This is a genomic window from Salipiger aestuarii, from assembly GCF_003259905.1.
In the GTDB taxonomy this organism is placed as follows: Bacteria; Pseudomonadota; Alphaproteobacteria; order Rhodobacterales; family Rhodobacteraceae; genus Salipiger; species Salipiger aestuarii.
The window spans coordinates 1-57,671 of record NZ_QLMG01000015.1; the positions used below are offsets into that span (position 1 = coordinate 1).

Genomic DNA, 57,671 nt, shown 5'->3' on the forward strand with positions numbered 1-57,671 from the left:
TCATGAGAGGCCCGCCAGTTCTTGTTCTTGTAGCTGGGGGGTGTCGGACTGCTCATGGCCCCCCAGCTATCACCCTGGATTCAAGAGGTGAATCCCTCACGGGCTTTGTGCAAAAGACCCACGCCACGGGGCAAGCCCGTGGCGTGGGTTTCTTGTATTCAAAGGATCAGAACCGGTCGAAATGTGCCCGTCCGACCATGCCACCCTGCGGGCCATTGTGTTTGGCGCAAGAGGTTCGACGCAGCAACAATTGACGCGCCTCACATGTGTAATGCGCCGCAAGCAGCAGAAACAATGCGACACTGCCGATGAGAGATGCCCAGAGATAGGCCCGAATAATTCCCATCGTCGTCGCCAATATAAAGAATGCGACGATGCTAATCACCACTGCGCACATCAGTCCGAACACAAGAGACGAGGGGCCATGCTCTTCGTAGGTTTCTTCGGGCATTTTTCTGTCCTCTATGCTGACGCAGATTTCGTTCTTTACCTTTTCACGATGTCGTGGCGCGGCGATCCGGAACAGTGAGCAAAAGCGCGCGCCCCGGCTATTTAGGCGCAATCTTTTATCATTTCGCATATCCGTGGCAGAGCGCGGGATGCTCATGGCGCAATATGCCAAAGTATAGCTTTGTAGCCGCATGAAGGGCGAACCTGACTGTCTTACCCGCCGTTTGTGGGCATGGGTCGTGCCATTTTGGAAAGTGGTCGTTCGCGTCACCACAGCCGGTTGCGCAACCCAGTTCCAAGATGACAGAACGAGGTTGGTTCGTTGAAAATATTGTCCTCCAGACACCGCAGTGCAGGATTGATGCTGGCACTTTCGCTGGCGCTGCCTGCGTTTCCTGCCCAGCTTCAAGCGGGTGATTTCGCACTTGATCTCAGCACCTTTGATTGGCCCGAAGGGAATAGAGGGCCGTTGGTGCGGACCCTGCGCGACCAATACGGTTTTGAGGTCGACGGAACCGTCACGATAACCGGTGGTTCCAATGCGCCCTTAAATACCTCAGAGGGAACGGTGACCCCGCCCGATGACGTGACGCTCTTCGGCGGCAGCAGGGAGTCTTTGTTGGTCACTGGCGACGCCCCAGCCAATACAGGCCGACGCGGTGATGATCGCGTGATTGCAACTGTTTCGGCGAGTTCGGGCGGCAATGCCGTTCTGCTCGACAACCTGATCGTCGACATTGTGGATGTGGGCGCGACCGACGGTGATACTACCAGCGACCGATGTGATTTCATCACCGGCTTCGGGAACAATGGCAATCCGACCATTGCCGCGCTGGGGGCAACGCCGTCGGTGGTGGTCGGTCCAGGAGTCGGTTCCGGAAACACCGGGGTGCTGTTGCCCAACGAAGCACAGTGTATTTACGCTCTTGGACCTGCGCAGGCAACGACATCCCTCAACGACGACAACGGTACCATTCGTCTGAGTTATCCCAATGACACCTCGCAGATCGAGATCTGGTACGATGAAAGCATCGGTGAAGTGCGCAATCCCGGCGGGTCCTACGATCCCACCCTTCGCGGCGTCGGGTTGTTCAGCACCGTGGAATTCAGCACCGACCAGAGCATTTCCCTGACCCGCTTCACCTCGCCAACCACGGTGACCCAGGGGCAGACTGTGACCTTCAACTATACCGTGACCAACAATGGCGAATTGCCGTTCAACACCAGTCAGGACATGGTGATCGAGGATGATTTGGTCGGCACGGTCAGCTGCCCGGCGATCACCACGCCGCTGGCGCCCGGTGGCACCGTGACCTGTACCGCCAATTACACCATTTCTGCTGCGGATGTGCTTACCGGTGGCATCGACAGCACTGCCACCGCCGGGATCGGCACCATTGGCCAGCCTTTCGCGACGCGGCTGCAATCCAACACCGCCAATGTCAGCAACTTGACCAATATTTTGGTTGGCGATCCGGGGCCGCAGACCTGTACCGCGGAACGTCTCTTTGACAAGCCACGCACGCAGTTGGCCGGGCCAGGCAGTGCCTCGTCGGTGACCACGGACGATATCTTCGTGTATGACAATGTCTTCAATGATATCAACGGAAACAACGTCGATATTGTTCTGCAGTTGACGTCGATCGATACGGGGGCGCCGCCTCTTCTGTCGGATGTTTCTCTTCAGGCGACGATGTTTCCAGACCGCGACAATTTCCTGACCTATCGTGTGCGTCTGGTGCAGGATGGCTCGGCGACACCCACAGACCCCTACGGAACTCCGATCGATCAAAGCAGTATCAACGGCGTGATTATTCAGCAGCTTGACGTCGACAGCCGTAACGACACCGACGACAGTTCGGACGTGGTCGGCCCGCTTTTGGCACCTGATGCGGTCTATTACTTCAATACGGCTCCCCTGCCGGGCTTTCCTTCAGGCGGTCAGCCCATCGCCATGGATCCGAGTGTCGCGGGCGATCCCAGCAATTGGTTCGACGAACCGAACGGCTTTGAATTCGGCTACTATGCGACCTATGAATACTCCTCCTTCGTCGAGGGGGAGTTCATCCACGGCTACACCGGGACGTCGGCAATCGGCAACACACGCGCGTCAGCGTTCCGGATCTGTGCGATTGTCAATGTTTCCCCCACCGTGGTGGCCGAAGATGACGATTACACCGCCTCGCCGCTGAACACGTTGCTTGGGGGCACTGCGGGCGATGTTCTGGCGAATGACACGGTCAACGGGCTGCCCGCCGCTTTCCCCACCGCCACGCTGGAGGTGATCACGGCGGCCACGCCGCCGAACACCGGCGATCCGGTGCCGGTTCTGGAAACCGCCGGGGCCGATGCCGGACGGGTCGTGGTTCCGGCGGGGGTGCCTGCGGGGGTCTATGAAATCGAATACGAACTTTGCGACAGTCTGGATGCGGGTCAATGCGACCGCGCCAAGGTGTCCGTGGCCGTTTTCGAAGGGCTGGGCGTCGATTTCGGCGATGCGCCGCTGCCGTATCTGCCCGCGACCCATGGGGTCCCCACGGTGCCCACGGTTTACCTGGGCGCGGTGCCCCCGGATGTCGAAGCGATCAACCAAGCCGATGCGACCGCCACCGGAGATGACCTTGTGGGTGTCGATGACGAAGACGCGGTTGTCTTGCCCGTCTTGACCCAAGGGGTGAACAGCACGCTGGACGTGCCGGTGACCGGCGACGGCTATTTGCAGGCCTGGATCGATTTCAACGGTGATGGCGTGTTCGAGGGAACCCGGCGCGAAAACATCGCCAGAGACCTGCGCGATGACGGAACCGGCGATGATGCCGTGGCCGGAGACGGGGTCATCCAAGTGGATGTCGAGGTACCAACGAACGCCACGACTTCACTGACCTTTGCCCGCTTCCGCTACGCCAGCCTTCAGGGCACCCTGGTTGCTGGTCTGGCGGTGGACGGCGAGGTCGAAGACTATTCGCTGGTCATCGCGGCGGCGGATCTGGTGGACCGGGGCGATGCGCCGGAAAGCTATGGCGATCCGCGCCATATCGTCGTGCCCTCGATCTATCTTGGGGCAGGATTGCCCGACACCGAGCCCAGTACATCGCATAGCGACGATGCCCAGGGCGATGACCTGTCAGGCAATGATGACGAAGATTCCATCGCGGAATTCCCGGTGTTGGAGGCCGGGACGACCGTGTCCTTGACCGTGCAGACCCATGAAACATTGTCCATTCCGTATGATCTGGGTCTTCCGGTTCTGATACCTGGCATCACCAACCTTCAGGTCTGGATCGACTGGGACCAGAACGGCAGCTTCGACGTGGGCGAACAGGTTGCCACCGATTACCGCGATGGCGGCACGGGGGACACGGACGGGGTGTTCAACAACCAGATCAGCCTGAACATTCCGGTGCCGAACACGATCAGAAGCGGAGTGACCTATGCCCGCGTGCGGTGGTCCACCACCAGCGCGGTGGCCATAGATCCCTTCGATGGGCTGAATTTCGACGGAGAGGTCGAAGATTACCAGGTGCTTCTGTCGGCGGGGGCTGTGCCCTTTGTCTGCAATGGCACATTGTACCGCGTGGTCAGCAGAAGTTCCCAGTTGCAAGAGCTGGTGTTCAGTGAAAACGGATCGGGCGGCTACAGCATCGCGGATGCGAATGTCGGCTCCCCCGCCGGAGCCAACTACAACGCCGCCTGGGGCTACAACGCGCTGGACGGACTGTTTTATGGCGTGAGACTCGGCACACGCAACCTTGTTCGGCTGGATTCCAGGGGCAATTTCAGCGTGATCGCGACCATTCCCGCGACCGCCTCGGTCGGGAGCAACGCCGGTGACATCATGGACAACGGCGTAATGATATACCGGACCAATGCAGGCGGCGCCTTTCAACTGCTTGACCTGAGCGACCCGTTCAACCCGTCGGATCTTGGGCAAATCAGCTACTCAGGAACGTTGACCGTGGCGGATTTCGCCTTCAATCCCAACGATGGCTTCTTCTATGGCATCAATTCCGCCACCAACCGGTTGTTCTATTTCGATCCGAACGGCGGAACAGCAGGCAGCACAGATATCGTCGAATTCGGTCCCGCGACCTTTACCTCAAGCTATGGCGCGGTCTGGTTCGACCTCTCGGGGCGGTTTTATATCAACGAGAACAGTGCAAACGACGTGTTCGAAGTCGACGTCGGTTTTGAGGGAGATGGGGATGGTGCCACGGCACTGATCGACACGCTCAGCCTGTCGACCCAAAACCGGGTCGATGCGGCCGCTTGCCCGTCCGCCTATGGCCCGCTGCCGCCCGAAGGCACGATCCGAGGATTGGTCTATAGCGACAGCAATGCATCCGGGAACCCGGATGGCCCCACGAATGAACCTGGGTTCGCCGGGATCACCGTGTCGGCCTATGACAACAACAACACGCCGAACGACCTGACCGACGACACGCTGGTGGAAACGACGGAAACAGACTCGCAAGGGCGCTATTCGCTCGATGATCTGTCCGCTGTGGTGCTTTACCGGATCGAAGTCGACGAAGCCGACCCCGACCTTCCAGCAGGGGCACAGGCCACGACCGAAAACTCCTATACGTCCGTGCGGGTTTCGGCGGGCAGTGTCTCACGGGGATATGATTTCGGATTTGCCAGCAGCGCGGACCTGTCGCTCGACAAGGTTGCCCGGGATGCGACCGGTACGCCCATCGGGTTGGCCGCCGAGGGCACAGCGATCGACTTCGTGCTGTCGGTGACCAATGACGGGCCCTCCGCAGCCACGGGTGTGCAGGTGCGCGATCTGATCCCGTCGGGGTTCACCTATGTGTCGGACAACGCGTCCGCCCAGTCCGACACCTATGATCCCGGCACCGGTGTCTGGGTGGTTGGCGATGTGGCCAATGGCACGACGGAGACCCTGACCATCCGGGTCACCATGAACGCCACCGGCGAGCATACCAATGACGCCGAGATCATCGCCTCGGACCAGCTCGACCCCGATAGCGACCCGTCGACCGGGGCACTGACCGATGACCTGAGCGACGAGATTGCCGACGACGACGAGGCCAGCGCGACCATAGCTTTTGACGGCACCGGTGCAACGCTGGCGGGCGTGGTCTTCCTTGACAATGGCGCCGGCGCCGGCACCGCCTATGATGGCCAGCAAGCGGCGGAAGAGCTGGGTACGGGTGCGGCAAAGATCGAGATTTTCGACAGCACCGGCACGCTGGTGGGCAGCCCTGTGGTGGCCGCCGATGGCACATGGACGCTGACGCTGCCCGAGGGCTATCTTGATCGGGTCACCGTCACCGTGACCCCGGCGAACGGCTACAGGGTGGTGTCCGAGGACCCGCGCAGCCCGCCGGGGCTAGACAATCCCGATCCGCTGGACGGCAGCTACAGCTTCCAGCCGGGACAGCGCGCCGATTACACGGATCTGCGTTTTGGTCTGGTCGAAGCCGCGCGCCTGAGCGACAGTCAGCAAGCCGCGACACGGGCCGGGCAGGTGGTTCAGCTGCGCCACGAATATATCGCGGCTGCTGACGGCACGGTGCAGTTCTCGACCGCACTGATCGAGGAAACCACCCCGGGGCTCTACGCCGTGTCCCTGTTTTACGACACGGCCTGTGACGGCACTGCGGTCGCGGCGGTGGATGGGCCAGCCACGGTGATTGCGGCCACGAGGATCTGTCTTGTGGCTCGGGTTACCGCCTCGGCGGCGGCAGCGCCGGGATCGTCCATTGCCTTCGATGTACTGGCTGATACCAGCTATGGTGCCACCGGCCTGACTGAACAGCTCAGCAATACCGACGTGGTGCGGGTCGAAGGTGAAAGCGGGCGGCTGGAGTTGACCAAAACCGTGCGCAACCTGACCCAAGGCACCCCCGAGGGCGTAAGCAACGGTGCCACGGTGGGCGATGTCCTGGAGTACCGCATCTATCTGGTCAATCCTGGGAACCTGCCTGCAACGCAGGTCGTGATCCACGATCGTACCCCGCCCTATACCGAACTGGCCGCAGCTATTCCCAGCCCCGTGAACGTGGGCGACGGAATGACGTGCAGTGTGGCAGAGTCTGCCTCGAACGGGGCCGGCTATGCTGGTCCGCTGCGCTGGGAGTGCACGGGGACCCATGCGCCTGGCGCAACGGGATCTGTGGCGTTTCAGGTGTCAATCGCTCCCTGACCACGCGCCTGTCAAAGCTTTCAAAGGGTCGCCCTGCAAGGGGCGGCCCTTTTTTGTGGATGTAAGCGACACTGCAGATGACAGGCGGCGGCCGCGCAAGGTGTCAGTCGGGGTTGGAACAGAAACGCAAAAAGCTACCCTTCCTGAAGGAAGGGCAGCCAGGGGCAAGGTCCGTGAGTGGTGCGAGACCGGCAAGGGGGCCGGACTGATCTCGCGGCTTGCCCGATCCGAAGGTAAGCGTCCGGCGTCGCTGCACTGCCTCGGGTAGAGGGTGATCGACAGTGTCGATCATGGGATAAACGACATCGACCCGCAAGCTTGGCTCGCCGACGTCCTCGACAAGCTTCCCAACACAACGGCTTCACGGGTGCCGGACCTTCTGCCATGGAATTGGCAGACATCGCAGCGCCAACTCGCTGCATGACCGCGGCCTACGCCGGATGCTTACAAACCACCCGGCCTGACCGGACGCTTACATTCGAAGCAGAGAGAGGGTTGCTTCGGCGTGTAGGATCACAATACCCGCGCCATGACCGGTTTCGCAGCCGTGACAACGGATAGGACGACTATTCGGCGGTATTGTACGCTGCCGGGTTGGCCAGCACCTGATCCCAGGCATTGCAGAGACGGTCATAGGCGTCATCAAAGCCGGCCATCAGAAGATCAATCTTGTCCATGTCTTTGTGGACACAGCCCTGTTCAAGATCACGCAAAAGCCGAAACAGCTGAATGGAACCCACCATTCCCGAGGTTCCAGCCAAGGCATGCGCCGCGGTCTTCAGCTGGTTCAGGTCGGCACTGGCATGGGCGGTCTTCATCTCCAGCCCGAGGCCGTCCGCATTATCCTTGAAATCGTTCAAATATGCGGTCAACTCCTCAGGTCCCAGGAAACTCTGCAGGTCCGAGACCTGATTATGATCCAGAACACCACTTGGCCCGACGGGAGCAGCGACATCAAACCCACCTTCGGCATTCGTGTAATCCTTGTCGATACATTCGATCAGGGCTTTGCGATTGACCGGCTTCATCAGGTATCCGGACATGCCGGCCTTGCGAAAACGCTCCAGCTCTTGCGGCAGAGCGTGTGCGGTGAATGCCACGATCGGCGTATCCCGGTTCGGGCTGTTCCCCGCGCGAATGCTGCGGGTCGCCTGGGTACCACTCATGTCGGGCATGGAGATGTCCATCAGGATCAGATCGAAAGCCTGTTGTGATGCCAGCCGGATTGCAGCCTCTCCGCCCTCGGCCAATATGACATTCTGTCCTGCAAGGGTCAGCATCTTTTCCATCACGCTGCGATTGACCTTGTTGTCGTCGACCACAAGGATGCACTTGGGCGTCATTATGACAGGCCCCGATTTCAGTGAATCCTCGCCTTGCGCGAATTTCGCGTCCAGGTCGGCCTCGGTCATGGGCAGATCCAGAGTGAAGGTGGTGCCTTCTCCTATTTCCGACATGCAATTTATGCTTCCGCCCAGACGCTTGGTGAATCGGCGCACGATACCCAAGCCAAGTCCGGTGCCGCCGGTACGACGCTCGTACCGGTTGTCGAGCGACACAAAATCGTCGAAAATCCGATCTCTGTCAGCTGGCGCAATGCCGATCCCGGTGTCGCTGACCTCGAGGCGTAAAGTCCCTTGGCCCGGAAGAACCTCCGAGGGAGTGTAGCGGGCAAACAGCGATACCGCCCCTTCCGGGGAAAACTTGATCGCGTTGCTCAGCAAGTTGATCAGGATCTGCTGTAGAGCCCGTGGGGCTGTCAAGAATTGGCGATCTTTCAGCCCTTTCTTTTCCAGATCGAGCGTTACAGACCGTTCTTTTGCCATCGGTTCGAGCATGCGTACCATGTTCGAGGCAAGGGAGCAGATGTCGCAAACCTGCTGTTCCAGCTCTCTCGCATCCTCACTGCGTTCGATGGCGAGAACGTCATTGATATGCGACAGTAAAATATCTCCTGAGAACAGTGCTGTATCCAGGTGTTCTCGCTGCTCGACGCTCAGGGAGCCTTCTTCGAGGAGGTAAAGAGAGGAGAGGACGCCATTCAATGGCGTGCGCATTTCGTGGCTCATCATGGCAAAGAAGCGTGAACGCTCCTTGGCGGCCGCAATCGCTTCATCGCGGGCCTTTGTCAGCTCCGCCTCGTGGTGCTTTTCCTTGGTAAGATCCCGGCAGAAGGAAATGAAGATCGGCCCCCGCAGCATCTGGGCAGTGGTGATCTGTGTCTGGGCTGGAAATACCATGCCATTCGCACGCATCATGCGGAATTCATGCGTGCCGCTATCTGAAAAGGTCGTCTCCCTGGACGCATGGTAACGGGCCATGCTTTGTTCGACGGCCTCACGCTCTTCGGCGGGCAGAAGCAGGCCAGGCATGTAGCGTCCAATAATCTCATCTTTGCGATAACCGAAGATCGCTTCGGCCCCGGCGTTGAAATCGATCACGTTGCCATCTTTGTCGGACACCACAATACCGCCGATCGCCCCGTCCAGGGTGGCCTGCAGCTGGCGGCGCTTTTCTTCAGCCTGGATGGAGGCACGTCGCTGCTCGGCGGTGCGCTTTTGCAGGAAAAAGATTGTCGCGACGATCACCACGGCGCTCAGGGCGATCAGAATCATCATCACCTCTAGAAGGTAGACAACTCTTTGCCGCTGCAGGGCTTGTATCTCGGTTGCCCCTTGAATGGCGCCAAGCGCGATACTTCGGCTGGATTCCTGCTGCTCAAGGAGGACTTTCTGAAAGTCCGGAAGCGTCTCAACGAGACGCGAATCCGGCCCGTCAATCACCGGGATATAGCTGTCCAGGCTTTGTTGCATGGCCCTGAGGTTAGCGAGGGCTTCGTGGGTCAGCGCCTCATTTTTGAAAACCGACAGGCGACTGTAGAGCACGTCGAAGCGTTTGCGCACCGCGTCCAGATCGGGCGCGTCTGTAGCAGTCGCGTCCCTGAGGGTGATGAGCAGTTTGAGATATTCCACCTCGACTTGGGAGGCCCGCCAGCTGAGTTGATCGCCTTGGGCCACCCCCATGACGCGCAGATTGTCACGCACGACAAAGGATAAGCCGAGGATGAAGGCCAGCGCCAGAATGGCAAACCCGGTCAAGACAAAACGATTCTTGTCTGTCTCAGTACCTGTATCGGCTCGTGTCATATACGCTCCGATATCGCTCCCTCTCATCATTTAACACTTAAGCGATCCATCTGCCATATTGAACGTGAATATATGACCTCTGACTGCAATTCCGGATGACTGTCATAGGGGTAGACGAGCCATAACGGCCCCTTGTCGCGACGCGACATCGCCCCACCATTTTGATGATAGGCAATGATCGGAGCGGTTTCAGTGATCTCGTCAACCGGGATATCAACGGCATAATCATTGATCGCCTGGGCGCTGACCGTGCCTTCGGTAACGCCCAGTTCATCCAGCACCGCTGCCAAGGGAACACCCTCGAAACTTTGCGTGCCTTCGGTCCAGATGGTTTTGGTCTCGAAGCGTTCAACAGGCAGGGCCTGCAGCTCTGTCATCGTGAAGCTGCGGGTGACGTCATTGACGGTTGTGGTCAACATCACGTCACTGTCAGCCACGGCAAGCGTTGTCATGGTCATGACAGCCAGTCCTGCGGCAGGGAAAAGAAGGCGCATCTTTTGTTCTCTCATGTTTTGGATATCTTGGAAGCAACTTAGCCGCAATCACTCGTATTTGCGCGTCCTCTTAAGAATAAGGTCCTATTCGGAAGTATAGTTTGCCGCTAAAATCTGCTTGGAAGTGCTTGGCACGGCATGAGGTTTAGGACAAGTTTCATTGAGGGGCAGGATCTGAATGCTGTCTGCATCAATAAATCACAAAGAACGGATTGGACTGGGTATGTCTCTCAGAGTGCTGTTTGCCGACGATCACGACATGGTTCGCGACACTTTCAGGATGTATCTTGAAACCAACGGTACGGCTCAGGCGATCACCGCCGGATCTTTGGACGAGGCGCTGAAGCTGATGCGTCAGAAGGGGCCCTTCGATCTGGTGCTGCTGGATTACACGATGCCCGGAATGAAGGGCCTTGAAGGGCTCAAGCTTGCGCTGGCGGCCAGCGGTGGCAATCCGGTCGGCATCATTTCGGGGACCGGCACGCGCCTGATCGCGCAACAGGCGCTTGATATGGGCGCGGCCGGGTTCCTTCCGAAATCCATGCCTGCCAAGACACTTGTGAACGCGGTCAAGTTCATGGCCATGGGCGAAGTCTATGCGCCGGTGGATTTCATGTCGGGCAAGGACGATCCTGACCAGACGGATTTCGAAAAGGATCTGTCGGATCGCGAAAAGCAGGTGCTGCGCGGCCTGCTGGGGGCCAAGTCCAACAAGGAAATCGCGATCGGGCTGGACCTGCAAGAGGTGACGATCAAGCTTCACGTCAAGACGCTGTGCCGCAAGATCGGTGCCAAGAATCGGACCGAGGCCGCGATCATGGCCCGCGACGCAGGCTTTGTCTGACCTGTAGCGAAGGCTTTCATTTTTGATATTTTCGATGACAGGGCCGGCAGTTGCGCCGGTCCTTTTTCGTTTATGCGCGGCCGGCGTGATGCGTTGGATCAGTTTGGCGTCCCGACCAGAGTAGACCGCCTATACCGAAGGTTAGCGTTCTGACTTTGAGCAGTATCGTTTAACCCTTCCTCTCTCCCATTTCGACTTCCCTTTCGAGGCATTCCGGTGAGGCACCGCGGGTCACAAGACCGCTGTGCATCAACCGCCGGTCCAGCCCCGGCCTTTAAGGGAAACACACATGTCTTATTCCATCGCACGTGTCAGTCAGGCCGTGGTCGCCGGTCTGACACTTAGCCTGGCCGCGACAGCTGTCTCGGCGGATGCGCTTGAAAGCACCTTCTCCTACAGCATCGTCGAAAGCGACGCCGCAGGCGGGGAGGCTCTGGTCGAACGCTCGTCGGTCAAGCCCGGCGAAATCATTCATTATCAGCTTCGTCACGAGAACAAGACCGATGGCGAAATGGCCGGCCTGGTGATTGCCGCCCCGGTGCCCGAGGGCGTGTCGATCACCTTGGGCAGCGAGCAAAGCTCGATCCCCGCCGTCTTTGAGGTGCAGGCCGAGATGGACCCCGAAAACGAAGGCCTCGAATGGTCGTCCCTTCCTGCGGTTCGCATGATCGTGGACGCCGATGGCGCGCTTGTCGAAGAACCGCTTCCCGAAAGCGAGATCGTCGCCGTGCGCTGGAGCCTCTCCGAAGCGCTCGAAGCCGGAGAGTCCGCCCTCAACACCTATCGCGTTCGCGTGAACTGAGCCGGGCCTGACGCCCTTTCCTAAAGACCTGACATAAGGAATATTTCCGTGAGTTATCATTCAAAGATCCTGCGCTCGGCGAGCGCAGCGGCCATCCTGGTCTCGATCGGAGCGACCCAAACCCTGGCCCAGGCTGCTCCGCCGCCTCCGCCGGCGACACCTGCAACTAGCAACGCACCCGCAGCCGGGTCGGTTATCGGCAACCAGGCTGTTGCCACCTACCTCAATTCCGCTGGTGACACGATCACCGTGACCTCGAACACCGTGGAAACCGTGGTTCAGCAGGTCGCGGGTGTGACGCTGAGCTCGGACAACACCGAGAACGTCGCGCCGGGCGGCAAGGCGTTCCTTCCGCATATCATCACCAACGACGGTAACGGCCCGGATGGCTTCGATCTCAGCGCGGCCGAAGACGATGCCGGCGCGCTCGAGACCTCGCAGCTGGTGTTCTACCCGGATGCCAACATGGATGGTGTCGCCGACAGCGCCACGCCGCTGATCGAAACCCCGGTTCTGGCCCCCGGCGAGCAATTCGGTGTGGTGATCGAGGCCACCGTGCCGTCGACCAACGCCGCAGGGGCCACCGACACGATCACCGTGACCACTACATCGCAGCTGGACGGCACGGTCGTCGACACCAACACCGATACCCTGACCGTATCGAACGACGCCATCGTCGAACTGGTCAAATCCATGGTCGCCGACGCCTCTTCAGCCGGTGATCCCAACATCATCGACGCGGGCGACACCGTCACCATCACGCTGACCTACTCCAGCACCGGTCTGGCCGCAGCCAATAACTACGTCGTGCAGGACGTTCTGGACGGTAACTTGTCCTATGTGAAGGGATCAGCGCGCTGGTCGGACGCGGCAGCTCCACTGGACGATGATAATGCCTCAACCCTCGCCGACGGCACCAACGGGTCTGGCGAAACCATCGCATGGGATCATGATGATGGCCAGACGATCAACTTCAGCCTCTCTTCGGTCAGGTCGGGCCGCTCGGGCAGCGTGACATTCCAAGCCGTTATTGCGGACACCGCCAACGCCGGCATCGTCTACAATACGGCGACCACCGCTCTGAACGGGTTCGTTTCTCCGCCGTCCAACACCGCATCGATCACCGTCGACAACCAGTATTCGGTGTCGATCGCCGACACTGCGATCAATGCGGATGGCACGGCCAACGGGGCGACCACCTCGGCCACCGATGACGACGCCGCGCAGAACGACGTCGTGACCGAAACCGGGGACGTGTTCCAGGGCGCGACGATCCGTCAGGAATTCGTGCTGACCAACAACTCGAACGAAGCTGACAGCCTGTCGGTTGATTTTGCCAATGTCGATTATCCTGCCGGCACCACCTTCCGCATCGTGGGCGCCGACGGCATCACCCCGGTGATCGGCTCGGTTGGCCCGCTTGCCATCGGTGAAAGCACCAAGGTCACGCTGATCGCGACCCTTCCCACGGACGTGGCGCCGACTGCGGCGGGATCGACCAACTATACCGCGACCATGACAGTGACATCGGACGCCTCGGGGGTCACCGACACCTCGACCGCCGAATTCACCGGCGCGGTTCTGGCGGCCTCGGTCGATCTGGAAAACAACGTTGCCGGGTCTGAAGGCGACGGGGCGGCACCCACCAATGGCGGCGCACCCTGGGTCAGCAACGCCACCGATCCCGGCGTACCCACCACCTTTGACATGGTCGTGCAGAACAACGGCCCGGTGTCGGACAGCTACAACCTGACGCTGGCGCAGGCGATCCCCGACGGCTGGACTGTCGAATTCCGCGATGCGAACGGCACGCTGGTCACCAACACCGGCACCATCCCATCGGGTGCGCAGGAAACCATCACGGTCACCATTGTGCCCGCCGATGACGCCCCGGTCGCGGCAACGCCCATCGACATCCAGGTGGCAAGCTCGGTCACTGGTCAAGCTGACCGCATCGTCAACGAGATCACGGTGAACGCGATCTACGACGTGCAGATCCTTGAAGATCAGACCGCACAGGCCTCGCCTGGTGGCATCGTCGACATGCTGCACACCATCACCAACGAAGGCAACTCGGACATCACCGAAGGCGCGATCACCCAGACCGGGCTGACCAACTTCTCCGGTGCCATCTTCTGGGACCAGAACGGCAACGGTGAAATCGATGCAACCGATCCGGTGATCGACAACTTCGACGACCTGACCGACGGCATCGCAGCGGGCACCAACGGTCTGGCGGCGGGTGAGACGATCTCGATCATCTACCGGGTCCAGACGCCCTCGACGGCAACGCCCGGTGTGTCTGAAAGCGGCACGCTCACCTTGGGCACCTCGCTGAACGGCGCCACGGCAACGGATGCGGACACCGCTGACAACGCCAACGAGGACCGCATCGTCATCATCGCGGGCGACGTGACACTGACCAAGTACCAGTACATCGACGCCAATTGTGATGGCACTGCCGGCACCTTCACCAAGACCCGTCAGCCGGTCGAGCCGGGCCAGTGCATCCGCTACATGATCGAAGCTTCCAACACCGGCAGCTTTGAAGCAACGGAAGTGACCATCTCGGACGCGGCCCCTGCCTATACCTCCATCACGAATTGCGGTGGATCGTGCGCCGAAACGCTGTTCCCGGCTGGCAGCACAGCGACGATCACGTCCAGCGCCGTCTCCAGCGACCATGGATCGGTTCTGCCTGGTGGCGTCGCACGGCTCGAATTCACCGTAGAGGTGGACAACTAAGTCCACCCACCTGGCCCCCGCCTGCGGGTGGGGGCCTTTTATCCTCCGCGGTTCCGTTCATTCCCGCGATCCCCCCCCACCGTTATTCCGAGGAGCGAAACTGATGCGCAGTTTCCATCGCTTTGTCGGCAAGGGTGTGGCTCGGTTCCTTGTCATCGCAGCTGCCTCTCTGTGCCTCATGTCCCCGCCCGCGTCTGCCCAGCAGTCCGCCGCCGGGACCATCATCCGCAACATCGCCCAGGTCACCTATTTCGACACCGGTCTGGGCATCCTCGTGACCCTTGACTCCAACGCCGTAGAGGCCCGCGTCAGCGTGGTTCCGGCGCTCGAGGTTTCCGGTCGTGAAACGCTGCTTCTGTCGCGTGGGGCGATTGACCAGTTTCACTTCCGCATTTCCAACACCGGCAATATCGGGCTGGATGTGACCCCGGCCATCGTCACCTCGGGTGACGCCTCCCAGATCCTGAACCCGCGGCTGTTCATCGACCTGAATGGCAATGGCATGGTGGATGCGAACGACCCCGAAGTGTCGGGCGACGACAGTTTCGCCATCTCCGCCGGGCAGGACGCCCAACTGATCTATACCTTCCAGGTCGCCTCTGGCGCGCAGCCGGGTGACAGTTTTGACGTGACGCTGACAGCCACGGGCCAGCCCCGTCTTGAGACCGACGAAGACGCGGCGCCCGCCATCGGCACCGGCACCGGGCGCGCCGAAATCGTGTCGGCCACGCTTGAGATCGAAAAATTCCAGGCCACGCAGCCCGGTGATGCCCTGACGCGTGTGCTGTACGATCTGCGCCTGCGCAACAACTCGGACGCGCCTGTCGCCGGATATTCCGCCATCGACGGCACACCATTGCGCATCGATGGTGTGGTCGTGTCCGGTGTGCTGCTGCGCGACGACGTCCCCCTGAATGCCCGTCTGGAATGGATCGACGCGGCCGCCGGCATGACCGCGCTGTACCATCGTTCGGGCGACGCCCAGCATGACTACGTCAGCACCATGCCCGACGAGGCCTCCGAAATCGATGCCGTCGCCTTTTTCCTTGCCGGCGATTTCCCGGTAGGCTGGTCGGCCGACGTTGGTTTCAGCGTTGCCATCGACGAGGCGCTTGGGGCGGTCGAGGTGGAAAACACCGCTGTCGGCTTTCTGCCCACCACCCAAGGCGTGTCCCGGCAGTTGTCCAACACCGTGACCGTCGCGCTTGGCACAGGCACCAGCGGTACGCTGAATTTCATCGATCCGGTGACCGGAGTGCAGATCGGGTCCAGCGCGCTGGACAGCAACCTTGTCACGCGGCTGGTGTCCGGGGCATGTAACCTCAGCTCCAGCACCGACACGGTTCAGGTCACGCTGCAAAGCATCCAGACCGGCGACGTGGAAACCACGACGGCGCGGGAAACCGGGCCGAATACCGGGGTTTTCGTGATTGCACCGCTGCCGGTGGCCGAGATGGCATTGGCCCGTCCAGGCGATGGCGTCATGGCATCGAACCGCGGCGACACGGTACAGGCGCAGGCCCGTTGCGGGGTTCAGTCCCTGACCACCAGCTTGATCATCGCGCCGGGAAACTTTGTCTTTGACGCAATCGGCAACGATCCGGTCGAAGGCGTCACCGTTGCGCTCATGGACACGGACACCGGCCTGGAAGAGGCGCGGGTTCTGACCGATGCGCGCGGCTACTTTGCCTTTGGCGACATCGACGCGGGACGCTACAGCTACGACATCATCGACGCACCAGAGTGGAGCTTTCCGACCCTGCGGCTGGATTTCCGCGGTTTCGAGCGCATCATCACCGACGCAGCCTTCGGCGGCAGCTTTGCCCATGCGGGCGGCCTTTTGATGGATTCCGACATCCCGGTCGATCCGTTCTATGGCGCCCCCATTGCGCTGACCAAAGACGCAGATCGTGACCGTGTGCTGCAGGGTGAATTCGTGACCTACACGCTGGATCTGACCAACAACATGCGTCAGGCGCTGGTGGGGGCGCAAATCTTTGACCGCCCGGCCTATGGCATGACCCTCGTCAGCGGGTCGGTGACGTTAGAGGGCGACGAGATCAAAGACCCCGAGCGTGACGATCATGGCGATCTGCTGTTTGATCTGGGCAACATCGCGCCGCTGGACAACGCAGAACTAAGCTACGTCATGTCCGTGGGGGCCGCCGCACGCGAAGGCGATCTGGAAAACACAGCACTGCTGTCGGGTCGTCAGGCAGGCACGGGCACAGCGTTGCAGTCGGCACCGGCACGCGCCACGGTGCGGCTGGACAATTCCGGCGGGGTTTTCGCCCGGCAGGGAACGATCCTTGGCACCGTCTTCATGGATTGCGACGCAAACGGCATTCAGGACGACTGGCGCGAACCGGGCATCCCCGGCGTGCGCATCGTCACCCAAGAGGGGCTGTTCGTGGTCACGGATCACAATGGCAAGTATTCCATGCCCGGGATGCGCCCGATCACCCATGCCTTTCAGGTGCAGGCCGCAACCCTGCCGACAGGCACGCAAGTCACCGTGACGCGGACCAACGACCTGCGCCGGGGGGGATCGCGCATCGTGCCACTGCGCCGCGGCGAACTGCGCACCGAAAACTTCGCAGTACAAGCCTGCACCCCCGAGGCGATGGCCGAGATCACCGCCCGTCAGGATCATTTCGAGGCCAACGCCGGCCCGGACACGCTGCGCGCTTCTGACATGCCCATCGAAGGAGCACGCAACCCGCAGCGGTCCATCCGCACCGAGGCCGGGGTGGCGACGACCACGCAGCTGACGCCTTCGATGCTGATGTCCGCCCCCGAAGCTGTCGAAGACGCTTTGTCTCGTCCGGCCCTGGCGGCCAAGGCGCGCGCCACGCGTCGCCCTCTTGAGGCGCTGGTGAAAACGCTGGATCCCGATCCCGGTTTTCTTGACTTTGCGGATGGCGAAACCCTGAGCCGCCGCACCCAAAACATCCGGATCAAGGGGAAGGCCGACCTGACGCTGAGGCTGTTGCTCAATGGGCGTGCCGTTGGCGCCGACCGCGTCGGGGAACAAACCACATGGGCCGAACGGAACGTGCAGGCGGCGGAATTCGTCGCGGTAAAACTGCGCCCGGGTAGCAACAGGCTTGTGCTTGTGGGACGTGACGGGTTCGGCATTGAACGGCTGCGCCACGAGATCACGGTCACTGCTCCGGGCGATCCGGCGCGGATCGAAATCATCGCGCCTGCCGAAGCCAGCGCCGACCCCGTAAGCGTGGTGCCCGTGATTGTCCGCATCTTGGACTCGCGCGGCTTGCCGGTGCCGGCCTCGGCCACGGTGACGCTGGGGGGCGACCGTGCCCTGTGGGATGTCACCGACATCCGCCCCGGCACCCCCGGTGTTCAGGCCTATATCGACAATGGCGAGGCCACATTCGGGCTTATCCCGCCGCAGGTTTCCGGCCCTGACCTCATCACCGTCACCAGCGGTTTCGCCAAGGCCGAGGCGCGCATCGCCTTTACCCCGAACCTTGACGAACGCATCATGATCGGCGTCGTCGAAGGCGCGGTGTCGCTGGGGGGCAAGGCCAGCAACGTGCTGCTGCCCAAGGACCAGTTCAGCCACTTCGAGGACACCACCACTGGCCTGCGCGGCGAGCTGTATCTCAAGGGCGCGATCCGGGGCGATGCGCTGCTGACGCTTCGCTACAGCTCCGATCAGGACACCGAAGACCGGCTGTTCCGCGACATCCGGGGCGATGAATACTACCCCATCTATGGCGACAACTCGGAACGCGGCTGGGACGCGCAATCGTCGACCAACCTGTATATCAAGGTGGAAAAGGGACGTTCCTACGTGCTGTATGGCGATATCGCGATCCAGCCTGAATCCTCGGCGTTTCGCCTGGGCGGAATGCGGCGTGTGACCACCGGGGCCAAGGCCCATTGGGAAAACGAGCGGGTGTCCGTAACCGTGTTCGCGGCGCGCACGGCGCAGGAACAGCAAGTGGTGGAATTTGCAGGGCGCGGTGTGTCCGGCCCCTATGATCTGGATCTCGGCGATTATGTCGATGGGTCCGAACGGGTCGAACGGCTGGTGCGCGACGAAGACGGCGGCGACATCCTGTCCACCACCCCACTTCGGCGCGGCACCGACTATGTGCTGGATTTCTTCACCGACACCATCACCTTTGACGACCCGCTGAGCCAGTTCGACGCGGATGGCAATCCGGTGTCGGTGCGCGTCACCTACGAGGTCGAAACCGACGGGGCCGAACGCTACTGGCTGTACGGAGGCGAAGTGAACTACGCGCTGAGCGAGCGCACCACCATCGGCGCGCGCGCGGTTCATGCGGATGCCCCCGTCGGCAACCCCGCCCGCGAGCGGCTGCAATCGGCCTATGTGCGCCATGAGACGCTGCAGGGCGGCCTGTGGGAAGCCGAAATCGCACGGTCCGAGGATTCCGATCAGGTCAGCGACATGGCCGCGCGCCTGTCCTATGGTATCAGCACCGAAACTGATCGTCTGGATTTCGAAGCCATCTACACCGGCTCTGATTTCATGGACGGAGGGCTGGCGCGACCGGGCAGCACACAGGTGCGCCTGTCCTATGGGTTGGACATCGGCACCGAGAACGACCTGGCCTTTTCGGCGGAATATGTGCGCGACCGCGACGAAGATCGCACGCGCATGACGCTGGATGCGATCTATTCGCACCGCTTCTCCGATGGCTTCCGTGGCGAAATCGGGATCGAGCTGGAACGCAGGCAGCACGACGGTGAGCATCATGACCAAGCCGCGCTGATCCTTGGTGCCCAGTGGACGCCGACGCAGCGGCCCGGCGTGTCGGTGCGCAGCCAGCTGCGTCTGCCCATCGCCGGAGAAGACCGCAGTCCCGCCGAACTGACCCTTGGCATGTACCGGGAGGCCAAGCCGGGTTGGCGAGTCCACAACGAAGTCGAGTTCGAATTTGACGACGAGATGGTGATGACCCGCTCACGCTTTGGCATGACATATCAGTTGAACGACTGGCTGTCGGGCACCACCGAGATGACCGAGACATCGGGTGATCGCGAAGAAACCATGATGCAGGGGTTTGGCGCAGTCTGGCAGGTCAACGATCTGACGACCTTGCGCGCGGATATCGAACATTCCCGCGGGGCCCAAACCGGTGCCGACCGGCTGACCAGCGTTGCACTGGGTGCCAAGTGGCACAACACCCCCGAAACCGTGGTGGGCGACGCCGATCTGGATATCACCGTCGAAGAGCAGGGCAACACCTACTACGCCGGGCTTGGCATGGCGGCGCAACTCGATAACGACTGGGCTGTTCTGGGTCGCACCCGCATCGCGATCGACACGCGTGACGGCAAGGACAAACTGCGCGCCCGGACCCGGATCGGGGCATCCTATCGCCCTGTCGAAGATCCGCGTCTGGATGTGCTTGCCTGGTACGAACATCGTCTGGAAAAGCAGTATGGCCGGACCGAAACGCATCTGTGGTCCGTCGATGCCAGCTACGAGGCAAACGCCGATCTTCGCTTGAACGGCAAATATGCCGGCCAGCACCAGCGCGTGTCCGGGGGCAATATCGACGCCTCGACCACCACGCAGCTGTTGCAGGCCGGGGCCTACATGGATTTCGCCGATGACCGGTTCCAGATCGGTCTGAACGCGGCGCACCTGTGGGACAGCCGTGGGGGCAGCACCTCGGGACTGGGGGCCGAACTCGGGTTCTCTCCGGCGGCGGGCACGTTGCTGGCGGTGGGATACAACGCCGTCAACGGCCGCGTGGCCGGGATGGCGGACCTATACCAAGAGGGGTTCTATTTCAGATTCAACCTGCTTCTGGATGACAGCCTGTGGGACAGGCTTGACGGATTTCTCGGCAACTGAGTGAACCAGGTTGCCGGGGAAAGGGCCACACCGCGTAGCGCATCCGCGGTGTGGCCCGATTGATTCTGACTGGCCGCGTGCGCCGGGGCATCTACCGAAGGCGCGCGGCCAGCCTAATAGGGACATCCCCCTATACCTTTGCAGAGCGATCTGACTGTTTGCCCCCCCAAGCCAGAGCCTGCGATTTTTATAGTGCTCGTACTCAAGTGGTTCAGGAGTACGAAGCTATGAAAACAAGGTCTTTGATCTTTGCATTTGGTCTTTTGGGAGTGCCTTTCGCGGGCGTGGCCGAAGGGCAGCAGGCGCAGTTCAGCATGAATGATATCCGCAGTTTCGAAGCGATCAGTTTTGGGCTGGGCGACAAGAGCAGCGCCGCGCCGATCCGCATCGAGATGCCGGTAAAGGCCGCGCCAAAAGCCGTTCGCGACCCGTTCATCGCATCGCGGTCCAGCGATCAGGCGGCACGCCTGCGGGATCTGATTGGCCACGCCGAGGCGGGTCGCGCGGGCTATGACGCGGTACAGCAGGGCGCGCGCATCCGCCCCACCAGACGCCCGACCGAATTGACCGTTGCCCAGATCTTTGGCTGGATCAAAGCCACCCCCAACCAGCCCCATGCGATTGGGCGCTACCAGTTCATTCCGGCAACGCTGCGCGGGCTTGTGCGTCGCGCCGGGGTCAGCCCGCAAGAGCGGTTTTCACCGGCGCTGCAGGATCATCTGGCGAACCTGCTTCTGGACGATGCGGGCTTTGGCGCGTTTGCTGCGGGACAGATGTCTCATCAAAGCTTCATGTACAATCTGGCCGGCATCTGGGCCGGATTGCCGCTGCCATCGGGTCACTCGCGTTATGAGGGCTACGCAGGCAACCGATCGACCATCAGCTGGAACACCTACCGGGCCGAGATCACCAGGATCTTCACGCAACGGTAAACGCGTTTCGCAGGGGAGACCCCCGACGATCCATTCCCAGACCCGTACAGGGCGCCTTGCGCCGCAAACAGGAAGACCTCAAGTCTTCGTGTCTGCGGCGCAAGTTCAGCCAAACAATTCAATTGATCCCTGCACCAAGAGGACTTCTGCAGTGTAATCACCTTCGAACACGACTGTCTTGTTTTCGCCCAGCACCAAGATCAGCTCATCAGCGCTTTCCTGAAAGACCAACGCATCCAAATCATCGATGACATCGGATTCGATCTGCAACGCATCGCGCCCAGGGGTGAAATCGAAGATCAGGTCCTCAAAGGCCATCTCGCCATCGTTTACCAGGATCGCGTCGCGCCCGAACCCTGTCGTGATCGGGTTGGTGCCGCGGCCACCGATGAAAAGATCCGCGCCATGCCCGCCATAACGCTGATCACCGCCGAGGCCGCCGATCGGCTTGTCCTTTGCGTTGCCGCCATGCAGGGTATCGTCCCCCTCGCTACCGCGCAGCCGGTCTGCACCGTGGCCCCCCCTTCAAAAGATCCTGCCCGCGCCCACCGATAAGCGTGTCGTTTCCGACCGCACCGAACACGGTATCATCGCCCTGAAAGGACTTTATTTTCTCGCCTTCGGCAGTGCCGCGAATCCGATCATCATATTCTGTCGGCCCATTTTCCAGGGCATGCCACAGGGCCCTGGCCAAGGCTTCTTCGGAAGTAGATGCAAACGCGGCATCCAGCCCCGGCATAAGCGCTGCAAATCCCGCCGATGGCTCTATTCCGCTCAGGGTGATCTGCATGACGTCCCCGGGTCTCAGGACTGCTTTCATCATGCCGTTGTCGAAAAACTCATCGACTGCCAGGGCCTGCAGTTCAACCTGCGAGTTGTTCGATCCCGGCAACTGCCCCGAGGCAACGCCCAGAACCTGCCCGGTTACCGTCTCGGCGCCGAGAACCAGCCCAGAAACATCCACCTGGGTCGTTTCTACCTGGTCCGAGGTCGAGGTCAGAAACAGAATCAGTTCGCTGTTCCCGTAAAGGGCATGCAGATCCAGATGGGCCAATTCCTGCTCTGTCTCCCGGCTGCCCAGAGAAAAATCGAGCATGGTCTTGCCAAGTAATGCCGATGCCATCATGGCAAACATTTCACCCGCAGGGCCTATTTCGTCATGGCTGCGCCCCATCGAAAGCGCGTTGGGCGAGTTTTGCAGCGACGGCCAGGCATGCGCCACATCGACACCGGCCAGCATGAACTCTTCTACGATCTCAAGCATTTCCTGGGCCTGATAAAGCCCGTAATCCTCGTCGTCATCGAACAAGCCGCTGCTGCCCGAACTGTTCCATTCGGTGATGTAGACATCGAGATCGCCAAAGGATTGTCCCCAGGTATTTTCCATCATCCGCAGCATGAAGCTGCGTTTGCGATTCAACCTCTTGCCCCTTTGGAATAAAGATGGGTCACCACCCCGTCCGGAGCTTCGGCTCCCTCGCCTTCAAAGTACGAAATCATCAAGTCGTTTGAGATCTTTGCCCAGTTCGAGGATCCGTTCGTATCAAGGTCGCTCTCGCTGAGGCCCAAGTCGTATCTGGCATTGAGATCGGCAATGACGGCGCTTCCGGGAACGCCGGCATACTCACTGCTCAACTTGGCGTGGTCGAAGTTCCAGCCCGCTTGCACGACGATGTCAATATCGACATCCTGCCCTATGGCATCTTCGACTAGGCTCAGGATTCCTAACCAATAGATGACGGTTGCTGCGAGGGCGCTGGCTGAGAGGAAGACCTTCGGACATCTGTCCTATCGGGTCGCCCCGCGCCTCCAGCCCTTGAGCCTGCCAAACATGATCTCGATACGATTGCGCCGCTTGTATCGGCGCTTGTCGTATTTGACCGGTGTCTTGCGTTGCTCCCGGCCGGGAATGCAGGGGCGTATCCCCTTGTCCTGCAACGCGTCGCGGAACCAATCGGCGTCATAGCCGCGATCTCCGAGCAGCCAGTCGACCTTCGGCAAGCCACCGAGCAGCGCCCGTGCGCCGATGTAATCGCTGACCTGTCCAGCAGTGACGAACAGGTCGATCGGTCGACCCTGGCTGTCGCAGATGGCGTGCAGTTTCGTGTTCATGCCGCCCTTGGTCCTGCCGATGAGGCGTCCACGCCGCCTTTTTTCGCGGCCAAGCAGGTCGCGGTACGGTGGGCCTTCAGATAGGTTGCGTCGATCATCACGGTCTTTTCCTCGCCGTGTTCGGCGGCCAACCCAATCATCATCCTGGCGAAGATGCCTTTCTCGCTCCAACGCTTCCACCGGCTGTAGAGCGTCTTGTGCGGTCCATGCTCCCTGGGGGCGTTGCGCCAGCGTAACCCATTACGATTGAAGAAGATAATTCCGCTTGGCACACGCATGTCATCGACGCGTGGCGTGCCGTGCGACTTCGGGAAGAAAGGGGCAAGCTTGGCCATCTGCTCGTCGGTCAGCAAGTAAAGGCCGCTCATGCCACCGCTCGGTTTGCCGAGCCGTGAACCACGCAGCGCACTGAAAATCAATGCATCCTGAGCCTAAGCCTACCGCTTGCGCCGCTTCACATTCCCGCCGTGCTGCCCCGGCCGCCCGGCCGTGGATCGTCCGCGCGATTTTACCGCCGCGTCCGAGGCGCGTTCGACCGCCTGTTGGCGGGCCAGCGGGTCGTCGGCGATGGCAAGATCCACGGCTTCCAGCCGCTTGACCTCGTCGCGCAAACGCGCGGCCTCTTCGAATTCGAGGTTCTCGGCGGCCTTGCGCATGTCGGTGCGCAGCCCTTGCAGGACCGCTTCGAGATTTGCGCCGGCGCGGCCCTTATCGACCGTCGCCGTGACGCGGTTCATGTCCACGTCGCCCTTGTAAAGCCCGGCAAGAATGTCATCGACGTTCTTCTTGATCGTGGCGGGGGTGATGCCGTGTTCCTCGTTATAAGCAATCTGCTTGGCGCGGCGGCGGTCGGTTTCGGCCAGCGCGCGTTCCATCGACCCGGTCTTGCGGTCGGCGTACATGATGACCCGGCCTTCGGCGTTGCGCGCCGCGCGCCCGATGGTCTGGATCAGCGAGGTTTCCGAGCGCAAGAAGCCCTCTTTGTCCGCATCCAGAATCGCCACCAGCCCGCATTCGGGAATATCCAGCCCCTCGCGCAGCAGGTTGATGCCGATCAGCACGTCGAACGCCCCAAGGCGCAGGTCGCGCAGGATCTCGATCCGCTCGATGGTGTCGATGTCGCTGTGCATGTAGCGCACCTTGATGCCCTGTTCGTGCAGGTATTCGGTCAGATCTTCGGCCATGCGTTTGGTCAGCACGGTGCACAGGGTGCGATAGCCGGCTTGCGTGACCTTGCGGATTTCATCCAGCAGATCGTCGACCTGGGTGGTCACGGGGCGGATTTCGATCATCGGGTCGATCAGGCCAGTGGGGCGGATCACCTGTTCGGTGAACACGCCGCCCGCCTGGTCCAGTTCCCACGACGCGGGCGTGGCGGACACGAACACCGATTGCGGGCGCATCGCGTCCCATTCCTCGAATTTGAGGGGTCGGTTGTCCATGCAGGATGGCAGGCGAAAGCCATGTTCGGCCAGGGTGAACTTGCGCCGGTAATCGCCCTTGTACATCCCGCCGATCTGCGGGACCGAGACGTGGGATTCATCGGCAAAGACGATGGCGTTGTCGGGGATGAATTCGAACAGGGTGGGGGGCGGTTCGCCCGGCGCGCGGCCCGTCAGGTAGCGGGAATAGTTTTCGATGCCGTTGCAGACGCCGGTGGCCTCCAGCATTTCTATGTCGAAATTGGTGCGCTGTTCCAGCCGCTGCGCTTCCAGCAACTTGCCCTCGTTCACCAACTGGTCGAGCCGCTGGCGCAGCTCTTTCTTGATGGCGATCACGGCCTGATTCATCGTCGGCTTGGGCGTGACATAGTGCGAATTTGCATAGACGCGGATGCGTTCAAAGCTGCCGGTTTTCTGCCCCGTGAGGGGGTCGATCTCGGTGATCGCCTCAAGTTCTTCGCCAAAGAACGACAGCCGCCAGGCGCGGTCTTCCAGGTGGGCGGGCCAGACTTCCAGGCTGTCGCCGCGCACCCGAAAGCTGCCGCGCTGAAAGGCCTGATCGTTGCGCTTGTATTGCTGCGCCACAAGGTCGGCCATGACCTTGCGCATTTCGTATTCATTGCCGACCAGCAGATCCTGCGTCATCGCGCCGTAGGTTTCGACGGACCCGATGCCGTAAATGCACGACACCGAGGCGACGATGATCACGTCATCGCGTTCCAGCAAAGCGCGGGTGGCCGAATGGCGCATCCGGTCGATCTGTTCGTTGATCTGCGATTCTTTCTCGATATAGGTGTCGGACCGTGCGACATAGGCCTCGGGCTGGTAGTAGTCGTAGAAACTGACGAAATACTCGACCGAATTGTCGGGAAAGAAGCTTTTGAATTCACCGTAAAGCTGTGCCGCGAGCGTTTTGTTGGGGGCAAGGATGATCGCGGGGCGCTGGGTTTCCTCGATGATCCTGGCCATGGTAAAGGTCTTGCCGGTGCCCGTGGCCCCCAGAAGCACCTGGTTGCGTTCGCCCGAACGGACCCCTTCGGACAGTTCCACGATCGCCGTTGGCTGGTCGCCCGCCGCGCTGAATTCGGTGTGCATGGTGAACCGCTTGCCGCCCTCAAGCTTTTCACGGGTCTTTACGTCCGGGGCCGGGGCGTGCATCAGCGGGACTGACTTGTCGGAATGGGCATAGGGCATGAACGGTTCCTTGACGGGCAGGTGCATGATGTGCCCCCGGCGGCGCGATTTTCAAGTGTTTCGCGCATCATGTCACGCTTTGACACGAAGCCGTCCGACCGCGTGCCGGCGATGCGGTGCAGACCCGAAACTATCCCCAATGCCGCGCGCTCTCTTGCCCTGTCGCGGCATATCCCGGATAACACCGATGACCAACGGAGGGATTCCATGCGCGCACGGATTTACCAGCCTGCCAGGACCGCGATGTCCTCGGGTCAGGCAAAGACGAAACACTGGCTTCTGGAGTTCTCGCAAAGCTCGGCGCGCGAGGTCGATCCGCTGATGGGCTGGACGTCGTCCGACGACACCCAAAGCCAGGTCCGCCTGTCGTTCGACAGCAAGGAAGCGGCGCTTGATTATGCGCGCGAACATGGCATCGACGCCGTTGTCGCGTCTCCGCACAAGCGCAAGCCGAACGTTCGGGTGCGTGGCTATGCCGAGAATTTCGCCGTGGACCGGCGCGGGGCCTGGACGCACTGAGCCTGTTGTAAATCGGGATCAAGTTGTGGCCGAATGGGCAACAAGATCCGGCCGAGGTCTATTTTGAAGGGCGTGGATGCATCCCGCTTTCAGTCGGCTTCGCAGTTATTCCTTTTGGCAGCTGGTCCAGTGAGGCGCTTTGACCGGCAATAAGATTTCGGATGGATACGCTTGGCCAGCGGGCATCCTGCGCTTGTTGAAGCTACTGAACTGAGAGGCCGATCGCTTCGGCGAGGAGTCAGAGAAAGCAGATGAATGCGCAAACGGAAGCATAAGTCTGCGCAAGGGCTGTCAAGGGCGAAACGTATCGCCCGGTGCGCCTGGGTTGCTTTCTGAAAGACGGCAATAGAGGCGCCGGGGCGGATGCTCCGGCGCCTTTTGCGTCTGGAGGGGATGCGCGGTTCGTGGCATGAAGCCGCGGATCCGGCGGAGGGTCGTTGTGCCCTGGCGCTACGACGACAACACGGTCAGGCCGCATTCCTCGCTGGAGAACCAGACACCGCAGCAAGCGCGCCGAGTGCTTGAGCAATTTGAGGGCTCCGCGCCCGGCGCGCGTGCGCCAGACGGAGAAGCCGAATACCCAGATCCAACCTGCAGACTCTCGTCATGAATGAGGGACCGGCAGGGGGCAGGTCACTCCGCGAGAAGGTGGATGACGTCGAGATCCTGCGCTGGGATGGAGATATTAGCGCCATCTCGGTCCGCGCAGACAACGGCCCATGGCTGACCGTGCCGGCATGCGATGAGAAATGGATCGGCAAGACCGAGCTCGACTTGATCGCCGAGCAGGGAGCGTTCTGCCCTTAGTGCCCAGAACCGGGCCCGGCTCAGTCCGCGATGTTGTCTTCGGCCGGAAGCATCTGGATGAGCTTCTGGCCAGGATTGCCTATTTGCCGGAAGTCGATCCCTTCTGCGATGGAGGTCTCCATCCGATTTCCTCTGCCTGCCAGCGTGGGGCCGGTCGCTTCGAACACCTCTTCGCCGAAATTCTCCAGGGGAAAATTCCGGCATTTTGAAATCCCGACCGGACAGGAATCGGATCCATCGTTGTCGATGTCGGCACCTTGGTCGGCGCGAAAAACGCGGCCTGAACAGCCATCGCAGATCTGGAGATCAAGCCCGCCTAGGCGGGCTTTCCCTTTTCGATTTCAAGGCTTCGCGGGATCTTACCCCGATTTTGCGAGATCCTTGCTCACAGCCCGAAATGTCGTAAATAACCCCTTGAATATAGGTGGTTTTTCGGATCACTTGGAGACAGCCTCGGCCCGACTTACAGAGCTTTTTGTAAATCGGGGCAAGGTTGTCTGGGACTCGGGATGACGATTCCGCGAAGACGGTCACGGATCAACATATTGTGCACCAACCCGGCATTTGTGGCAAATGTTGAATGCGAGGCAAAAGTCTGCGTGGCGTATAAGAGAGTGCATTTCCACAAGATCCGAATGTGCCGCGCTTTTGCGGTCCTTTGGCCATGGCGCGAAGATCTGGCGGGGCTGCGCTGCGGCCGGTGCCCGGCACATGGGCTGTTTCAACGCGAGAGGTCAGGGTGACGGGCAGGCCCCTGACCAAGAAAAACCTCGTTGCTCTTGATGCCGACACGTCGGCGAGCTTGCTTCTGGAGGCGGTGAAAGCCGGCGCGGCAGCCGGGAGAGCGCATGCTTTCCGGCGGTCGCGGTCTGAGGCGGTCACCGCTGATGTGCGCAGAGGTTTTGTCCCGACCCGCCGGGCGCGCGGCTTCATGTCCTGCAAGTCCCACACCAAGCTGACTAGGGATCCGTGGATTTAGCCCAGCCGATCGAGACATGGGTGGCGGTCGATGCCCTCGACGTGGCTTTCGATTTGCTCCGGGCGCAGTTCCGCCTTGCGCCAGCCCGGCCGCACGGGCGCCGATATGACCCGGCGGGACGTAGCTGCGCCGAGGGCGATGTGGACGGCTGGCTGGCGCAACAGGCGCCCGGCAACTGACCGTGTGAGCCGGGGTCTGGTAGCCCGGGTTCAGCGTTCTTTGACGGCGGCACAGGCGCCGGTGTCATGGCCGCTTTCCAATTCACCGCCAAGCGGGTAGGCAACGCCAACCTTTCCCGATCTGGAGCGCAAGGGTCATGGCATTGAATGCCACCATCTACAAAGTCGAGCTTTCCGTTTCGGACATGGATCGCAATTACTACGAGACCCACAAACTGACCATCGCCAAGCATCCTTCGGAGACGGATGAACGGCTGATGGTTCGCCTGGTGACTTTTGCCCTGAACGCCCACGAGCAGCTTGAAATGACCAGGGGCCTGTCGACGGACGATGAGCCCGACATCTGGCAAAAGAGCCTGAGCGGCGAAATCGACCTCTGGGTGGCGCTCGGGCTTCCCAGCGAAAAGGTGATCCGCCAGTCCTGCAACAAGTCGGCGAAGGTGGCCGTCTATCCATACGGAGGCCGCGTTGCGGACCTGTGGTGGGACAAGATCAAGGGCACCACCACGCGCTTTTCCAATCTTGAAGTCACGGCCTTTTCGGATATCGACACCAGCGCTCTGGCGGCTCTGGCCAGTCGCGCGATGAAGCTTCAGGTCAACATACAGGACGGCGATGTGATGGTCAGCGTCGGTGACAGCATCGTTTACATCACGCCGATGCAGTGGAAGGGCGCAGCATAGCGTTTTCGACGTTTGCGGGGGTGATTGGCGTGCGTTTCGGGCTTTCGCCGGGCGAACCCGGAGTGAGGGTGCCGCCGGTGAACGGGCTTTGCGACGTCGGTCCGGTGATGTGTTCTGGCACCGTTTCATGCGGATATGCCAAGCGCGAAATCTCATGCGCGCCGCAGTCACGTCATCCAGGCATGGCCGACCGACGGGAGCGTGGACAAAGCGGTTGTTCTTGGGTCCCATCAGTCACATTATTGCCTCAGACCCTTTTTGTGCCAAGTGGTGCAGACTCCGGCGTGAGGACGGATTTATCGAATGAGCGCGGATCGTTGGGTGCGCGTTTCGGAAAGTAGCCATCAATGACGAAGCAACATGATTTTCAAAACGACATTGATGCGATTGCGCGCAGCAAGACTGTACCCACTTTGCTTGAAACCGTCATCCTGGCGACCGGGATGGGGTTTGCGGCAGTCGCCCGGGTAACGGCGTCGCGCTGGGTCACATGCCGCGCCGTCGATCAGATCTCATTCGGTCTCACTCCGGGCGACGAGTTGGATGTCGAAAGCACGCTCTGCCACGAGGTCAGACAGTTTGACCGCGAGATCGTGATCGACGACGTCCGGAGCGACCCGGTCTACATCAATCACCACTGCCCGTTACGCTACGGATTCCGCAGCTATGTGTCGGTTCCGATCCGCCGCGCGGATGGGTCGTTCTTCGGCACGCTCTGCGCCATTGATCCAGAACCGCGCTCGCTGAAGAACGACCGCGTCCTCGACATGTTCCGGCTGTTTGCCAAGATGATTGGCGAAATTCTGGATGCGGAAGAGGAGCTTACGAAGAGCAAGGACGATCTGTCACACGAACGGGCGCTTGCCGGGGTGCAGGAACAGTTCATCGCCATCCTGGCGCATGATCTGCGTAACCCCGTCAGTGCGCTGACGGCCGGTCTGCGCCTGATCGAACGGGGGAACATCGACAGCCAGGGCAAGGATATCGTTGCCCTGATGCGGGCGTCTGTCAATCGCATGGGGCTGCTGATCGAGAACCTGCTGGATCAGGCACGCAAGCGCAACGGGGCCGGGATCGTCATCAACCGCACCCGGACCGATGACCTTGCCGAATCTCTGGCCCAGATTATCGCGGAGATTCAGGCGGTCGCGCCTGAGCAGGACATCCGGGCCGACATAGATCTGCCCGTCCCGGTCAGTTGCGACCCGCCGCGCGTGTCGCAGCTTTTTTCAAACTTGCTCGCGAATGCGGCGAGTCATGGTGCTCAGGAGGCGCCGATCCGGATCAGCGCCCGCGCCACCGAGCAGAGCTTCACCCTCTCCGTCGCTAACGGCGGCAAGAGGATTCCGGACGACATGCTGCCAACCCTTTTCATGCCGTTCGAGCGTGGCAACAATCGCCCAAGCCGCAAGGGGTTGGGTTTGGGTCTTTTTATCGCATCCGAGATCGCAAGCGGCCATGATGGCACGTTGACGGTCAAATCCAGCGACCTGGAAACCGTATTCATCTTTCATATGCCGAACAATCAGCAGCCGCCCGCCTGATGCCATTCCATAAGGGCTGTTTGCGACATATGCGCAGTCCACGTCGTTAGACGCTGCCAAAAACCAGTCAATTGTTGATTGCGCCGGCGACCGCCAACAGCCATCGTCGGGGATTGCGCGGGCGCCCTTTCAAATCGCGCCTTCGGACGCCCGTGGCGTGCAGCAAGGCCCGCGACGGTGTGGCGTCGTGCCGATAGCGCGCGTCCGGCGTGACGTTCAGGCGCCCGCCCCATCGGCATTCGACTGGCGGCAAACAGCAGCTCGGGGCGACGAGACTATCTCTGGTGACATTGCTGCGCGATGCGCGGATCGGACAAGGGGATGGACCTCCGGTTCGCTGTTCAGCCGGCGCGTTGACGGCGTCGATTTCGGTACAGATCAGCTCGGCGTGGACGCTCGGTATCGACGCCTGCGCGCCATTCATTCCGGGCCGCATGCGACGGCAGAGGAGGCCGGGCAGCTTGCCACCTGTTCACGCACCGATCGCAGGGCATGGCGGACGTACAGCCTGGTCGGCAGCACCGACATCCCGGCGCCATAGCCCCACGGCGCGGCGCGGCGCGACTGCGCCTCATCCAGCCGGGCGTGGCCAGCGTATCGGGCGTTGCCGTCATGCACATCCGCCACCGGGGCGGAGGTCGCGACCTGCAGGAATGCCGCGAGCCGCGCCACCGCACGCGCGGGATCGGCCACCAGGTCCTCATAGCGCAGAACAAGCGCAGAATGCAGGTGGCGCAGATCGTCAGCGACGATGTCGTGCGCGTCGAGCCAATGTGTCAGCATCACACCGGGGGCAAGGTCAACCCATTTGGCGCTGGCCATCGCGACCGCCTCGGGATGGCGCGTCACGACGACAAACTGCGACAGCGGGAAAAGTTGCTGGTACAGCCGCATTCGCGTCAGGTTGACAGGCGACTTCTCGACCCGCCAGTGACCCGGGCCGAAATGCGGCGCCCAGTCGGCTTCGATCCGTTGCCGGGTTTCCAGCCGGTTACAGGCGCTGTCTTCGGCATGGTGTTGGCCGGGATCGGTGGCAAAGCGCATCGGCGCACCGTGCAATGCGGTGTGCGCGATCGCGCCTTGCAGGTAAACGCCTTCGTTTTCAGGGACCGGCGCATCGGTGATCGCCGCAACGCCGGGCAGTCCGGCGATCAGCCGCGCCACAAGACTGGTTCCAGAGCGGTGAAGCCCGCCAACGAAAACATATCTGTGGCTGAGCATCGCGACCCCCGGGTTCCATATCCGCCCCGACCTAGCGCGCCGGCCCCGCCCGCCAAGGGACGCCGCGCGAACCAAGGCCGATCACGGAATCTCGACCAGGCACAGGAACCAACCGCAGGTGGTGACGTTGTCACCTCACGGAGAGCGGCGCTTTCTGTTTTCACATTCCCGACTGCGAGGATCTCATGCGGATCATGCACATCGCCCTGGGCGGCTGTCTGGCCGCCCCTCCGGTTTCGTATGGCCTCACCGAAGACACCGGTGGCCATATCGCCTATATTCTTGGCGCTGCGTGCGCGCAGGCGAAACGGGGGGATGTCACGGAAGTGACCATCGTGACCCGCGCCTTTCAGGACGATGCCCTGGGCCCCCGGTTCTGGCAGCCCGAAGAACAGGTCGGCCCCGCCCTGCGCATTCTGCGCCTGCGCACCGACAACCGCGACTACCTGTCCAAGGATGCGCTCGCAGACGAACTGCCGCGCCTTGGCAATGCTTTTCTCGCGCTGCTCGACGATATGCGCGATGCACGTCCCGATATCCTGCATGCCCACTTTGCCGATGCCGCCGAACTCGCCATGGCCGCGGAGCGCGCGTTCGGACTGCCCTGGCTTTATACCGCGCATTCGCTTGCCGCCGAAAAGCTGGCGCCGGGGGAAACGCCCGGCCCCACAGTTTCCCGCCGCATCGCCCGCGAAGCAAAGGCCGTGCGCCGCGCCCATGGGATCATCGCATCATCGCGCGACGAAGCCGAGCGGCAGATCCCCCGGATCGACCCGACCGCCGAAGGGCGGTGCTTTCGCATCGGTCCCGGCGTGTCGCTGCGACATGACGGTTCGGCCCTGCGCGCGCGTGATTTCATGACGCCGTTCCTGCGCGCGCCGGAAAAGCCGGTCATCCTGGCAATTGCCCGACCGATCGAGAAAAAGAACCTTGTCGCACTGGTCGAGGCTTATGGCCAGGCGCCCGACCTTCGGGAGCGGGTCAACCTGGTGATCCTTGCGGGGTTGCGCGGCGGGATGCACGGCGGCCCCCCGGAACAGGACAAGGTGATCGGTGCGCTCTTTGACGCGGTCGACCGGCATGATCTTTGGGGACGCGTGGCGCTGCCCCGGCACCACGATGCCCGCGATGTGGCGGATCTGTATGAACTGGCGGCGCGGGGGGGCGTGTTCTGCAACCCGGCCCATCACGAACCCTTTGGGCTGACACTGATCGAGGCCGCCCATTACGGTGTTCCCATCGTGGCAACCGCAAATGGCGGCCCTGTCGACATCGTTGAAACGCTGGACGCGGGCGAACTGATCGACCCCGCCAGCACAGCATCTATCGCCGATGGGCTGCGCCGCTCGCTTGATGACCCCCATAGGGTGGAAAAGGCATGCAAGGCAGCTCAATACGCGAAAACCCATTACAACTGGATCGGCTGGGCCGCGCGGGCGGGCCGGATTTCCGCGCAGCTTTTGTCGCCCGCAGCATCACTGCAGCGCCAAAATCAGCCTGACGATTTCCTGCTTGCCAGCGACATCGACGGAACGCTGACCGGCTGCCCAGACGGGGCCGCAGCGTTCCGCGCCTGGGTGTCACAGGGGGATCACCTGCCGTGCTTTGCCGTCGCCACGGGCCGCTCGGTGATCGAGGCGCGCCGTGTGCTGGCCGATTGGGATCTCCCCGAGCCGGACACCATCATCGCCTCGACCGGCAGCGAAATCTGGCGGCGGTCAGGGCGCGACTATCACCTGTGCGATCGGTTCGCCGCCCGGATCGGTGCCGATTGGCGCCCCCTCGCGCTGCGCGAAATCCTTGGCAGGCTTGGGGCCACTTATCAGCCGCGCCACGACCAACGCCGCTGGAAGATCAGTCTGCTGGGCGCGGCGGATGACGCTGCCAGGATCAGCGCGGCGTTCACCCGCGCCGGGCTGCGGGCGCGCGTCGTGGCATCGCACGCGCGCTTTGTCGACATCCTGCCCGTTGCCGCCGGCAAGGCCGAAGCCATTCGGTTTGAGGCGGCGCGGCGCGGGCTGTCCCCCCGCGATGTGGTTGTCGCCGGTGACAGCGGCAACGACGCGTGCATGTTGGGCGCCTTTGAGCATGCCATTCTGCCGGCCAATGCCTTGCCCGAACTGGACGCGCTGAAGCGCGGCTACCGCTCGCCCCGGTCCCATGCCGCCGGCGTTCTGGACGGGATCGCCCATTTTGGCCTGAGCGCCGCGCCCATGATGATGGCGGGGGAATAGCATGCGTGATTTCGCCCCCCCCGACCTGCGCCCCTTTGGATATTTCGTACATCATCAGGGGCGCGGCCACGCCGAGCGCTGCGCCGCACTCGTCAATGCCCTGCCCGAGGCGCGCCCGGTGCGCATCTTCTGCGCGCGCGACGATATATTCCCGCCGCTGCGGCCCAATGTCACGATAACGCGCATCCCGTCGCTGTTCGAACCCACGGGCCAAGAACCCGCCGGCGCGGCGCTGCTGGACACGCCGGAAACCATGCACTGCGCCCCCGTCGGCTGGCGCGGTATTCGGCGCGCAATGGGACAGATGGCCGCGTTCTTCATGGCAGAAGCCCCGGCGTTGATGATCGTCGATGTCTCGGCCGAGGTCGCGCAGCTGGCACGCCTGTGTTCGGTTCCGCACGTCAAGATCCTGCAACATGGCGACCGCACCGATCCCGGCCACCGCGCGGCCTATGACAGCGCCGCCGGGCTGCTGGCTCCGTTTCACTCGGCCCTGGATCAGCCGGAATGGGCTGGCTGGGCGGACCGCACGCATCACGCGCCGGGTCTTGGGCTGCGCACGCGCATGCCGTCGCAAGACGCCGCGCGTCAACGGCTGGGTCTTGGTGGCGCGACCGTGGCGCTGGTGGTCAGCGGGCAGGGCGGCAACGGGCTGGCCGAGGCGCCGCTGGGGGTCGCCGCGCGCGGTTTCCCGCAGATGCGCTGGATCACCATCGGCGAGGTCCAGCGCGACTGGCACGCCACCGTGCCGCCCAACCTGGAACACCGGGGCTGGGTCGATACCGCGTCAGATCATATCGCCGCCGCCGACGTGGTGGTTTCCTCGACCGGAAACACCACATGCGCGCAGGTTCTCAGCGCCGCGCGCCCGTGGATCGTGGTGCCCGAATGGCGGTATTTCGACGAACAGGTTGAAAAGGCACGCGCCTTGGACAGTGCGGGCGCGGCGCTGCACCTGCCGCATCTGCCCGGCTCGGCTCATCGCTGGCGGCGCGTGATGCACCAAGCGATGGACCGCCACGACCCCGACCGCCAGCGCGCCCTGGCCGGAAATCCGGACGCCGCGACCGATGCCGCCAGCTGGCTGGAACGGCTGTCCGCCCGGCTGTGGGACATGGCCCCCGATTTTCAACACCACGACCAAAAGGACCCGACCCATGCGTGACGTATCCGCCCTGACCATCGCCCGTGGCCGCCACGATCATCTGTGCAACGTCATCCTTGGGCTGGCCGGTCAAACCCGTCCCCCGCGCGAACTGGTGATCGGCGTCATGCAGCCCGACCCCTACGCGGACCTGCCGGAAACGCCGTTTCCCGTCCGGCAGATCATCGTTCAGCGCGACGATGGTGAATTGCCACTGGCCGCCGCACGAAATGCCGTCGCGAACGCCGCCAAGGCAGAGGTGCTGGCCTTTGTCGACGTCGATTGCATCCCGCACCCCGACCTCATTCGCGATGTCGCGACGGCCTGCGGTCCGGGGCAGGGGTTGGTGATGGGCGAGGTCGCCTATCTGCCCGCAGGGGCCACGGAAACCGGGCTGGATTTCACCCGATTCGACCAGATCGGCGTGCGCCATTCCGACCGGCAGGCTCCGCCGCCCGAGGGCCTGCGTCCCTGTCCCGATTACCGCTGTTTCTGGTCGCTGAACTTTGCCATGCACCGCGATGACTGGGCCCGCACCGGTGGTTTCGACGAAGGCTATTACGGCTATGGCGGCGAAGACACCGATTTCGGACGCGACCTTGACGCGCGCGGCATCGACATCTGGTGGATGAAGGGCGCCAAGGTCTATCATCAGTACCACGACCATTGCATGCCCCCCATCCATCACGTCGCTTCGGTGCTGCGCAACGCCGATCACTTTGCGTCGCGCTGGGGGCACCGGACCATGGGGCACTGGCTGCACGGGTTTCACCTTATGGGGCTGATCGACAACGCGCCCGAGGGCCTCACCATCCTGCGCGACCCGGATGAGGCGGATTTTGCGCTGTGCCGCCAAACCGGCGATATGCCCTATGCCAACACCCGGCGGGTGATCGACCATCTGGAACGCGCGGTCGGCACCGAAGCCGGCCGGCGCGCCAGTGCCGAACGCTCTGCCGCCGCGTTCACCGCCATCGCGGCAGAGTAACCGATGCGGATCGCTGTCATCGGACATGTGCGGTTTCCGATCGCCCCCCCGTTTATGGGGGGCATGGAATCGCATTGCTGGCACCTGTGCCGGGGGCTGTGCGCGCGGGCATGATGTGACGCTGTTTGCCGCCGGGGACAGCGACTGGGGCGGGCCGGTCGTTCCGATCCTGCCGGAACACTACGACCGCAGCTTTCCCTGGTATCTGTGGAATGGCACGCCCGAACTGACCGCGCATCTGGACGGGGCCTTCGCAGCGGTCCTGCCCAAGCTGGCGCGCGGGGCGTTCGATGTGATCCACAACAACGCGCTGCATCGCTTTCCACCGCGTTTCGCGCGGCGCGACAGGGTCGCGATGGTCACATCGCTGCATGTGCCGCCCTTTGACGTTCTGCACCGCGCCGTGGCCGAATCCGCAGCACCCTGGTCGCGCTTTACGGTGTGTTCGGGTCCGCAGCTGTCTGCGTGGTGGCCAGGCGGCGATGGCAGCGTGGCGTCGGTCGTGCCCAACGGGATCGACCCGCTTGACTGGCCGTTCCAGCCGCGCGGCAATGGCGAGGCTGTTTGGATGGGGCGGATCACGCCCACCAAGGGCGCGCATCTGGCCGCACAAGCCGCGCGGCAAGCCGGTATCCCGCTGACACTGTACGGCACCATCGAAGACCGTGACTATTTCGAAACCTCTCTGCGTCCGGCTCTGGGCGGTATTGTGCGCTATGGCGGTCATCTCGTCGGCAGGGAACTGGCGCAAGCGGTGGGCCGGGCGTCGCTGCTGGTGTTCACCCCGCTCTGGAATGAGCCCTTTGGCCTGGTTGCGATCGAGGCGATGAGCTGCGGCCTGCCGGTCGCGGCCACCGACATGGGGGCGGTGTGCGACGTTGTCGGCAATGCGGGGTGCATTGCCACGCCCAACGCTGGCGCGCTGGCCGATGCCATGCGCAGGGCGATCAACATCCCACGCCACGTTCCCCGTGCGCGGGTGATGGCGCAGTTCACCCACGCGCGAATGCTGGATGCCTACGAGGCGCAATATACCGCCGCGCGGGACGGGCTGTCGGCGCGCCTTGCGTATCCGGCGTTTCCTCCACACGCCCTGCGCGTCACCCCCGAAATGCCGGATCAACGGACCCTCGCATGAAATCGACCGACATGGTCTTTCGAGGGGGCGCAAGAGGATTGATGATCCTCCGTCACCTGTTTCAGATGAGTGTCGTTTGTGAATGGGGTAACGGGCCCGACCAAGCCGAAGCTCCCTCTGACTGTTGAAGATCCCGCCTCCGGCCAGCGGTTTTCCGAAACATTCGATGGTCACTTGATTTGCGCGCATGGTCAAAAGCGCGGCATTTGGGGAGTTTATTCAATAAACTCCGTGGGATATTTCCGGAAATGGCCGGTATTGACTGGGCGTGCCGTCTTTCCGGGGTGGCCTCTGCGCGGACCCGATTGACGTCATCGCCGACCTCGACCACGCGGGCCCGCCGGAAGCGCCGCACAAGGATGGCCGACATGGGCCGGGATGCGTCTGTCAGCGCGATGGTCGGAAACGCCACCGGACCTGTGATCTGTACAGGGCCGGTCACCCAGATGCTCAGGCAGGGAAAGCCCGCGATTTCGGCTGGCGCGGCTTTCAACACCCGTCGCGCGGGCCAAAGGATGAAGCCGGACATGGAAAGGGGACCTTTGCCCATCTTGCGGTTTTGCCGCAAAGCCGGTGGTGACCTCCATTGCGCAGGCTCGTACCCGCGTTTGCGGGTTCATTTGCGTTCCCCCGCCTTTTGCATGACCGGGCCCGCCTTGCGCCCCCCCACCCAGGTCGAGGCGATCGCGCGGTCGTCGCCCATCATGATGGTGGCAAACAGCGTTTCCCAGATGTCGTCCGCGTGGGTGCTGCGCTGCGCGATGGCAGGGGTCGAGGCCAGATCGAGCACGGTGAAATCCGCCTCGAGCCCCGGCGCGAGATTGCCGGTCAGGTGGTCGCAGCGCAGCGCGCGGGCACTGCCCTGCGTCGCCAGCCACAGCAGTTCCGACCCGTGCAGCGCGCGGTGGCGCAGCTGGGCGATCTCATAGGCCGCCGCCATGGTGCGCAGCATCGAAAACGACGACCCGCCGCCGGTGTCGGTGGCCAGACCGATGCGCTGGCCTTCGCGCATCAGCCCGTCCATGTCGAACAACCCCGATCCGATGAAGGTGTTCGAGGTCGGGCAATGCACCAGACCCGCGCCGACCTCGCGCAGGCGGTCGCGCTCGCGCGGTTCAAGGTGAATGGCGTGGCCATACAGCCCGCCGGCGCCCAGCAGACCGTGGGACTCGTAGGTGTCCAGATAGTCGCGCGCATCGGGATAAAGCGATTTCACCCAAGCGGTTTCATCGACCTGTTCCGACAGATGCGTCTGCATCAGGCAATCGGGATGCTCAGCCCAGAGCGCGCCGAGGGCCTGCAATTGTCCGGGCGTGGATGTCGGCGAAAACCGCGGCGTGATCACATAGGATGCGCGCCCCCGCCCGTGCCAGCGCGCCAAAAGTGCCGCGCTGTCGTCATAGGCCGATTGCGCCGTGTCGCGCAGCCCGGCGGGAGCGGTGTCGCGGTCCATGCAGGTCTTGCCCGCGAATACGCGCATGCCGCGCGCCTCGGCGGCTTCGAAAAGCGCATCGACCGAATCGGGGTGAATGGTGCAGAAGCTGCACACCGTCGTGGTGCCATGCGCCAGCAGCAGGTCCAGGTACCGCCCCGCGATGTCGCGCGCATAGCCGGGATCGGCAAAGCGCATTTCCTCGGGGAAGGTGTAGTCGTTCAGCCAGTCGATCAGCCGCTTGCCCCAGCTCGCGATCATCGCGGTCTGCGGGTAATGCGCGTGGGCATCGACAAATCCGGGCACGATCAGCCCCGCGCCGTGATCGACGGTGTCGGCGGCGGGGTAGGCGGCGCGCATGGCGTCGCCCGCGCCGATCGCAAGGATGCGCCCGCCGTCAACGACCAGCCCGCCGTGGCGTTGGTGGCGGGCCGCCGCAATCCCCGCTTCAAACGGATTCGCGTCAAAGCTGAGGGTCTGGCCCAGATGCAGGGTCGGTGTCATGTACGCTCCGTCGTCTTTTGGGGATATGGCGGCGCCGGGCCGGGCACGAGAATGGCCGCCGCGCCGGGGTTTCGCAATGCGCCCTGTTGAAATCTGTCCCGTTACCCTACTCTTTGCGGACAAGACAGGCAGCGAGGCGCATATGACCCAAGACCCCCAGGAAGCCGTCGTCGAAGAGGTCGAGCCCCCCGAAGAAGACCATCTGGCGTTCTCGCGCAAGGATGTGGCGGCGATCCTCTATTCGGTCGATGTCGGGGATCGCGAAAAGCTGGTCGAGCTGATGGAGCCGCTGCACCCGGCCGACATCGCCGACATGCTCGAACAGATCAACGCCTTTGACCGGATGCGGCTTATCAAGCTGTACGACAAGGAGTTCGACGGTGAAATCCTGTCGGAGCTGGATGAATCGATCCGCGAAGACGTGATTCTCGCCCTGCACCCCGAGGTGCTGGCCGACGCCGTGCGTGAGCTTGATTCCGACGATGTGGTCGATCTGATCGAAGATCTGGACGCGGCGCAGCAATCGGCGATCCTGGAGGTGCTCGAAGACAGCGACCGGGTCGCCGTCGAACAATCGCTGACTTATCCGGAATATTCCGCCGGGCGCCTGATGCAGCGCGAAGTGGTCATGGCGCCCGAACACTGGAACGTGGGCGAGGCCATCGACTATCTGCGCGCCACCGATGATCTGCCCGAGCAGTTCTATCACATCGTCATGGTCGATCCCAAACTGCGCCCGGTGGGCAATGTGGCGCTGGGGCGCCTGATGGCGTCGCGGCGTGAGATCCTGCTGCGCTCGCTGATCGAGGACACGTTCCATGTCATCCCCGTGACCCGCCCCGAGGCCGAGGTCGCCTATGCCTTCAACCAGTATCACCTGATTTCGGCCCCCGTGGTGGACGAATCCGAACGGCTGGTCGGTGTCATCACCATCGACGACGCCATGAACGTGCTGGACGAGGAGCACGAAGAAGACATCCTGCGCCTGGCCGGTGTGGGCGAGGAAAGCCGCCTGTCGGACAACACGCTGGAAACGGTCAAGCAGCGCCTGCCATGGCTGGCGGTGAACCTGCTGACGGCGGTGCTGGCGTCGCTGGTCATCGCCCAGTTCGAAGACGTGATCGGCGCGGTGGTGGCGCTGGCGGTGCTGATGCCCATCGTGGCGTCGATGGGGGGCAACGCGGGCACGCAGGCGCTGACGGTGGCGGTGCGCTCGCTTGCGACGCGCGATCTGACATCGTCCAACGTGTGGCGTATCATCGGGCGCGAATTGACGGTGGGGCTGGTGAATGGCGTGTGTTTTGCGGTGGTGATGGGGGTGCTGGCGCTGTTCTGGTTCGGCTCGCCGGTGCTGGGGGTGGTGATCGCATCGGCGATGGTCATCAACCTGGTGGTTGCCGGGCTGGCCGGAATCGGGGTGCCGGTGGTGCTGGAACGCTTCGGCGTGGACCCGGCGCTGGCCTCTGGCACCTTCGTGACCACGGTGACCGATGTCGTGGGCTTTTTCGCCTTTCTCGGGCTGGCCTCGGCGGTTCTGCTGTGACGGGCGGCGCGCTGACAGGGGCCGACCCGACGGCTTCGCAACTGGCGGGGGCCAAGCAGGCCGCCCGCGCGGCGGCCTTTGCCCGGCGCCGTGCGGCGCATGCCGCCGATACCGGCGCCGGGGCTGCGCGCCTTTCGGAACTGCTGGCGCGGCATCGTGGTGTGCCGGTGGCAGGCTACCTGCCGATCCGCACCGAAATCGACCCGCGTCCTGCGATGGCCGAAGCGGCGGCCCACGGCGCGGTTTCGGTCCCGGTGATCCAGGCTCCGGGCACGCCACTGCGGTTTGCCCTGTGGGAGCCGGACATGCCGCTGGTGCCCGGACCTTTCGGCGCGCGGATCCCCGCCGATCCGGTGTGGAGCGTGCCCGAAATCCTGATCGTGCCGTTGGTCGCGTTCACCGGCACGGGCAGGCGGCTTGGCTACGGGGGCGGCTATTACGACCGCACCCTGCAACAGTTGCGCGCCCGGGGGCCGGTGCTGGCGGCGGGCTTTGCCTATGGTGATCAGCGCACCGAGACGCTGCCGTTCGATCCCAACGATCAGCCGCTCGACATGGTCGTGACCGACCGCGACATTCTGTCATTTCCCTGATGGAACCATCGGCCCTGCGATGGCGTTCACCTCTCGAAGCCGGCACAGCGCCGGGCTGTCGCCGGCAGCACCAGATTTTGAACGCACCAGAGGAGCCCAGACAATGCCGCAGAATTTTGTTCCATTCCTGAAAGAAAACGCCCGCAAGGACATGATCGAGGAGCTGAACGCGCGCCTCGCCGACACCATCGACCTGGCCAACGCCGTCAAGCAGGCGCACTGGAACCTCAAGGGCACCGGCTTTATCGGGGTCCACGAACTGCTCGACGATGTGGCCGAGCACCTGCGCGAAGGGTCTGACCTTATGGCCGAACGCGTGGTGATGATGGGCGGGCTGGCGCAGGGCACCTCGCAGACCGTCGCGACGAAAAGCACGCTCAAGGCCTATCCGACGGACATTATCGACCTGTCCGAGCATGTCGCCCAGCTGGTCGACCGCTTCAACACCTACACCGTGACGCTGCGCAAGGGCATCGAAGCCGCTGACGAGGCCGGCGACGAAGACACCGCCGACCTGTTCACCGAGGTCAGTCGCACCGCCGAAAAGGATGCATGGTTCATCGGGTCCAACAGCGCCAAGGCGGCGTGATTTTCCGGCCCTGATCCGTTCCTTACACGGGATGGCGGCGTCCCCGGCGGACGCCGCCTTTTTTCATGTGCCCGCAACCGGCTGCGGGCGCCCGGTTATGCGCCGGGGGTGTAGCTGCGGATGCGCTGCACCAGAATGATCTCGCAGGCGTTGTACCCGGTGTCGTATCGCGAGCGCGACGTCACCCAGCGCGCCGTGCCATCGGGCGAGGTGACGTTGACCAGGTACCCTTCGATGTGCACCACGTCTCCCCGTCGCACCCGGTCCAGGGCGCGCTTTTGCTCTGGCCCCGCGGGCACCAGATGCGCATTCGTGAGCGAGGCGCCGATTTCGCTTTGCGGGATCATGTCGCCATCGGGCAGCGAATAGCGCATTTGCCTGTTCCCCTGCGCAAACGTCATCAAGGCGGCGATGCGCGGATTCGACAGCCGCCCCCAGCCCAGCCCAAGATCGACCGGGCTGTACCCCGAGGCGTGGTCCCGCTTGTAATCCTTGCGCGACAGCACAAGTCCCTGCATCCGGAACCGCGCGACGGCGACGGTTTCAAAGCCGTTGATGTCGGTGCGGGGGCCGGATGCGATAGTGACCTGGTCGGGGTCCTGCGGCGCGTAGGCCCGGTCGGGCAGGGCCGACAGATCCGGCGGGTCAACGCGGCGGTCAAACAATCCCTGCCCGCTGTCGCCACCGCCCCCGAACGCAAGGATCGGCAGCGCGACGATGATACCCACCGCCGCAAGGATCATCGTCCATCCGTCTTTCATACCGCTCTCCGGGGCTGACCGCGCCCCGCGATACGCGTCAAACAAGGCGTTCGCCGGTCGGCGATGTGACAGCTTCGCGACATCGCGGACCAACCGTCCCCTCGTTGCGCCGCCAGGGATTGCCCGGAAACCGGGCCGCGGCTCAGCGCGCCCGGCGTCCGCTCAAAGCGCCCGCCAGCCGATGTCGCGGCGGCAGAACCCCTCGGGCCAATCGACCGCATCGACCAGCGCATAGGCCCGTTCGGCCGCCTCGGCCAGCGTGGCGCCGCGCGCGGTGGCGTTCAGCACCCGGCCCCCGGTCGCGATGAAGCGCCCGTCGTCCTGCGACGTGCCCGCATGGAACATCTGGGTGAAACTGTCCTCGGTCAACCCGTCCAGCCCGCCGATCGGCGTACCCTTGGTATAGGCTCCGGGATAGCCCTGCGCCGCCAGCACCACCGTCATGGCGTGATCGTTGGCCCAGGTCACCTGCATCTCGTTCAGGCGCCCTTCGGCGCAGGCATGGATCAGGTCGAGCGCCTGCGCACCCAGCCGCATCATCAGCACCTGGCATTCGGGATCGCCAAATCGCACGTTGTATTCAACCAGACGTGGCTGGCCGCTTTCGATCATCAGACCCGCGTAAAGCACGCCGGAATAGGGCGTGCCACGCCGCGCCATTTCGGCCATGGTCGGGCGGATGATCTGATCCAGCGCCTTTTGCGCGATCTCGTCAGTCAGCACCGGCGCGGGGGAATAGGCGCCCATGCCGCCGGTGTTGGGGCCGGTGTCGCCCGCGCCGACGCGCTTGTGATCCTGCGCGGTGCCGATCGGCAGGATGTCGGTTCCGTCGACCAGCACAAAGAACGACGCCTCTTCGCCGGTCATGAATTCCTCGATCACCACCTCGGCGCCCGCCCCCCCGAAGGCGCCGCCGAACATGTCGTCGATGGCGTTTTCGGCGGCAGCCACGGTTTCGGCGACGACGACCCCCTTGCCGGCGGCCAGCCCGTCGGCCTTGACCACGATCGGAGCGCCGTTTGCCCGCACATGGGCCTTGGCGGCGGCGGCATCGGTGAAATGCCCGTATCCGGCGGTGGGCGCATTCACCGCGGCACAGATTTCCTTGGTAAAGCTTTTGGACACTTCAAGCCGCGCCGCGTCCTGCGACGGGCCGAACACCGGAATGCCCGCATTGCGCAGCACGTCCGACACCCCGGCGGCCAGCGGAGCCTCGGGGCCGACGATCACCAGATCGATGGCGTTTTCGCCCGCGAATTCGACCACGGCGCCGCCGTTGTTCACATCGAGCGATGCGCATTCGGCGATCTGCGCAATCCCGGCGTTTCCCGGCGCGACAATCAGCTTGTCGCATTTGGGGTTCTGCATCACCGCCCAGGCCAGCGCGTGTTCACGCCCGCCGCCGCCGAGAATAAGGATGTTCATCGCCTGTGGTCTCCCGCCTTGGCCTCGCCTTGCGCGCGTTCTAAGGTCGGGGGAAGAGTTAGGCAAGCGAGCAGCCCGCAATGGATCTATTCGAAGACGGCCCCGGCAATACCCCCGAATTTTCGGTGTCCGAACTGTCGGGGGCGGTCAAACGTGCGATCGAAGGCGAATTCGGCCATGTCCGCGTGCGCGGCGAGGTGGGGCGCGTGTCGCGGCCGCGCTCGGGGCACATCTATCTGGATCTCAAGGACGACCGCTCGGTGATCTCGGGGGTGGTGTGGAAAGGTGTGTCTGCCCGGCTGGAACATCCCCCCGAAGAGGGGATGGAGGTCATTGCCACCGGCCGCCTGACCACCTTTCCCGGCCAGTCGAAATATCAGATCGTGATCGAAGACATCCGCCCGGCCGGGGTCGGAGCGCTGATGGCGACGCTGGAAAAGCGCAAGGCGCTGCTGGCCGCCGAGGGGCTGTTCGACGAGCAGCGCAAGCGCCCGCTGCCCTACCTGCCCGAGGTGATCGGCGTGGTGACATCGCCCTCGGGTGCGGTGATCCGCGACATCCTGCACCGTCTGCGGGACCGCTTTGCGCGCAAGGTGCTGATCTGGCCCGTGGCGGTGCAGGGCAAGGGCTGCGCGCCCGAAGTGGTGCGCGCCATCGAAGGATTCAACCGGTTGCAGCCGGGCGGCGCGATCCCGCGCCCCGACCTGCTGATCGTGGCGCGCGGCGGCGGGTCCGTCGAGGACCTGTGGGGCTTTAACGAAGAAGCCGTCGCGCGGGCGGCCGCCGCCTCGGCCATTCCGCTGATTTCCGCGGTCGGGCATGAAACCGACACCACGCTGATCGACTTCGTGTCGGACCGGCGCGCGCCCACCCCCACTGCCGCCGCCGAGATCGCCGTGCCGGTGCGTCGGGAATTGCTGACATGGGCGGACGAATCCGGCGCGCGCATGACCCGGGCGCTGCTGCAACGCATCGAAACCCGCGCACAGCGTCTGCGCGATCTGTCGCGTGCCATGCCCCGCGCGGACACGTTGCTGGACGGCGCGCGCCAGCGGCTTGACCTGTTGTCGGACCGCCTGCCCACGGCGCTGAGCCGGGGCACCGAAAAGCGCCGCGTGCAATTGTCCGACCGGGCAGGAACGCTGCGGCCCTCGCTACTGGCGCGCCTCGTCGCCCATGGGCGCGAACGCCTTGGCCGGCGGACCGATCGGCTGTCGATCCGCCCGATCGCGCGCGACATCGACCGGGCACATGATCGGCTGGGCGGGCTGAATGCCCGGCTGCAAGCGACCGGGGCGCGTGGGCTCGCCGACCCGCGCAACCGGCTGACCACGCTTGCGCGCCTGCTGGAAACGCTCAGCTACAAGGGCACCCTCGCGCGCGGCTATGCGGTTGTGCGCAGCGGCGAAGGGCACATCCTGACCGGCAAGGCAGAGGCCGAAGCCGCCTCGGGGCTGGAAATCGAATTCGCCGACGGACGTTTTGCGCTGGGGGGCAGCACGTCTCGCCCGAAGCGCAAGACAAAGCCGCCGGAACAGGGCAGCCTGTTCTGATGACCCAAGCGGGATGCAACGCGCCGTGCGGTGACGCGAGGTCGCAGATGCGCCAGCATACAGCGTCAGCGCATCGGCAGGTTGGGGCGATCCCCACCGATGCGGGATGGGCGGTCGATCCCGCGTAACCCTGTCCGGGCGTGGCGCGCGTGGCGCTATTCCATCGCCGGCGCGAAGGGGGCACGCCCGGTCAAACCCTGGGATCAGACAGCTAGACGCCGACCTCGGGGCCGAGGCACAGCATGGGGTCGTCGTCCTGCCGGGCTTCGTAAAGGACCGTGTTCGCCGGGTCGTTCTCGAACACGGCGCGCAGGCCCGCGCCTTCGCGAAAGAAGCTCCAGCATTGGGGGCCGGGCTGATCGTCGTAGACGAAGCAGATCATGCGCTGGTCTTCGTACCAGTATCCGTCCTTGCAGCGGCCATCCAGAAACGACCAGCGGACCTTGCGGTCGGGCAGGTACTCCTCGACCCCGTAGGCGGTGCCTTCCAGGCCGAAATATAGCGTCTTTCCGGTCACATAGCGTTCGAATTCGGATGCTGACAGGGGCTCGGCGGCGGCAAGCGGCGTCGCGGCAAGCATCAGGGCAAGGGACAGAAACGATTGGCGGGTCATGCGCCGACCCTGACAGAGGCTCCGGGCCGAGGGAAGGGGCGCCCCTCTGGTTTCAGCGAAAAGGCAGGGCGGGCCGGGCATGGCGCCGGGGGATCAGGGTGCGGTGTCATCGCCGCAGGTCGGCGCAATGTGCCCCGGCGCCCCGGCCGGGGGCGCGGATCGACGCTGCCAGGATTGCGCGCGCGCGTCCATCATGCGCCGCCAGGCCGGCGGCAGCAGCGCGATGACCGCCATCACCGGCAGCGCGTGGGGCAGCATCGGCATGCCCCCGCGGTCAAGCGCAAGATCGGGATAGGGGCGGAGTGGATGCGCATGGTGATCCGAATGGCGCGGAGCGTTCAGCATCAGCGCCGACGATGCGCCGTGCGGCGTGTTCCAGCTATGGCGCGGGCCAACGGGTTCCAGCCGTCCGGTCCCGGTCGCCCGCCGTCTCAGGCCGTAGTGCTGGACATAATCCGACAGCAACAGCTGGGTCTGCGCGTAGACGCAAAGCCCAAGCAACGCGCACAGGCCAGCCCCGCCGGCAATCCGCGCCGCGATCAGCAGCGACAGCGCCGCCCCGGCGAAATAGGTCATGTAAGGGTGCGCGCCGTGTTTGCCGCCACGGGCGCGCAACGCGTTGTCCGCCCGCAGACCCATCTGGAAACTGCCGATCCAGGCGCGGGGGGCAAAGCCGTAAAAGCTTTGCCCCAGCGGCGCCGAGTTGGGGTCCCGTGCGGTCGCGACATACTTGTGGTGTACCCGCAGATGCGCCGAAACGTGATGGCCGAACAGCAGCGAGCTGTAGACGGCGACGCCCAGCCGCCTGTGCCAGCGCCCCGCCCGGTGGATCAGCATATGGGCATTGGAATTGCTGACCTGTCCCAGAAACAGCGACAGCGCCACAAACAGCGCCACCCGCCCGGCGACAGGCCCGTCCGTCGCGATTTGCGCCGTGCCCGCGTAAAGCAGCGGAAAATGCGCAATCCCCAGCACGACGGACAAGGCATCGCCATCGGCGCCCTCCTGCGCCGGGCGGTCCGGCGCGCTCAGCAGTGCGATCCGGTCCAGCGCAAAGACCCCGACGGTGATCCCCGCCAATGCCAGCACGGGCCACGCCCCGCCAAGCGTCATCGCGGCGATCAGCAGCGCGACCATCCCGAGGGTCGCAAGGGTGAAACGCGTCATGGTCCGGCTCCGTGTCACAGCGGCCCCCGGAGACTGCCTGATATGGGTAAAGACTTGGCCAACGCCGCCTAGCGATTGCGATAGACCGCGCAGATGCAGCTTTGTGCCTTGAACCTGGTGCAGTCGCGCCAGGCGCGATCGCGTTCGTCGCGCCCCAGCCGTGCCATCCAGTATCCGCCCCGAGGGCTGGCGCGGCTTTTCTGCCAGACCAGATCCGGGGTTTGGCCCTGGACCAGAGCGGCGCAGGATCGGGTGCGGGCGCGAAATTGCGCCAGCGCGCGGGCCTTGGTGGTGCCGTAGGCCAGCTGTATCCCCCAGGGGCGCAGGTGCGGTTCAGGGTCCGGATAGGGGGTCAGCCGCCGGTCGCGCGCCAGCGCATGGCAGGCCGCGGCAAAAGGCAGATCGGGGTCCAGCCGAAAGTCGCGCGCCTCTGGCGGGTCTATGGCCCATGTTTCGGCCGATACCCCGGTGATGATGCGGACGTAATTCACCGTTTCGACAGGCAGCGCCGCGCCCGAGGCCAGCAAGCTCTCGGCGCGGCGCTCGCCGCCGTTATAGGCCACGGCGGCCAAGCCGGGGTTGCCGTAGCGTCGCGTCAGCTCGCCCAGATATTCGGCGGAATATTCCAACGCCTCGGCGGGATTGTAGGGGTCGCGCAACCCGCGCAGCGTCGCGGTCGGGGCAATGAACTGCGCGATTCCCTGCGCCTTTGCCGGGCTGAGCGCGTTGGGATCGAACCGGCTTTCCTGCCAGATGAGCCGCGCAAAGAACCCCGGTGGCAGGGCGTTGCGCGTTGCGAAATCCTTGATCGCCTCGCAGGTGTCATACACCGCGTGACTGGGCCGGATGCAGTGCACGGGGCCGAACGCTCCGGGTGAACACAGGGTACCCGGTTCGTCAGCAGGCTGCGCGCGCGCAGGCACGGTCAACGACAGGCAGGCCACGAGGCACAGAAGAAAGCGCGGTTTCATGACGCGCAGTTCTGCGCGGGTGGGGGCGAACGTCAACTCACACTTTTCTTGAGCGGCCCGGCGTACTAGGTGAAAGGGCAGGTAACAAAGGTGCGCCCCATGTCCTTCTTCGGCAAGCTCAAGAGCAAGCTGTTCAAATCCTCGTCAAAGCTCGAAGAGGGGCTCGATGCCATCGTGCAGCAGGGCGGCGACGACACGCCGGACACGCCGGCGCCCGCCGATGTGCCGCCGCCGCCGTCCGAACAGCCCGAGCCGGTGCGCGAGGTGCCCCCGGCGGCGCCGGTCACGCCCGACGCGCCACCGCTGGAAAACCCGATCCCGTCGGACCCGATGCCCACCCCCGCGCCCGGCGCCGATCCGACCCGTGACCCGACCCGTGACCCTGGCCCCGACGTGACGCCCCCGTCGGACCCGATGCCCGCGCGCGCGCCCGAAATCGCGCCTGCGCCGCCGATCGAGGCGCCCGCGCCGCTTGATCCCGCGCCGCTGGCGCCGCCACCCGAGACGCCCGTCGGAACGCCGGAAAGATCCGGGCTGCTGGGGCGCATGTTCGGGCGCGATGCTCCACAGGCCCCGGTGGTGCGCCGTGTGCTGGACGATGAAATGCTCGAAAGCCTCGAAGAGTTGCTGATCGCCTCGGACATGGGCGTCGACACGGCGCTGCGCGTGTCCGCCAACATCGCCGAAGGGCGGTATGGCCGTCGGGTGTCCACGCAGGAAATCAAGCAGGCGCTGGCGGCCGAGGTCGCCCGGATCATGGACCCGGTGGCGCGCCCGCTGCCGATCTATCCCAGGAAACCGCAGGTCGTGCTGGTGGTCGGGGTGAACGGCTCGGGCAAGACCACGACCATCGGCAAGCTTGCCTCACAGTTTCGCGCGGCGGGAAAATCCGTGGTGATCGCGGCGGGCGACACCTTTCGCGCCGCCGCGGTCGAGCAGTTGCAGGTCTGGGGCACCCGTGCCGGTGTGCCGGTGCTGACCGCGCCTGAAGGGTCGGACCCCGCAAGCCTTGCGTTCGAGGCGATGACCCACGCGCAGGCGACCGGCGCCGATCTGCTGATGATCGACACCGCCGGACGGCTTCAGAACCGCCACGACCTGATGGAAGAGCTGGCCAAGATCGTCCGCGTGATCCGCAAGAAAGACCCCGATGCGCCGCACAACACGTTGCTGGTTCTGGACGCCACGACCGGGCAGAACGCCTTGAACCAGGTGGAAATCTTCCGTCAGGTGGCGGATGTGTCAGGGCTTGTGATGACCAAGCTGGACGGCACGGCAAAGGGCGGCGTGCTGGTCGCGCTGGCGGACAGGTTCGGCTTGCCGATCCATGCCATCGGCGTGGGTGAACAGATCGACGATCTGGCGCCCTTCGATCCCGAGGAATTTGCCGCCGCCCTGACGGGGCTGGAGGGCTGAACGCAGGTGCGCTCAGTCTTCGGGGGCGCGGCCATCGGGCCAGAAATGCGCCTCGATCCGGCGCAGCACCGTCAGAACGACCACTACGATGCCGGCGGCCATTGCCGCCAGAAGGATCTGCCCCGCCCCGCAGCCAAGCCCGATGGCCCCCGCAAGCCAGAGCGACGCGCCGGTGGTGATGTTCCTTACCTTGCCATCGGTGTTGAAGATGATCCCCGCCGCCAGAAAGGCGACGCCCGCAGTCACCGCCTCGATCATCCGCAGGGGGTCGTGGCGCTGCTCGCCGCGGTCGCCGAAATCCAGCGCCGCCAGTTCCAGCCCAAGGATCACGAAGAGGCAGGCCGCCACGGAGACAAGAATATGGGTGCGCAACCCCGCCGGCTTGTTGCGCCGCTCGCGTTCCAGCCCGATGACGCTGGCAAGCACAACTGCCGCCGTCAGACGCCAGAACGCCACCGGGGCAGGGACGAGCGAAAATGTTCCGGTGAGATCTTCGAGGATCTGGTCAAACATGCATGCTGCCTTCTTTCTGGACAGACAAGGCCAGCTGTTCTGGCAAAGTATCCGGCGGCCTCAGCTCAGGGTCTTTTCCACGATGATCGTCACAATCAGCCCTGCCAGCAAAAAGGCAATGGCGAAGCCTGTGGCATATTGCGCGACGTCTGCGGCGTTGCCCTTGCGGCGACGGGCGGTCAGCCCGCCAAGCAACGCTCCGGCGAGCGTCGCGGCGATCATGATCATGGCAGTCCTCAGCCCCCCTTTAGCGGATTGAGCGACCCGATTTCGCGCAGTTTCGCACGCACGGCCCAATCCGAACCGAAGCCGTATCGCGCCCAGCCCAGCGAGTCCAGCCGCACCTGACGGCCCTCGGACAGGCGGCCCGATGCGTCCAGCGCCTCGGCGCGCAGCAGCATCAGCGTGGCAAGCAGGGCGGCGTTCTCATGCCGCGCTGCGGTGTCCAGATGGGGGCCGATCAGCGCCAGCGCCTCTTCGGGCTGGCGATCGCCCAGGGCATAGGCGGCCAGTTGGCTGGCCACATAGGCCTGGTGCAGTTCGGTGTCGGGGGCGCGCTGGAAATACTGGCGGGCCAGGATGAACTGCGCCTGCGCGGCACGCGCATCGGCGCCCTGAAGGATGCGGCCCATGACATAGTGCGAAAAGCCCCGGCGGTGGTCGGTCCATCCCAGCGTGGCCGCGATGCTCAGCGCCTCGGACGCGGCCGCGCGGCGCTCGGCGGGCGACGCGCCCGGCCCCAGGGCTGTTTGCACCGCGTCCGTCCAGGCGGGCGGGGTCGATGGCAGGCGGCGGGCGGGCAGGGCGTTTCCCGCCGGGTTCACCCGCGCCAGAATCGCGGGCAGCCGGGCGGCGACATCGCGTTGCGACATGCCGGTGCGCAACTCGGGGGCATAAAAGGCCCGCAGCACGGTCATGTCATAGCCGGTCAGCACCGTGTGCACATTGTCGTCGTTGAACACGCTGTGCGCCAGCCGGTACATGTCGTTCAGCGGGCCAAGCGCCTGGGCGATTTCCTCGTGCAGGCAGTCGCGCACTTCCTGCGGGGCGGCGTCCGAAGGGATGAACACCGCGACCCGCTCGCGCCGCACCACCGTGGTCCAGCTTACGGTATCGCCGCGCCGGGCGGACAGATATTCGGGCAGCGACGACACGTTGGGCACCACGAAACAGGCGGCCTGCGGCAGGTAACGGCGGATTTCGGCGCGGGGGATCGCCTCGACGGTAATGTTGGCGACGGGGGCCTGAACCTGCCGGATGTCGATCTGTGCCTCGGTGCGCAGCCGGTGAACCAGCTGGTTCAGATCGCTGACCATGGTCTGTGACGGCCTGCCCGTCAGACGCAGCGTGACCGGGCCTTCGAACCGGGTGAAGGCGGGCAGCCCGCGCCCGGATTCCAGCGAAAACGCCAGTTGCAGGATGTCGCGTGACAGGTCGGCATTCGACACCATGGCGGGCGAGGGGCGCGGCTTCGAAAAGCTTTTCATCGGCGGCAGCCCGGTCGAGCTGTCCATCGACACCGCCGCGCGGGTGGCAATGTCGGGGGACGCGACGGGCATGCAGGCGCTGGCCGCAAGGCCAAGCGCCAGAAGCCCGCCGCGCATCATGGCCGCTGGTACTTGATAAAGGGCGTCAGCTTGCCGACCCGGTCATAAAGCTTGCGCGCGGTGTCGTTGAAATCCTGTGTCATCCAGTAGACCGAAGGCGCGCCGGCGGTGTCGGCGGCGGCATAGACCGCTTCGATCAGCGCCCGCCCGACCCCTTTGCCGCGCGCTTGCGGCAGGGCATAAAGGTCCTGCAGGTAGCACACGTTTTCGATGCGCCAGCAGTGGCGGTGACAGAGGTAATGGGTCAGCCCCACGACCTGGCCGTCAAGTTCGGCGACGAGCCCGTTGAAATCCTGCGCGTCCTCGCCCAGAAGCCTTGCAAAGGTGCTCTGGTACACGGCTTCGGTGACGCTGCTCTCGTAGAAGGCAAGATATGCCGTCCACAGGGCGCGCCAGCTTTCTTCGTCGCGCCTGGCAAGGGGCCTTACGATCACATCGGTGTGGGACATTTTGTTTCGAATCCTGCCTTCTCCGGGTCTCGGATGCGTAAACCGATCCGATATTTTTCTGACCTCAGTACAAAGACTATACGGCAAAACCGGGATTTTCGAAGCCAGGACGGGGCGCCCGCCGCAATCTTTCCGCCAAAGATCATGAGATTTGTCCAGGCATCTGATTTGAAACGGAACGTGCGGTGCATTGCTGCAACAATACCAGCGGATCGACACCATTGATTCGCGCGCCATCGTGGCGGGTTCAGGACAAGCCGGACGGTGACGTCCGGTTCAATCGCCCCGCGACACTGTCCCGGACGGGTAACGCCCCGGCCCGGCGTGGTATGTGGTCTCAGCCGCCGGTATGGCTCATGTGGCGCGACACGCGTCCGTCCACGGTCTGGCGCGAATAGTCGAAATCATGACCCCTGGGCTTGTGCCGGATCGCGTCGCGGATGGCGGCCTCTAGCGGGGCGTCGCTGCCCGGGTGGTTGCGCAGGGCCGAGCGCAGGTCGGCGTTGTCTTCCTGCCCCAGGCACATGAACAGCTCACCGGTGCAGGTCAACCGCACCCGGTTGCAGCTTTCGCAGAAATTATGACTGAGCGGCGTGATGAATCCGACCTTCTGGCCGGTTTCCTCGATCCGCACATAGCGAGCCGGGCCGCCGGTGCTTTCGGGCAGGTCGGTCAGGGTGTAGTGTTCGGCAAGGCGGGCGCGCAGGTCGGTCAGCTTCCAGTACTGGTCCAGGCGGTCCTCGTTGCCGATGTCCCCCATGGGCATGACCTCGATCCAGGTGAGATCCATGTCACGGGCCGCGCACCATTCGGTCATCGACAGCAGCTCGTCCTCGTTGAAGCCCCTGAGCGCGACGGCGTTCAGCTTGACCCGCAGCCCCGCGTTCTGCGCCGCCTCGATGCCGCGCAGCACCTGGGGCAGGCGGCCCCAGCGGGTGATTTGCGCGAATTTGTCCGCATCCAGCGTATCGGCGGAAATATTGACCCGCCGCACGCCCGCATCAAACAGCGGCTGTGCGAATTTTTCCAGCTGCGAGCCATTGGTGGTCAGCGTCAGTTCCTTGAGCGCGCCGCTGTCCAGGTGCCGCGTCATGGCGCGAAAGAACGTCAGGATATTGCGTCGCACCAGCGGTTCGCCGCCGGTGATGCGCAGCTTTTCGACACCCATGCGCACAAAGCCGCTGCACAGGCGGTCCAGCTCTTCGAGAGTCAGCAGTTCCTTTTTCGGCAGAAAGCTCATGTTTTCCGACATGCAATAGACGCAGCGAAAATCGCAGCGGTCGGTGACTGAGACACGAAGATATGAAATCGGGCGCGCGAAGGGGTCGATGAGCTTTTCCATGTTCAATAACTAGGGCCGCTTTGGCTGTGGGGCAAGCACCCCGATCATCCGCCGGATGCGCCGGCGATTGCCAGAGCGCCCGCTTGGGAATAGGCTGCTGGCATGAAAGCACATCTTCTTTTTCCGCTCGTTGCGCTGTGCGCCTGTTCAAGGCTGCCGTTCGCGCAACCAGAGGACCCCGCGTCCGCAACGCCGCGCGCCGCGATTCCGGCCGCCCCCGAGGTCGAGACCGCGACCATCGCGCCCGCCGCGAACGCGCGGACCGCCGATCAGTTCGACACCACCAGCGCGGCCGAGCGCGCCGCCGCTGCCGCTGCCCCGGAACCATCGGGCGAGCGCAGCCTTGGCAGCACGGTCGCGTCGCTGGGCGATCCGTCGCGCGCCGGGTTCTGGCTGGAAACGCCGCTGGTGACGCAGGTGACGCAGGGGCGGGTCGTTTACCCCGGCACGGGCAAGTCGGCCAGGGTCGAGCTGATTCCCATTCAGGGCGGCGGCAGCCGGATCTCGCTGGCCGCGATGCGCCTGATCGGGGCGCCCCTGACCGACCTTCCGGCGCTTGATGTCTATGGGGGGAATGCAAATTCCTGACCGCAGGCGGAAATTCTAGTTGGCAGCCGCGCGCGTCTGGGCCAATCATTGGGGGCAATGAACCATTGGTCTGATAGGCGCTTCGCCTGATGCGTGTACGCTGGCCGGTGCAAGGCAGGGATGCAAGGCAGGGAGGACCAACCAAATGCACATGAGCGATACGCGCCAGATCAAGGCCCCGCGGGACGTGGTCTGGGCCGCGATTCTGGACCCCGAGGTGCTCAAGGCCTGCGTGCCGGGCTGCACCGAGATGAGCGGCACGCCCGAAGACGGTTTCGAGGCGATAGTGGTGCAAAAGGTCGGCCCGGTGAAAGCCACCTTCAAAGGCATCGTGGCGCTGTCCAACCGCAACGAGCCCGAAAGCCTGACGCTGTCGGGCGAAGGCAAGGGCGGTGCGGCGGGATTCGCCAAGGGCGGCGCCGATGTGACGCTGACCGACAAGGGCGATGGCGTCACCGAACTGCATTACGAGGTCGACGCCAAGGTCGGCGGCAAGCTCGCGCAGCTGGGCAGCCGCATCATCGACGGTTTCGCCAAAAAGATGGCCGATCAGTTCTTTGGCAACCTTCAAGAGGCGGTCGAAGGCCCGAAAGAAGAAGGCGAGGCCGAAGAGGCTGCCGTCGACGGCAAGAAAAAGGGCTGGTTCAAGCGGATGGTGTCATGAACCGCAACCGCGGCAGCACAACTGGAATTTCAGGGATACCCAGGGAGGATTGAATGACCAAGGTAACGATGACGGTGAACGGAAAGGCCGTCTCGAAGGAGGTCAGCGGCAATACGCTGATGACCGAGTTTCTGCGCGATGAACTGCGGCTGACCGGGACCCATGTGGGCTGCGATACCAGCCAGTGCGGGGCCTGCGTGATCCATGTCAACGGTCAGGGCATCAAGGCCTGCAGCATGTTCGCGGTCGAGGCATCCGGCGCCGACGTGACCACGATCGAGGGCATGGCCAACGCCGACGGGTCGCTTTCGGTGCTTCAGCAGGCGTTTCAGGATCATCATGGGCTTCAGTGCGGTTTCTGCACGCCGGGCATGGTGATGACCGCCGCCAAGCTGCTGGAAGAAAACCCCGCGCCGACCGAACACGAGGTGCGCGACTACCTCGAAGGCAACATCTGCCGCTGCACGGGCTACCACAATATCGTCAAGGCGATCATGGCGGCCAGCGGGCAGGATGTGTCTGGAATCGCTGCCGAATAGCACCTGGGCGCCCCTGTTCTGGGCGCTTTGGTCGATCTGTGCAAAGTCAATGGGCCAGGGCAGGAGGATGCCGTGGCTCGGGTTTCCAGGCGGCGTGGGCCGCCAAAGACTTGGCGGCGCTGGCCGCCCTTAGGGAGGACAAACCATGCCGAAAGATCATGGCATCGGCGCCCCGCAGAAACGCCGCGAAGACGTGCGTTTCCTGACCGGGACGGGAAAATACACCGACGATATCAATGTTTACGGCCAGACCTATTGCGTCTTCGTGCGCTCGGACGTGGCGCATGGCAGGATCATCAGCATTGATACCGCCGAAGCCGAGGCGATGCCCGGCGTGGTGCGGATCTTTACCGGCAAGGATTTCGAAGACGTCGGCGGGGTGCCCTGCGGCTGGCTGGTCACCGACCGCAATGGCGAGCCGATGAAGGAGCCGCGCCACCCGGTTCTGGCGCAGGGCAAGGTGCGCCATGTCGGCGACCCCTACGCCGCCGTCGTGGCAGACACCCTGCAAGAGGCGCGCGATGCCGCCGAGGCCATCGTGGCCGACATCGAGGAACTGGACGCCGCCGTCAACATGAAGGCCGCGCTGGAACCCGGCGCGCCGCGCGTGCACGACGATCTGTCCGACAACCTGTGCTACGACTGGCTGTTCGGGTCCGATCAGGACGCCATCGACAAGGCGTTTTCCGAGGCGGCGCATGTCACCACGCTGGAACTGGTGAACAACCGTCTGGTTGCCAACCCCATGGAACCGCGTGTGGCCCTGGGCGAATACGCCCGCGCCAACGATGAATCCACGCTGTACACCACATCACAGAACCCGCATGTCATTCGCCTGCTCATGGGGGCGTTCGTGCTGGGCATCCCCGAACACAAGCTGCGCGTGGTCGCCCCCGATGTGGGCGGCGGCTTTGGCACCAAGATCTTTCACTATGCCGAAGAGGCGTTCGTCACCTTTGCCTCGCGCAAGATCAACCGCCCCGTCAAATGGACCTCGACCCGGTCCGAGGCATTCATGTCCGACGCCCATGGCCGCGATCACGTTTCCAAAATCGAACTGGCGCTGGATGGCGACAACAACTTTATCGGTCTGCGCACCGATACTTACGCCAACATGGGCGCGTATCTTTCGACCTTTGCCTCCTGCACGCCGACCTGGCTGCACGGCACGCTGATGGCGGGCAACTACAAGACCCCCGCCGTGCAGGTGAACGTCAAGGCGGTGTTCACCAACACCGTGCCGGTCGATGCCTATCGCGGCGCCGGCCGCCCCGAAGCGACATACCAGCTGGAACGCGTGGTGGACAAGGCGGCGCGCGAACTCGGGGTGGACCCGATCGCGCTGCGCCGGCAGAACTTCATCACCGAATTCCCTTATGCCACCCCGGTGGCGGTGGAATACGACACCGGCGATTACGGCGCGACCATGGACAAGCTGGAAGAGATGATCGACCGGCCCGGATTCGCCGCCCGCCGTGAAGAAAGCAAGGCGCGCGGGATGCTGCGCGGTCTTGGCGTCAACTGCTATATCGAGGCGTGCGGCATCGCGCCGTCCAACCTTGTGGGGCAGCTTGGGGCGCGCGCCGGGCTTTACGACGCGGCGACCGTGCGGGTGAATGCCACGGGGTCGATTTCCGTCATGGTGGGCGCGCACAGCCACGGGCAGGGCCATGAAACCGCCTTTCCGCAGGTGGTGGCCGAAATGCTGGGCATTGACGAGTCGATGATCGACATCGTGCACGGCGACACCTCCAGGATCCCGTTCGGCATGGGCACATA

Annotated in this window: 43 protein-coding genes and 3 pseudogenes (1 of these 46 running past the window's edge); 26 read left to right on the forward strand and 20 right to left on the reverse strand. The window is 63.5% G+C overall.

Features of this window, described 5'->3' with window-relative positions; all coding sequences use genetic code 11:
• Positions 1 to 166: 166 nt before the first annotated feature.
• Positions 167 to 451: a hypothetical protein gene (locus ATI53_RS09730; RefSeq protein WP_009504617.1), complete on the reverse strand. Its 285-nt coding sequence runs from the start codon at positions 449 to 451 to the stop codon at positions 167 to 169.
• Between the two features lie 669 nt (positions 452 to 1,120).
• Between ATI53_RS09730 and ATI53_RS09735 the strand changes: the two genes are divergently transcribed.
• Together ATI53_RS09735 and ATI53_RS09740 are read left to right on the forward strand one after the other, a co-directional pair.
• Positions 1,121 to 6,619: a GEVED domain-containing protein gene (locus ATI53_RS09735; RefSeq protein ID WP_240778640.1), complete on the forward strand. Its 5,499-nt coding sequence runs from the start codon at positions 1,121 to 1,123 to the stop codon at positions 6,617 to 6,619.
• A gap of 295 nt (positions 6,620 to 6,914) precedes the next feature.
• Positions 6,915 to 7,043, forward strand: a pseudogene (locus tag ATI53_RS09740) (transposase domain-containing protein); the annotation flags it as partial.
• 142 nt (positions 7,044 to 7,185) lie between these two features.
• Here the strand turns inward: ATI53_RS09740 and ATI53_RS09745 are convergent.
• Positions 7,186 to 9,765, reverse strand: a complete 2,580-nt coding sequence (locus ATI53_RS09745; RefSeq protein WP_170134549.1) for a hybrid sensor histidine kinase/response regulator — start codon at positions 9,763 to 9,765, stop codon at positions 7,186 to 7,188.
• A 26-nt stretch (positions 9,766 to 9,791) separates the two neighbouring features.
• The gene (locus ATI53_RS09750) at positions 9,792 to 10,274 is read right to left on the reverse strand and encodes a putative pterin-binding protein (RefSeq protein WP_223870812.1); all 483 of its coding nucleotides are present in this window, start codon (positions 10,272 to 10,274) and stop codon (positions 9,792 to 9,794) included.
• 208 nt (positions 10,275 to 10,482) lie between these two features.
• Between ATI53_RS09750 and ATI53_RS09755 the strand changes: the two genes are divergently transcribed.
• The 5 genes from ATI53_RS09755 (at position 10,483) to ATI53_RS09775 (ending at position 21,439) form a co-directional block, all read left to right on the forward strand.
• Positions 10,483 to 11,103 (forward strand): response regulator transcription factor, encoded by a 621-nt coding sequence (locus ATI53_RS09755; RefSeq protein ID WP_009504623.1) that lies wholly within the window; start codon positions 10,483 to 10,485, stop codon positions 11,101 to 11,103.
• 289 nt (positions 11,104 to 11,392) lie between these two features.
• The gene (locus ATI53_RS09760; protein WP_009504624.1) at positions 11,393 to 11,905 is read left to right on the forward strand and encodes a hypothetical protein; all 513 of its coding nucleotides are present in this window, start codon (positions 11,393 to 11,395) and stop codon (positions 11,903 to 11,905) included.
• Between the two features lie 48 nt (positions 11,906 to 11,953).
• A complete protein-coding gene (locus tag ATI53_RS09765; protein ID WP_240778641.1) occupies positions 11,954 to 14,650 on the forward strand; it encodes a beta strand repeat-containing protein in 2,697 nt (898 codons plus the stop codon).
• 103 nt (positions 14,651 to 14,753) lie between these two features.
• Positions 14,754 to 20,507 carry a DUF11 domain-containing protein gene (locus tag ATI53_RS09770; RefSeq protein ID WP_205912165.1) on the forward strand — a complete coding sequence of 1,918 codons (5,754 nt, stop codon included), beginning with the start codon at positions 14,754 to 14,756 and terminating at the stop codon, positions 20,505 to 20,507.
• 314 nt (positions 20,508 to 20,821) lie between these two features.
• On the forward strand, positions 20,822 to 21,439 hold the full coding sequence (locus ATI53_RS09775) for a lysozyme family protein (RefSeq protein ID WP_170134550.1): 618 nt from the start codon (positions 20,822 to 20,824) through the stop codon (positions 21,437 to 21,439).
• Positions 21,440 to 21,544: 105 nt separating this feature from the next.
• On the opposite strand, the gene ATI53_RS23870 is transcribed toward ATI53_RS09775, so the two are convergent.
• The 5 genes and pseudogenes from ATI53_RS23870 to uvrB all read right to left on the reverse strand — a co-directional run bounded on the left by ATI53_RS23870 (position 21,545) and on the right by uvrB (position 26,187).
• A complete protein-coding gene (locus ATI53_RS23870; RefSeq protein WP_111550306.1) occupies positions 21,545 to 21,757 on the reverse strand; it encodes a hypothetical protein in 213 nt (70 codons plus the stop codon).
• A gap of 172 nt (positions 21,758 to 21,929) precedes the next feature.
• Positions 21,930 to 22,859: a hypothetical protein gene (locus ATI53_RS09785; protein WP_111550307.1), complete on the reverse strand. Its 930-nt coding sequence runs from the start codon at positions 22,857 to 22,859 to the stop codon at positions 21,930 to 21,932.
• Positions 22,856 to 23,107 carry a hypothetical protein gene (locus ATI53_RS09790; RefSeq protein WP_009504629.1) on the reverse strand — a complete coding sequence of 84 codons (252 nt, stop codon included), beginning with the start codon at positions 23,105 to 23,107 and terminating at the stop codon, positions 22,856 to 22,858. The genes ATI53_RS09785 and ATI53_RS09790 overlap by 4 nt, the downstream gene beginning before the upstream one ends.
• Positions 23,108 to 23,164: 57 nt before the next feature.
• Positions 23,165 to 23,919, reverse strand: a pseudogene (locus ATI53_RS09795) (IS5 family transposase); the annotation flags it as partial.
• Positions 23,920 to 23,988: 69 nt separating this feature from the next.
• Complete coding sequence (gene uvrB / locus ATI53_RS09800) at positions 23,989 to 26,187, reverse strand: excinuclease ABC subunit UvrB (protein WP_009504632.1); 2,199 nt, start codon at positions 26,185 to 26,187, stop codon at positions 23,989 to 23,991.
• A 207-nt stretch (positions 26,188 to 26,394) separates the two neighbouring features.
• Here uvrB and ATI53_RS09805 point away from each other — a divergent pair, with 207 nt between their 5' ends.
• From ATI53_RS09805 to ATI53_RS09825, 6 genes and pseudogenes are all read left to right on the forward strand, one after another.
• Positions 26,395 to 26,706 (forward strand): ETC complex I subunit, encoded by a 312-nt coding sequence (locus ATI53_RS09805; protein ID WP_009504633.1) that lies wholly within the window; start codon positions 26,395 to 26,397, stop codon positions 26,704 to 26,706.
• A gap of 427 nt (positions 26,707 to 27,133) precedes the next feature.
• A pseudogene (locus tag ATI53_RS09810) lies at positions 27,134 to 27,316 on the forward strand (IS3 family transposase); the annotation flags it as partial.
• Entirely contained in the window at positions 27,313 to 27,513 is a 201-nt protein-coding gene (locus ATI53_RS09815) for a hypothetical protein (protein ID WP_111550308.1), read from the forward strand. The pseudogene ATI53_RS09810 and the gene ATI53_RS09815, both read left to right, overlap by 4 nt.
• Before the next feature lie 969 nt (positions 27,514 to 28,482).
• Positions 28,483 to 28,671 (forward strand): hypothetical protein, encoded by a 189-nt coding sequence (locus ATI53_RS22965; protein ID WP_146609906.1) that lies wholly within the window; start codon positions 28,483 to 28,485, stop codon positions 28,669 to 28,671.
• A 137-nt stretch (positions 28,672 to 28,808) separates the two neighbouring features.
• Positions 28,809 to 29,354: a YaeQ family protein gene (locus tag ATI53_RS09820; protein ID WP_111550309.1), complete on the forward strand. Its 546-nt coding sequence runs from the start codon at positions 28,809 to 28,811 to the stop codon at positions 29,352 to 29,354.
• 347 nt (positions 29,355 to 29,701) lie between these two features.
• On the forward strand, positions 29,702 to 30,898 hold the full coding sequence (locus ATI53_RS09825; RefSeq protein WP_009504635.1) for a GAF domain-containing sensor histidine kinase: 1,197 nt from the start codon (positions 29,702 to 29,704) through the stop codon (positions 30,896 to 30,898).
• 420 nt (positions 30,899 to 31,318) lie between these two features.
• Here the strand turns inward: ATI53_RS09825 and ATI53_RS09830 are convergent, their stop codons facing one another.
• Complete coding sequence (locus tag ATI53_RS09830; protein ID WP_009504636.1) at positions 31,319 to 32,119, reverse strand: sulfotransferase family protein; 801 nt, start codon at positions 32,117 to 32,119, stop codon at positions 31,319 to 31,321.
• A gap of 194 nt (positions 32,120 to 32,313) precedes the next feature.
• On the opposite strand from ATI53_RS09830, the gene ATI53_RS09835 reads away from it, so the two are divergent.
• The 4 genes from ATI53_RS09835 (at position 32,314) to ATI53_RS09850 (ending at position 37,623) form a co-directional block, all read left to right on the forward strand.
• Positions 32,314 to 34,353, forward strand: coding sequence for an HAD-IIB family hydrolase (locus ATI53_RS09835; protein ID WP_240778580.1), 2,040 nt, complete (start codon positions 32,314 to 32,316; stop codon positions 34,351 to 34,353).
• Position 34,354: 1 nt separating this feature from the next.
• Positions 34,355 to 35,518, forward strand: a complete 1,164-nt coding sequence (locus ATI53_RS09840) for a glycosyltransferase (RefSeq protein WP_111550311.1) — start codon at positions 34,355 to 34,357, stop codon at positions 35,516 to 35,518.
• A complete protein-coding gene (locus ATI53_RS09845) occupies positions 35,511 to 36,485 on the forward strand; it encodes a glycosyltransferase family 2 protein (RefSeq protein ID WP_111550312.1) in 975 nt (324 codons plus the stop codon). The genes ATI53_RS09840 and ATI53_RS09845 overlap by 8 nt, the downstream gene beginning before the upstream one ends.
• A gap of 115 nt (positions 36,486 to 36,600) precedes the next feature.
• Positions 36,601 to 37,623, forward strand: a complete 1,023-nt coding sequence (locus tag ATI53_RS09850; RefSeq protein ID WP_240778579.1) for a glycosyltransferase — start codon at positions 36,601 to 36,603, stop codon at positions 37,621 to 37,623.
• Positions 37,624 to 38,239: 616 nt separating this feature from the next.
• Here ATI53_RS09850 and guaD read toward each other — a convergent pair.
• Positions 38,240 to 39,559: a guanine deaminase gene (gene guaD, locus ATI53_RS09855; protein WP_111550313.1), complete on the reverse strand. Its 1,320-nt coding sequence runs from the start codon at positions 39,557 to 39,559 to the stop codon at positions 38,240 to 38,242.
• A gap of 142 nt (positions 39,560 to 39,701) precedes the next feature.
• Here guaD and mgtE point away from each other — a divergent pair, with 142 nt between their 5' ends.
• The 3 genes from mgtE (at position 39,702) to dps (ending at position 42,284) form a co-directional block, all read left to right on the forward strand.
• Positions 39,702 to 41,102, forward strand: coding sequence for a magnesium transporter (mgtE, locus tag ATI53_RS09860; RefSeq protein ID WP_009504642.1), 1,401 nt, complete (start codon positions 39,702 to 39,704; stop codon positions 41,100 to 41,102).
• Positions 41,099 to 41,695, forward strand: a complete 597-nt coding sequence (locus tag ATI53_RS09865) for a 5-formyltetrahydrofolate cyclo-ligase (RefSeq protein WP_111550314.1) — start codon at positions 41,099 to 41,101, stop codon at positions 41,693 to 41,695. The genes mgtE and ATI53_RS09865 overlap by 4 nt, the downstream gene beginning before the upstream one ends.
• 103 nt (positions 41,696 to 41,798) lie before the next feature.
• On the forward strand, positions 41,799 to 42,284 hold the full coding sequence (dps, locus tag ATI53_RS09870; RefSeq protein WP_009504644.1) for a DNA starvation/stationary phase protection protein Dps: 486 nt from the start codon (positions 41,799 to 41,801) through the stop codon (positions 42,282 to 42,284).
• Positions 42,285 to 42,379: 95 nt separating this feature from the next.
• Here the strand turns inward: dps and ATI53_RS09875 are convergent, their stop codons facing one another.
• Both ATI53_RS09875 and purD read right to left on the reverse strand, forming a co-directional pair.
• The gene (locus ATI53_RS09875) at positions 42,380 to 43,045 is read right to left on the reverse strand and encodes a hypothetical protein (protein ID WP_146609907.1); all 666 of its coding nucleotides are present in this window, start codon (positions 43,043 to 43,045) and stop codon (positions 42,380 to 42,382) included.
• 162 nt (positions 43,046 to 43,207) lie between these two features.
• Positions 43,208 to 44,470: a phosphoribosylamine--glycine ligase gene (gene purD / locus ATI53_RS09880; protein ID WP_111550316.1), complete on the reverse strand. Its 1,263-nt coding sequence runs from the start codon at positions 44,468 to 44,470 to the stop codon at positions 43,208 to 43,210.
• An 80-nt stretch (positions 44,471 to 44,550) separates the two neighbouring features.
• Here purD and xseA point away from each other — a divergent pair, with 80 nt between their 5' ends.
• Positions 44,551 to 46,023 (forward strand): exodeoxyribonuclease VII large subunit, encoded by a 1,473-nt coding sequence (gene xseA / locus ATI53_RS09885; protein ID WP_111550317.1) that lies wholly within the window; start codon positions 44,551 to 44,553, stop codon positions 46,021 to 46,023.
• A gap of 211 nt (positions 46,024 to 46,234) precedes the next feature.
• Here xseA and ATI53_RS09890 read toward each other — a convergent pair whose 3' ends face one another.
• The 3 genes from ATI53_RS09890 to ATI53_RS09900 all read right to left on the reverse strand — a co-directional run bounded on the left by ATI53_RS09890 (position 46,235) and on the right by ATI53_RS09900 (position 48,810).
• Positions 46,235 to 46,636 (reverse strand): hypothetical protein, encoded by a 402-nt coding sequence (locus tag ATI53_RS09890; protein WP_009504648.1) that lies wholly within the window; start codon positions 46,634 to 46,636, stop codon positions 46,235 to 46,237.
• 93 nt (positions 46,637 to 46,729) lie between these two features.
• On the reverse strand, positions 46,730 to 47,803 hold the full coding sequence (locus ATI53_RS09895) for an alkane 1-monooxygenase (RefSeq protein ID WP_111550318.1): 1,074 nt from the start codon (positions 47,801 to 47,803) through the stop codon (positions 46,730 to 46,732).
• A gap of 68 nt (positions 47,804 to 47,871) precedes the next feature.
• Entirely contained in the window at positions 47,872 to 48,810 is a 939-nt protein-coding gene (locus tag ATI53_RS09900; protein ID WP_111550319.1) for a lytic transglycosylase domain-containing protein, read from the reverse strand.
• Between the two features lie 63 nt (positions 48,811 to 48,873).
• Here ATI53_RS09900 and ftsY point away from each other — a divergent pair, with 63 nt between their 5' ends.
• A complete protein-coding gene (gene ftsY / locus ATI53_RS09905; protein ID WP_111550320.1) occupies positions 48,874 to 50,190 on the forward strand; it encodes a signal recognition particle-docking protein FtsY in 1,317 nt (438 codons plus the stop codon).
• 12 nt (positions 50,191 to 50,202) lie between these two features.
• Here ftsY and ATI53_RS09910 read toward each other — a convergent pair whose 3' ends face one another.
• The 5 genes from ATI53_RS09910 to moaA all read right to left on the reverse strand — a co-directional run bounded on the left by ATI53_RS09910 (position 50,203) and on the right by moaA (position 54,101).
• Positions 50,203 to 50,703, reverse strand: coding sequence for an MgtC/SapB family protein (locus tag ATI53_RS09910; protein WP_009504707.1), 501 nt, complete (start codon positions 50,701 to 50,703; stop codon positions 50,203 to 50,205).
• A 60-nt stretch (positions 50,704 to 50,763) separates the two neighbouring features.
• On the reverse strand, positions 50,764 to 50,931 hold the full coding sequence (locus ATI53_RS09915; RefSeq protein ID WP_009504706.1) for a hypothetical protein: 168 nt from the start codon (positions 50,929 to 50,931) through the stop codon (positions 50,764 to 50,766).
• An 8-nt stretch (positions 50,932 to 50,939) separates the two neighbouring features.
• Positions 50,940 to 52,307 carry a DUF2927 domain-containing protein gene (locus ATI53_RS09920; protein ID WP_111550321.1) on the reverse strand — a complete coding sequence of 456 codons (1,368 nt, stop codon included), beginning with the start codon at positions 52,305 to 52,307 and terminating at the stop codon, positions 50,940 to 50,942.
• On the reverse strand, positions 52,307 to 52,759 hold the full coding sequence (locus tag ATI53_RS09925) for a GNAT family N-acetyltransferase (RefSeq protein WP_009504704.1): 453 nt from the start codon (positions 52,757 to 52,759) through the stop codon (positions 52,307 to 52,309). Before ATI53_RS09925 ends, ATI53_RS09920 begins: the two co-directional genes overlap by 1 nt.
• Positions 52,760 to 53,096: 337 nt before the next feature.
• Complete coding sequence (gene moaA, locus ATI53_RS09930) at positions 53,097 to 54,101, reverse strand: GTP 3',8-cyclase MoaA (protein WP_009504703.1); 1,005 nt, start codon at positions 54,099 to 54,101, stop codon at positions 53,097 to 53,099.
• 102 nt (positions 54,102 to 54,203) lie between these two features.
• On the opposite strand from moaA, the gene ATI53_RS09935 reads away from it, so the two are divergent.
• From ATI53_RS09935 to ATI53_RS09950, 4 genes are all read left to right on the forward strand, one after another.
• On the forward strand, positions 54,204 to 54,689 hold the full coding sequence (locus tag ATI53_RS09935) for a hypothetical protein (protein ID WP_009504702.1): 486 nt from the start codon (positions 54,204 to 54,206) through the stop codon (positions 54,687 to 54,689).
• Positions 54,690 to 54,834: 145 nt separating this feature from the next.
• Positions 54,835 to 55,353, forward strand: a complete 519-nt coding sequence (locus tag ATI53_RS09940; protein ID WP_009504701.1) for an SRPBCC family protein — start codon at positions 54,835 to 54,837, stop codon at positions 55,351 to 55,353.
• Positions 55,354 to 55,406: 53 nt separating this feature from the next.
• The gene (locus tag ATI53_RS09945; protein ID WP_009504700.1) at positions 55,407 to 55,892 is read left to right on the forward strand and encodes a (2Fe-2S)-binding protein; all 486 of its coding nucleotides are present in this window, start codon (positions 55,407 to 55,409) and stop codon (positions 55,890 to 55,892) included.
• 145 nt (positions 55,893 to 56,037) lie between these two features.
• Positions 56,038 to 57,671, forward strand: partial view of a xanthine dehydrogenase family protein molybdopterin-binding subunit gene (locus ATI53_RS09950; RefSeq protein ID WP_009504699.1) — the 5' portion only. Its footprint extends 727 nt past the window's final position; the window shows 1,634 of its 2,361 coding nt (coding positions 1-1,634); it begins with the start codon at positions 56,038 to 56,040; its stop codon lies beyond the right edge, outside the window.

Excerpts from the sequence above, each read along its gene's own strand:
- ATI53_RS09730 (WP_009504617.1), bottom strand. The coding sequence starts at position 451 with ATGCCCGAAGAAACCTACGAAGAGCATGGCCCCTCGTCTCTTGTGTTC.
- ATI53_RS09745 (WP_170134549.1), bottom strand. The coding sequence starts at position 9,765 with ATGACACGAGCCGATACAGGTACTGAGACAGACAAGAATCGTTTTGTC.
- ATI53_RS09750 (WP_223870812.1), bottom strand. The coding sequence starts at position 10,274 with ATGAGAGAACAAAAGATGCGCCTTCTTTTCCCTGCCGCAGGACTGGCT.
- ATI53_RS09755 (WP_009504623.1), top strand. The coding sequence starts at position 10,483 with ATGTCTCTCAGAGTGCTGTTTGCCGACGATCACGACATGGTTCGCGAC.
- ATI53_RS09760 (WP_009504624.1), top strand. The coding sequence starts at position 11,393 with ATGTCTTATTCCATCGCACGTGTCAGTCAGGCCGTGGTCGCCGGTCTG.
- ATI53_RS09770 (WP_205912165.1), top strand. The coding sequence starts at position 14,754 with ATGCGCAGTTTCCATCGCTTTGTCGGCAAGGGTGTGGCTCGGTTCCTT.
- ATI53_RS09775 (WP_170134550.1), top strand. The coding sequence starts at position 20,822 with ATGAATGATATCCGCAGTTTCGAAGCGATCAGTTTTGGGCTGGGCGAC.
- ATI53_RS23870 (WP_111550306.1), bottom strand. The coding sequence starts at position 21,757 with ATGGCCTTTGAGGACCTGATCTTCGATTTCACCCCTGGGCGCGATGCG.
- uvrB (WP_009504632.1), bottom strand. The coding sequence starts at position 26,187 with ATGCCCTATGCCCATTCCGACAAGTCAGTCCCGCTGATGCACGCCCCG.
- ATI53_RS09805 (WP_009504633.1), top strand. The coding sequence starts at position 26,395 with ATGCGCGCACGGATTTACCAGCCTGCCAGGACCGCGATGTCCTCGGGT.
- ATI53_RS09815 (WP_111550308.1), top strand. The coding sequence starts at position 27,313 with ATGAATGAGGGACCGGCAGGGGGCAGGTCACTCCGCGAGAAGGTGGAT.
- ATI53_RS09820 (WP_111550309.1), top strand. The coding sequence starts at position 28,809 with ATGGCATTGAATGCCACCATCTACAAAGTCGAGCTTTCCGTTTCGGAC.
- ATI53_RS09825 (WP_009504635.1), top strand. The coding sequence starts at position 29,702 with ATGACGAAGCAACATGATTTTCAAAACGACATTGATGCGATTGCGCGC.
- ATI53_RS09830 (WP_009504636.1), bottom strand. The coding sequence starts at position 32,119 with ATGCTCAGCCACAGATATGTTTTCGTTGGCGGGCTTCACCGCTCTGGA.
- ATI53_RS09835 (WP_240778580.1), top strand. The coding sequence starts at position 32,314 with ATGCACATCGCCCTGGGCGGCTGTCTGGCCGCCCCTCCGGTTTCGTAT.
- ATI53_RS09840 (WP_111550311.1), top strand. The coding sequence starts at position 34,355 with ATGCGTGATTTCGCCCCCCCCGACCTGCGCCCCTTTGGATATTTCGTA.
- ATI53_RS09845 (WP_111550312.1), top strand. The coding sequence starts at position 35,511 with ATGCGTGACGTATCCGCCCTGACCATCGCCCGTGGCCGCCACGATCAT.
- guaD (WP_111550313.1), bottom strand. The coding sequence starts at position 39,559 with ATGACACCGACCCTGCATCTGGGCCAGACCCTCAGCTTTGACGCGAAT.
- mgtE (WP_009504642.1), top strand. The coding sequence starts at position 39,702 with ATGACCCAAGACCCCCAGGAAGCCGTCGTCGAAGAGGTCGAGCCCCCC.
- dps (WP_009504644.1), top strand. The coding sequence starts at position 41,799 with ATGCCGCAGAATTTTGTTCCATTCCTGAAAGAAAACGCCCGCAAGGAC.
- ATI53_RS09875 (WP_146609907.1), bottom strand. The coding sequence starts at position 43,045 with ATGAAAGACGGATGGACGATGATCCTTGCGGCGGTGGGTATCATCGTC.
- purD (WP_111550316.1), bottom strand. The coding sequence starts at position 44,470 with ATGAACATCCTTATTCTCGGCGGCGGCGGGCGTGAACACGCGCTGGCC.
- xseA (WP_111550317.1), top strand. The coding sequence starts at position 44,551 with ATGGATCTATTCGAAGACGGCCCCGGCAATACCCCCGAATTTTCGGTG.
- ATI53_RS09890 (WP_009504648.1), bottom strand. The coding sequence starts at position 46,636 with ATGACCCGCCAATCGTTTCTGTCCCTTGCCCTGATGCTTGCCGCGACG.
- ATI53_RS09895 (WP_111550318.1), bottom strand. The coding sequence starts at position 47,803 with ATGACGCGTTTCACCCTTGCGACCCTCGGGATGGTCGCGCTGCTGATC.
- ftsY (WP_111550320.1), top strand. The coding sequence starts at position 48,874 with ATGTCCTTCTTCGGCAAGCTCAAGAGCAAGCTGTTCAAATCCTCGTCA.
- ATI53_RS09910 (WP_009504707.1), bottom strand. The coding sequence starts at position 50,703 with ATGTTTGACCAGATCCTCGAAGATCTCACCGGAACATTTTCGCTCGTC.
- ATI53_RS09915 (WP_009504706.1), bottom strand. The coding sequence starts at position 50,931 with ATGATCATGATCGCCGCGACGCTCGCCGGAGCGTTGCTTGGCGGGCTG.
- ATI53_RS09920 (WP_111550321.1), bottom strand. The coding sequence starts at position 52,307 with ATGCGCGGCGGGCTTCTGGCGCTTGGCCTTGCGGCCAGCGCCTGCATG.
- ATI53_RS09925 (WP_009504704.1), bottom strand. The coding sequence starts at position 52,759 with ATGTCCCACACCGATGTGATCGTAAGGCCCCTTGCCAGGCGCGACGAA.
- moaA (WP_009504703.1), bottom strand. The coding sequence starts at position 54,101 with ATGGAAAAGCTCATCGACCCCTTCGCGCGCCCGATTTCATATCTTCGT.
- ATI53_RS09935 (WP_009504702.1), top strand. The coding sequence starts at position 54,204 with ATGAAAGCACATCTTCTTTTTCCGCTCGTTGCGCTGTGCGCCTGTTCA.
- ATI53_RS09940 (WP_009504701.1), top strand. The coding sequence starts at position 54,835 with ATGCACATGAGCGATACGCGCCAGATCAAGGCCCCGCGGGACGTGGTC.
- ATI53_RS09945 (WP_009504700.1), top strand. The coding sequence starts at position 55,407 with ATGACCAAGGTAACGATGACGGTGAACGGAAAGGCCGTCTCGAAGGAG.